This is a genomic window from Ruegeria sp. CDSA089 (genome assembly GCF_059612205.1).
On sequence record NZ_JBXWQD010000002.1, the window covers coordinates 167,085 to 221,623 of the forward strand.

At 59.1% G+C, this 54,539-nt stretch carries 56 protein-coding genes and 1 other RNA gene (2 of these 57 cut by a window edge); 36 read left to right on the forward strand and 21 right to left on the reverse strand.

What is annotated here, in order from left to right; all coding sequences use genetic code 11:
• A protein-coding gene (locus tag AC2FJ6_RS06450; RefSeq protein ID WP_170769112.1) for a ceramidase domain-containing protein crosses the window boundary here: on the forward strand, nucleotides 1–611 show its 3' portion. 40 nt of this gene lie to the left of the window's left edge; only the last 611 of its 651 coding nucleotides appear in the window; its start codon lies beyond the left edge, outside the window; it ends in the stop codon at nucleotides 609–611.
• Here AC2FJ6_RS06450 and AC2FJ6_RS06455 read toward each other — a convergent pair.
• Together AC2FJ6_RS06455 and AC2FJ6_RS06460 are read right to left on the reverse strand one after the other, a co-directional pair.
• Entirely contained in the window at nucleotides 608–1,171 is a 564-nt protein-coding gene (locus AC2FJ6_RS06455) for a DUF4202 domain-containing protein (protein WP_170769113.1), read from the reverse strand. The genes AC2FJ6_RS06450 and AC2FJ6_RS06455 overlap by 4 nt on opposite strands.
• Nucleotides 1,172–1,294: 123 nt before the next feature.
• Nucleotides 1,295–1,453, reverse strand: a complete 159-nt coding sequence (locus AC2FJ6_RS06460) for a hypothetical protein (RefSeq protein ID WP_170769114.1) — start codon at nucleotides 1,451–1,453, stop codon at nucleotides 1,295–1,297.
• A gap of 226 nt (nucleotides 1,454–1,679) precedes the next feature.
• Here AC2FJ6_RS06460 and gatC point away from each other — a divergent pair, with 226 nt between their 5' ends.
• The 5 genes from gatC (at nucleotide 1,680) to rnpB (ending at nucleotide 5,414) form a co-directional block, all read left to right on the forward strand.
• On the forward strand, nucleotides 1,680–1,967 hold the full coding sequence (gene gatC, locus AC2FJ6_RS06465) for an Asp-tRNA(Asn)/Glu-tRNA(Gln) amidotransferase subunit GatC (RefSeq protein ID WP_170325838.1): 288 nt from the start codon (nucleotides 1,680–1,682) through the stop codon (nucleotides 1,965–1,967).
• 3 nt (nucleotides 1,968–1,970) lie between these two features.
• Entirely contained in the window at nucleotides 1,971–3,458 is a 1,488-nt protein-coding gene (gene gatA, locus AC2FJ6_RS06470; RefSeq protein ID WP_170769115.1) for an Asp-tRNA(Asn)/Glu-tRNA(Gln) amidotransferase subunit GatA, read from the forward strand.
• A 40-nt stretch (nucleotides 3,459–3,498) separates the two neighbouring features.
• Nucleotides 3,499–4,227: a hypothetical protein gene (locus AC2FJ6_RS06475; RefSeq protein WP_170769116.1), complete on the forward strand. Its 729-nt coding sequence runs from the start codon at nucleotides 3,499–3,501 to the stop codon at nucleotides 4,225–4,227.
• The gene (locus tag AC2FJ6_RS06480; protein WP_170769117.1) at nucleotides 4,178–4,894 is read left to right on the forward strand and encodes an N-acetylmuramoyl-L-alanine amidase; all 717 of its coding nucleotides are present in this window, start codon (nucleotides 4,178–4,180) and stop codon (nucleotides 4,892–4,894) included. Before AC2FJ6_RS06475 ends, AC2FJ6_RS06480 begins: the two co-directional genes overlap by 50 nt.
• A 126-nt stretch (nucleotides 4,895–5,020) precedes the next feature.
• Nucleotides 5,021–5,414: RNase P RNA component class A (gene rnpB / locus AC2FJ6_RS06485), an RNA gene on the forward strand.
• A gap of 8 nt (nucleotides 5,415–5,422) precedes the next feature.
• On the opposite strand, the gene AC2FJ6_RS06490 is transcribed toward rnpB, so the two are convergent.
• Nucleotides 5,423–6,265: a DUF2182 domain-containing protein gene (locus AC2FJ6_RS06490; protein ID WP_496668685.1), complete on the reverse strand. Its 843-nt coding sequence runs from the start codon at nucleotides 6,263–6,265 to the stop codon at nucleotides 5,423–5,425.
• Nucleotides 6,266–6,901 (reverse strand): DUF1326 domain-containing protein, encoded by a 636-nt coding sequence (locus tag AC2FJ6_RS06495; protein ID WP_170769119.1) that lies wholly within the window; start codon nucleotides 6,899–6,901, stop codon nucleotides 6,266–6,268.
• 293 nt (nucleotides 6,902–7,194) lie between these two features.
• Between AC2FJ6_RS06495 and rpmG the strand changes: the two genes are divergently transcribed.
• Nucleotides 7,195–7,362 carry a 50S ribosomal protein L33 gene (rpmG, locus tag AC2FJ6_RS06500; RefSeq protein WP_010441901.1) on the forward strand — a complete coding sequence of 56 codons (168 nt, stop codon included), beginning with the start codon at nucleotides 7,195–7,197 and terminating at the stop codon, nucleotides 7,360–7,362.
• A 205-nt stretch (nucleotides 7,363–7,567) separates the two neighbouring features.
• Nucleotides 7,568–8,074, forward strand: coding sequence for a hypothetical protein (locus tag AC2FJ6_RS06505; protein WP_170769120.1), 507 nt, complete (start codon nucleotides 7,568–7,570; stop codon nucleotides 8,072–8,074).
• A 139-nt stretch (nucleotides 8,075–8,213) separates the two neighbouring features.
• On the opposite strand, the gene AC2FJ6_RS06510 is transcribed toward AC2FJ6_RS06505, so the two are convergent.
• On the reverse strand, nucleotides 8,214–8,984 hold the full coding sequence (locus tag AC2FJ6_RS06510; protein ID WP_170769121.1) for a Bax inhibitor-1/YccA family protein: 771 nt from the start codon (nucleotides 8,982–8,984) through the stop codon (nucleotides 8,214–8,216).
• Between the two features lie 181 nt (nucleotides 8,985–9,165).
• Nucleotides 9,166–9,375 (reverse strand): DUF1127 domain-containing protein, encoded by a 210-nt coding sequence (locus AC2FJ6_RS06515; protein ID WP_170769122.1) that lies wholly within the window; start codon nucleotides 9,373–9,375, stop codon nucleotides 9,166–9,168.
• Nucleotides 9,376–9,502: 127 nt separating this feature from the next.
• Between AC2FJ6_RS06515 and AC2FJ6_RS06520 the strand changes: the two genes are divergently transcribed.
• Entirely contained in the window at nucleotides 9,503–10,384 is an 882-nt protein-coding gene (locus AC2FJ6_RS06520) for a LysR family transcriptional regulator (RefSeq protein WP_170769123.1), read from the forward strand.
• Here the strand turns inward: AC2FJ6_RS06520 and AC2FJ6_RS06525 are convergent.
• Nucleotides 10,381–11,337: an NADPH:quinone oxidoreductase family protein gene (locus AC2FJ6_RS06525; RefSeq protein WP_170783976.1), complete on the reverse strand. Its 957-nt coding sequence runs from the start codon at nucleotides 11,335–11,337 to the stop codon at nucleotides 10,381–10,383. The two genes, AC2FJ6_RS06520 and AC2FJ6_RS06525, sit on opposite strands and share 4 nt — an antisense overlap.
• 335 nt (nucleotides 11,338–11,672) lie before the next feature.
• On the opposite strand from AC2FJ6_RS06525, the gene AC2FJ6_RS06530 reads away from it, so the two are divergent.
• From AC2FJ6_RS06530 to AC2FJ6_RS06540, 3 genes are all read left to right on the forward strand, one after another.
• Nucleotides 11,673–12,044 (forward strand): helix-turn-helix domain-containing protein, encoded by a 372-nt coding sequence (locus AC2FJ6_RS06530; RefSeq protein WP_170769125.1) that lies wholly within the window; start codon nucleotides 11,673–11,675, stop codon nucleotides 12,042–12,044.
• A 44-nt stretch (nucleotides 12,045–12,088) separates the two neighbouring features.
• Nucleotides 12,089–12,880 carry a histidinol-phosphatase gene (gene hisN / locus AC2FJ6_RS06535; protein ID WP_170769126.1) on the forward strand — a complete coding sequence of 264 codons (792 nt, stop codon included), beginning with the start codon at nucleotides 12,089–12,091 and terminating at the stop codon, nucleotides 12,878–12,880.
• A 117-nt stretch (nucleotides 12,881–12,997) separates the two neighbouring features.
• Nucleotides 12,998–14,332, forward strand: coding sequence for an 8-oxoguanine deaminase (locus AC2FJ6_RS06540; protein ID WP_170769127.1), 1,335 nt, complete (start codon nucleotides 12,998–13,000; stop codon nucleotides 14,330–14,332).
• A gap of 59 nt (nucleotides 14,333–14,391) precedes the next feature.
• Here AC2FJ6_RS06540 and guaD read toward each other — a convergent pair whose 3' ends face one another.
• Nucleotides 14,392–15,678, reverse strand: a complete 1,287-nt coding sequence (gene guaD, locus AC2FJ6_RS06545) for a guanine deaminase (RefSeq protein WP_170769824.1) — start codon at nucleotides 15,676–15,678, stop codon at nucleotides 14,392–14,394.
• A gap of 141 nt (nucleotides 15,679–15,819) precedes the next feature.
• Between guaD and mgtE the strand changes: the two genes are divergently transcribed.
• Both mgtE and AC2FJ6_RS06555 read left to right on the forward strand, forming a co-directional pair.
• Complete coding sequence (gene mgtE, locus AC2FJ6_RS06550) at nucleotides 15,820–17,214, forward strand: magnesium transporter (protein ID WP_170769128.1); 1,395 nt, start codon at nucleotides 15,820–15,822, stop codon at nucleotides 17,212–17,214.
• On the forward strand, nucleotides 17,211–17,768 hold the full coding sequence (locus AC2FJ6_RS06555) for a 5-formyltetrahydrofolate cyclo-ligase (RefSeq protein ID WP_170769129.1): 558 nt from the start codon (nucleotides 17,211–17,213) through the stop codon (nucleotides 17,766–17,768). The genes mgtE and AC2FJ6_RS06555 overlap by 4 nt, the downstream gene beginning before the upstream one ends.
• 6 nt (nucleotides 17,769–17,774) lie before the next feature.
• On the opposite strand, the gene AC2FJ6_RS06560 is transcribed toward AC2FJ6_RS06555, so the two are convergent.
• Entirely contained in the window at nucleotides 17,775–18,002 is a 228-nt protein-coding gene (locus AC2FJ6_RS06560; protein ID WP_170769130.1) for a putative hemolysin, read from the reverse strand.
• Between the two features lie 86 nt (nucleotides 18,003–18,088).
• Here AC2FJ6_RS06560 and AC2FJ6_RS06565 point away from each other — a divergent pair, with 86 nt between their 5' ends.
• The 3 genes from AC2FJ6_RS06565 (at nucleotide 18,089) to AC2FJ6_RS06575 (ending at nucleotide 21,605) form a co-directional block, all read left to right on the forward strand.
• Nucleotides 18,089–18,904 carry a TIGR00282 family metallophosphoesterase gene (locus AC2FJ6_RS06565; RefSeq protein ID WP_170769131.1) on the forward strand — a complete coding sequence of 272 codons (816 nt, stop codon included), beginning with the start codon at nucleotides 18,089–18,091 and terminating at the stop codon, nucleotides 18,902–18,904.
• Between the two features lie 79 nt (nucleotides 18,905–18,983).
• Nucleotides 18,984–20,762: an SLC13 family permease gene (locus tag AC2FJ6_RS06570; RefSeq protein WP_170769132.1), complete on the forward strand. Its 1,779-nt coding sequence runs from the start codon at nucleotides 18,984–18,986 to the stop codon at nucleotides 20,760–20,762.
• A gap of 96 nt (nucleotides 20,763–20,858) precedes the next feature.
• On the forward strand, nucleotides 20,859–21,605 hold the full coding sequence (locus tag AC2FJ6_RS06575) for a YbaY family lipoprotein (protein ID WP_496668687.1): 747 nt from the start codon (nucleotides 20,859–20,861) through the stop codon (nucleotides 21,603–21,605).
• Here AC2FJ6_RS06575 and AC2FJ6_RS06580 read toward each other — a convergent pair whose 3' ends face one another.
• From AC2FJ6_RS06580 to AC2FJ6_RS06595, 4 genes are all read right to left on the reverse strand, one after another.
• The gene (locus AC2FJ6_RS06580) at nucleotides 21,606–23,267 is read right to left on the reverse strand and encodes an FAD-binding dehydrogenase (RefSeq protein ID WP_170769134.1); all 1,662 of its coding nucleotides are present in this window, start codon (nucleotides 23,265–23,267) and stop codon (nucleotides 21,606–21,608) included. It lies immediately after the preceding gene.
• Between the two features lie 11 nt (nucleotides 23,268–23,278).
• Nucleotides 23,279–24,136 carry a bile acid:sodium symporter family protein gene (locus tag AC2FJ6_RS06585; RefSeq protein ID WP_170769135.1) on the reverse strand — a complete coding sequence of 286 codons (858 nt, stop codon included), beginning with the start codon at nucleotides 24,134–24,136 and terminating at the stop codon, nucleotides 23,279–23,281.
• Nucleotides 24,137–24,208: 72 nt separating this feature from the next.
• Complete coding sequence (locus AC2FJ6_RS06590) at nucleotides 24,209–24,943, reverse strand: glutamine amidotransferase (RefSeq protein WP_496668689.1); 735 nt, start codon at nucleotides 24,941–24,943, stop codon at nucleotides 24,209–24,211.
• Between the two features lie 16 nt (nucleotides 24,944–24,959).
• Nucleotides 24,960–26,732 carry an SLC13 family permease gene (locus AC2FJ6_RS06595; RefSeq protein ID WP_486533228.1) on the reverse strand — a complete coding sequence of 591 codons (1,773 nt, stop codon included), beginning with the start codon at nucleotides 26,730–26,732 and terminating at the stop codon, nucleotides 24,960–24,962.
• Nucleotides 26,733–26,842: 110 nt separating this feature from the next.
• On the opposite strand from AC2FJ6_RS06595, the gene AC2FJ6_RS06600 reads away from it, so the two are divergent.
• A complete protein-coding gene (locus AC2FJ6_RS06600; protein ID WP_170769138.1) occupies nucleotides 26,843–27,583 on the forward strand; it encodes a YebC/PmpR family DNA-binding transcriptional regulator in 741 nt (246 codons plus the stop codon).
• 120 nt (nucleotides 27,584–27,703) lie between these two features.
• Nucleotides 27,704–28,978, forward strand: coding sequence for an MFS transporter (locus AC2FJ6_RS06605; RefSeq protein ID WP_170769139.1), 1,275 nt, complete (start codon nucleotides 27,704–27,706; stop codon nucleotides 28,976–28,978).
• Nucleotide 28,979: 1 nt separating this feature from the next.
• Here AC2FJ6_RS06605 and AC2FJ6_RS06610 read toward each other — a convergent pair whose 3' ends face one another.
• Nucleotides 28,980–29,864: a LysR family transcriptional regulator ArgP gene (locus AC2FJ6_RS06610; protein WP_170769140.1), complete on the reverse strand. Its 885-nt coding sequence runs from the start codon at nucleotides 29,862–29,864 to the stop codon at nucleotides 28,980–28,982.
• An 87-nt stretch (nucleotides 29,865–29,951) separates the two neighbouring features.
• Here AC2FJ6_RS06610 and AC2FJ6_RS06615 point away from each other — a divergent pair, with 87 nt between their 5' ends.
• The 6 genes from AC2FJ6_RS06615 (at nucleotide 29,952) to AC2FJ6_RS06640 (ending at nucleotide 35,734) form a co-directional block, all read left to right on the forward strand.
• Entirely contained in the window at nucleotides 29,952–30,551 is a 600-nt protein-coding gene (locus AC2FJ6_RS06615) for a LysE/ArgO family amino acid transporter (RefSeq protein WP_170769141.1), read from the forward strand.
• A 41-nt stretch (nucleotides 30,552–30,592) separates the two neighbouring features.
• Nucleotides 30,593–31,501: a DMT family transporter gene (locus AC2FJ6_RS06620; RefSeq protein ID WP_170769142.1), complete on the forward strand. Its 909-nt coding sequence runs from the start codon at nucleotides 30,593–30,595 to the stop codon at nucleotides 31,499–31,501.
• Between the two features lie 90 nt (nucleotides 31,502–31,591).
• Nucleotides 31,592–32,164: a choline-binding transcriptional repressor BetI gene (gene betI, locus AC2FJ6_RS06625; protein ID WP_170769143.1), complete on the forward strand. Its 573-nt coding sequence runs from the start codon at nucleotides 31,592–31,594 to the stop codon at nucleotides 32,162–32,164.
• Complete coding sequence (gene betC, locus AC2FJ6_RS06630) at nucleotides 32,161–33,669, forward strand: choline-sulfatase (RefSeq protein WP_496668691.1); 1,509 nt, start codon at nucleotides 32,161–32,163, stop codon at nucleotides 33,667–33,669. Before betI ends, betC begins: the two co-directional genes overlap by 4 nt.
• Before the next feature lie 88 nt (nucleotides 33,670–33,757).
• A complete protein-coding gene (gene betA, locus AC2FJ6_RS06635) occupies nucleotides 33,758–35,416 on the forward strand; it encodes a choline dehydrogenase (protein WP_170769145.1) in 1,659 nt (552 codons plus the stop codon).
• A gap of 78 nt (nucleotides 35,417–35,494) precedes the next feature.
• Nucleotides 35,495–35,734: an HP1242/YdcH family protein gene (locus tag AC2FJ6_RS06640; protein WP_170769146.1), complete on the forward strand. Its 240-nt coding sequence runs from the start codon at nucleotides 35,495–35,497 to the stop codon at nucleotides 35,732–35,734.
• Nucleotides 35,735–35,804: 70 nt separating this feature from the next.
• On the opposite strand, the gene AC2FJ6_RS06645 is transcribed toward AC2FJ6_RS06640, so the two are convergent.
• Nucleotides 35,805–37,205 (reverse strand): helix-turn-helix domain-containing protein, encoded by a 1,401-nt coding sequence (locus tag AC2FJ6_RS06645; RefSeq protein ID WP_170769147.1) that lies wholly within the window; start codon nucleotides 37,203–37,205, stop codon nucleotides 35,805–35,807.
• A gap of 65 nt (nucleotides 37,206–37,270) precedes the next feature.
• The gene (locus AC2FJ6_RS06650; RefSeq protein WP_170769148.1) at nucleotides 37,271–38,476 is read right to left on the reverse strand and encodes a multidrug effflux MFS transporter; all 1,206 of its coding nucleotides are present in this window, start codon (nucleotides 38,474–38,476) and stop codon (nucleotides 37,271–37,273) included.
• 183 nt (nucleotides 38,477–38,659) lie between these two features.
• Here AC2FJ6_RS06650 and AC2FJ6_RS06655 point away from each other — a divergent pair, with 183 nt between their 5' ends.
• From AC2FJ6_RS06655 to AC2FJ6_RS06665, 3 genes are all read left to right on the forward strand, one after another.
• Complete coding sequence (locus AC2FJ6_RS06655; RefSeq protein ID WP_170769149.1) at nucleotides 38,660–40,192, forward strand: acyl-CoA carboxylase subunit beta; 1,533 nt, start codon at nucleotides 38,660–38,662, stop codon at nucleotides 40,190–40,192.
• 238 nt (nucleotides 40,193–40,430) lie between these two features.
• Complete coding sequence (locus tag AC2FJ6_RS06660) at nucleotides 40,431–40,790, forward strand: DUF6497 family protein (RefSeq protein ID WP_174819314.1); 360 nt, start codon at nucleotides 40,431–40,433, stop codon at nucleotides 40,788–40,790.
• Nucleotides 40,791–40,926: 136 nt separating this feature from the next.
• Nucleotides 40,927–41,280, forward strand: coding sequence for a hypothetical protein (locus AC2FJ6_RS06665; RefSeq protein ID WP_170769150.1), 354 nt, complete (start codon nucleotides 40,927–40,929; stop codon nucleotides 41,278–41,280).
• 89 nt (nucleotides 41,281–41,369) lie between these two features.
• Here the strand turns inward: AC2FJ6_RS06665 and AC2FJ6_RS06670 are convergent, their stop codons facing one another.
• Nucleotides 41,370–42,527 (reverse strand): DcaP family trimeric outer membrane transporter, encoded by a 1,158-nt coding sequence (locus AC2FJ6_RS06670; RefSeq protein WP_170769151.1) that lies wholly within the window; start codon nucleotides 42,525–42,527, stop codon nucleotides 41,370–41,372.
• A gap of 650 nt (nucleotides 42,528–43,177) precedes the next feature.
• On the opposite strand from AC2FJ6_RS06670, the gene AC2FJ6_RS06675 reads away from it, so the two are divergent.
• Nucleotides 43,178–43,381 carry a hypothetical protein gene (locus AC2FJ6_RS06675; RefSeq protein ID WP_170769152.1) on the forward strand — a complete coding sequence of 68 codons (204 nt, stop codon included), beginning with the start codon at nucleotides 43,178–43,180 and terminating at the stop codon, nucleotides 43,379–43,381.
• A gap of 114 nt (nucleotides 43,382–43,495) precedes the next feature.
• The gene (locus AC2FJ6_RS06680; protein ID WP_496668693.1) at nucleotides 43,496–45,541 is read left to right on the forward strand and encodes an acetyl-CoA carboxylase biotin carboxylase subunit; all 2,046 of its coding nucleotides are present in this window, start codon (nucleotides 43,496–43,498) and stop codon (nucleotides 45,539–45,541) included.
• Nucleotides 45,542–45,617: 76 nt separating this feature from the next.
• Here the strand turns inward: AC2FJ6_RS06680 and AC2FJ6_RS06685 are convergent, their stop codons facing one another.
• Complete coding sequence (locus tag AC2FJ6_RS06685; RefSeq protein ID WP_170769154.1) at nucleotides 45,618–46,064, reverse strand: DUF4174 domain-containing protein; 447 nt, start codon at nucleotides 46,062–46,064, stop codon at nucleotides 45,618–45,620.
• Between the two features lie 168 nt (nucleotides 46,065–46,232).
• Between AC2FJ6_RS06685 and scpA the strand changes: the two genes are divergently transcribed.
• The 6 genes from scpA (at nucleotide 46,233) to AC2FJ6_RS06715 (ending at nucleotide 51,647) form a co-directional block, all read left to right on the forward strand.
• Nucleotides 46,233–48,359, forward strand: coding sequence for a methylmalonyl-CoA mutase (gene scpA, locus AC2FJ6_RS06690; RefSeq protein ID WP_496668695.1), 2,127 nt, complete (start codon nucleotides 46,233–46,235; stop codon nucleotides 48,357–48,359).
• 70 nt (nucleotides 48,360–48,429) lie between these two features.
• On the forward strand, nucleotides 48,430–49,032 hold the full coding sequence (locus AC2FJ6_RS06695; RefSeq protein WP_170769156.1) for a VOC family protein: 603 nt from the start codon (nucleotides 48,430–48,432) through the stop codon (nucleotides 49,030–49,032).
• On the forward strand, nucleotides 49,029–49,517 hold the full coding sequence (locus AC2FJ6_RS06700) for a GNAT family N-acetyltransferase (RefSeq protein WP_170769157.1): 489 nt from the start codon (nucleotides 49,029–49,031) through the stop codon (nucleotides 49,515–49,517). Before AC2FJ6_RS06695 ends, AC2FJ6_RS06700 begins: the two co-directional genes overlap by 4 nt.
• 45 nt (nucleotides 49,518–49,562) lie before the next feature.
• Nucleotides 49,563–50,243, forward strand: coding sequence for a molecular chaperone DjiA (locus AC2FJ6_RS06705; protein WP_170769158.1), 681 nt, complete (start codon nucleotides 49,563–49,565; stop codon nucleotides 50,241–50,243).
• A 5-nt stretch (nucleotides 50,244–50,248) separates the two neighbouring features.
• Nucleotides 50,249–51,238, forward strand: a complete 990-nt coding sequence (locus tag AC2FJ6_RS06710; RefSeq protein ID WP_170769159.1) for an endonuclease/exonuclease/phosphatase family protein — start codon at nucleotides 50,249–50,251, stop codon at nucleotides 51,236–51,238.
• A gap of 37 nt (nucleotides 51,239–51,275) precedes the next feature.
• On the forward strand, nucleotides 51,276–51,647 hold the full coding sequence (locus AC2FJ6_RS06715; RefSeq protein ID WP_170769160.1) for a hypothetical protein: 372 nt from the start codon (nucleotides 51,276–51,278) through the stop codon (nucleotides 51,645–51,647).
• A gap of 3 nt (nucleotides 51,648–51,650) precedes the next feature.
• Here the strand turns inward: AC2FJ6_RS06715 and AC2FJ6_RS06720 are convergent, their stop codons facing one another.
• The 3 genes in view from AC2FJ6_RS06720 to AC2FJ6_RS06730 are tightly spaced (at most 49 nt apart) and all read right to left on the reverse strand, a layout consistent with a single transcriptional unit that may run on beyond the window.
• Nucleotides 51,651–53,195 (reverse strand): Ppx/GppA family phosphatase, encoded by a 1,545-nt coding sequence (locus AC2FJ6_RS06720; protein ID WP_170769161.1) that lies wholly within the window; start codon nucleotides 53,193–53,195, stop codon nucleotides 51,651–51,653.
• A 49-nt stretch (nucleotides 53,196–53,244) separates the two neighbouring features.
• Complete coding sequence (locus AC2FJ6_RS06725; protein WP_170769162.1) at nucleotides 53,245–53,934, reverse strand: P-loop NTPase family protein; 690 nt, start codon at nucleotides 53,932–53,934, stop codon at nucleotides 53,245–53,247.
• Nucleotides 53,935–54,539: the 3' portion of an AI-2E family transporter gene (locus AC2FJ6_RS06730; RefSeq protein ID WP_170769163.1), read on the reverse strand. 469 nt of this gene lie beyond the right edge of the window; 605 of the gene's 1,074 nt are visible here — the last part of the coding sequence; its start codon lies off the right edge, out of view; its stop codon occupies nucleotides 53,935–53,937. It abuts the gene before it with no gap.

Genomic DNA, 54,539 nt, shown 5'->3' on the forward strand with positions numbered 1-54,539 from the left:
TGTCGCCCGCCTATTGGGCCGAGCCCATAAACGCCGTGACCAACGCAGCCTTTCTGATTGCCGCTTTCATCATGTGGCGTCGGGTGCGTGGGCAGGGGATGGCGCTGGCAATGGTGCTGGTGGCGATTTTGGCGGCGATCGGCGTGGGTAGCTATCTGTTTCACACTCATGCGCAGGTCTGGGCCGCCATGGCGGACGTGCTGCCGATCGTGCTGTATATCCTGGTCTATATCTTTGCCATCAACCGTGATGTCTGGCAGATGCGACCTGCTTATGCCGGAGCCGTAACCGCGCTCTTTATTCCCTACGCTGCCGCGACGGTGCCACTGTTTCAACTGGTGCCGGGACTGGGCGCGTCATCGGCCTACGCACCGGTACCTTTACTGATTCTGATCTATGCTTATCTGCTGCGCGATCGCGCACCTGGTGCGGCCCGAGGGTTAGCGATTGGGGCGGTGATCCTGATCGCCTCGATCACGTTCCGCGCGCTGGATGAACCGATTTGCGGCCACCTGCCGTTGGGCACGCATTTCATGTGGCATATCCTGAACGCCACCATGCTGGGCTGGATGATCGAGGTCTACCGCAGGCACATGACCCGCACGGTTTAACCCCGAAAGGCGTCGGCAAGGTCAGCGGGCAGGTCGAATTCGCCCAATACCCGCGCGCGACCCTCAGCCGACATCTTGCGGGCAGTCTTTTCGACTATGCTCTGGATTTTCTCGGCAGAGTGTTTTTCGGCAAAAGGCGCGAAGTACCACTTTAGGAAGACGAAACAGATCACATCTTCCAGCGCTTGAACCTCGGCATCGCGCTTGATGCCTTGTTTGCGCAGCATCCGCCGGGCCGCGTCGATGTCGTCTGCACCATATTCGCTAAGCTCCATGAGACCGGCCACCACCTCGGCATGATGTTCGGCTTGTGCCTTGCGCCAGGTCAGATAACCCGTGCGCCCTTCGGGGTATTCGCTGCGCGCCAGTTTCCACCGCTCGACATGCTGTCCACGCGCGGCGATCTGCAACGGGTCTGATGCGTCAGGGAACAGCCGGTCCAGCTCGGCGCTCATCCGCTGGCCATAAAGCAATGCGGCCGGCTGACCGTCTTCAAGGGTGGGGTCTTGGGTATTGGCCGCGTCGATTGCGTCCAGAACGGCTTGCTTGCGGGTGGTCATCGGGGGCTCCGTCGGATGAGACATCTTTCGAGCATCGTAACGCGTCATCACGCTAAGCGCAGCACATGATTGTAAAAACCCGGGTCGGGAGGAGGAGTTCCCGACCCGGACGAAGGGGTCATATCATTTACCGACCTTCGTTTTGTCTTGCGAGACAGGCTCTGCGACCGTTTCGGGGAAGTTTAGGTCGCGGGTCAGGCTGTCCATGGTCGGCCCGAATGCCTGTGCTTGGGCGGCCAGAACGGTCGAGGCCAGTACAAGGGCGGTCATGAACGTTTTCATCGTCTTTCTCCGATATAGCGTTTCCGTGTAAATGAAATGAACAGTACAGTTTAGTTTTTCAAGGGCAAAAATGAACTAATTGGTTTACTTTTATGCATGACAGCTATGCGGAATTGATGGCGCAAGGGCGCTGTCTGGGCCGGGACAGGGGAAAACAGGCCTCTGCCGCTCTTGCGACCGGGGCATCAGACGGGTAAATGCCCCCTAACGCACAAGAGGTTTTCCGATGTCGATTGACCAAAGCACCGCCGCCAAGGTGGCCAAACTGGCCCGGATCAAGGTCGAGGATGACGCGCTGCCCGCGCTGGCGTCCGAGTTCAACACCATCCTTGGGTTCATCGAGCAACTGAACGAAGTGGATGTCGAAGGCGTCGAGCCCATGGTCTCGGTCGAGCCGATGCGCCTGAAACGGCGCGAGGATGTGGTCACCGACGGAAACCAGCAGGACAAGGTTCTGGCCAACGCCCCCGACGCCCGCGAAGGCTTTTTCGCAGTCCCCAAAGTGGTGGAGTAAGACATGAGCGATCTGAACAAACTGGGCCTGGCCGAGGCCCGCGATGCGCTGCGCAAGGGTGATGTGACCTCGGTCGAGCTGACCGAATCCTGCCTTAAAGCGATTGATGACGCCGACGCGCTGAACGCTTTTGTCCACAAAACGCCCGAGATCGCGCTGGAGCGCGCCAAGGCCGCGGACGCACGCATCAAGGAAGGCGACGCGCCTTCCATGTGTGGTCTGCCGATCGGCATCAAGGATCTGTTCTGCACCAAGGGCGTGCCCTCGCAGGCGGCCTCGAAGATTCTGGAAGGCTTCAAGCCGGAATACGAATCCACTGTGTCTCAGCAACTGGCCGATGCCGGTGCCGTGATGCTGGGCAAGCTGAACATGGACGAATTCGCCATGGGCTCGTCCAACGAAACCTCGGTCTACGGAAACGCGGTCAGCCCGTGGCGGCGCGGCAATGACGACGCGCAACTGACACCTGGCGGCTCGTCGGGAGGTTCGGCGTCTGCTGTGGCTGCCGACCTTTGTCTGGCGGCAACCGGCACCGATACCGGCGGCTCGATCCGTCAGCCTGCCGCTTTTGTTGGCATCACCGGCATCAAACCCACATATGGCCGCTGCTCGCGCTGGGGCATCGTGGCCTTTGCCTCCTCGCTGGATCAGGCCGGTCCGATGACCAAGAACGTGCGCGATGCGGCGATCATGCTGGAAACCATGTGTGGCCATGACCCCAAGGATTCAACCAGCGCCGAGCTGGCCGTACCCAACTTCGAAGCGATGCTGACCGGCGATATCAAAGGTAAAAAGATCGGTATTCCGAAAGAATACCGCATGGACGGAATGCCCGCCGAGATCGAAAAGCTTTGGGCCGATGGCGCTGCGATGCTGAAGGACGCAGGGGCCGAGATCGTCGATATCTCGCTTCCCCACACGAAATACGCGCTGCCAGCCTATTACGTGATTGCTCCGGCCGAGGCGTCCTCGAACCTCGCCCGTTATGACGGTGTTCGCTATGGCCGCCGCGCGCATCTGGCGCAAGGCGATGGCATCACCGAGATGTACGAGAAAACCCGCGCCGAGGGCTTCGGCCACGAGGTACAGCGCCGCGTGATGATCGGCACTTATGTGCTGTCGGCTGGTTTCTACGACGCCTATTACAACCGCGCCCGCCGCGTGCGCACCCTGATCAAGAAAGACTTTGAGGATGTCTTCGCCGCAGGTGTCGATGCGATCCTGACCCCGGCCACCCCGTCGGCCTCGTTTGGTCTTGGCGAGATGACCGAGGCCGATCCGGTCCAGATGTATCTGAACGACGTCTTCACCGTCACGGTGAACCTCGCCGGTCTTCCGGGTGTTTCAGTCCCCGCCGGACTGGATGCGCAAGGGTTGCCGCTGGGTCTGCAACTGATCGGTCGCCCTTGGGAAGAGGGTGATCTGCTAAATACGGCCTACGCGCTGGAAAACGCGGCAGGCTTTGTGGCCAAGCCGGGCAAATGGTGGTAGGTCTGGGCCAAGGCAAGACATCGCAACACGGAGCAGCAGGATGCGCATCACGCTTCTGATCCCCGCACTCGGGCTTGTAACCGCCTGCAATACGGTGGCCCCCATTCAGGGCGCCGGGTTCAACACACCCTCCTATCAAGCACAGCGCGAGGCCGCGCTGACGGGGCAGGGATATACGGGCAACCCGCTGACCGGTCCCGTAGATGTGTCTGAACAGGCTCTGGGTGCGCCGGGCTCCGCGCTGCCCCCGACAGGTGAAAATGCCGACTTGGCCTCGGCCACGGCGGCAGCCTTGGCCAGCACGTCCAATGCGCAGCCAGTTGGCGGCTTTGATCCGGCCACGACGGCCCCGGTTCAAACCGCGATCCCAAGCAACAACACCATCTCTGACGAACAGGATTTCGCCGCTGTATCCGACCGACGCACGATCGAATCGGACGCGGCCCGGATCGAGCAAAATCGCCAGACCTACGAAGTGGTCGCCCCTACCGCGGTCCCGCAGCGTGGCACCGACGGACAGCCTAATATCGTCCAATATGCGCTGAATACATCCAACCCGGTCGGAACACAGCTCTACAGCCGGGCGGGGTTCAACCTGCAAGCCAAAGCGCAGCGCAACTGCGCCAAGTTCCCCTCGGCGGATCAAGCGCAGATCGAGTTCTTGGCCAACGGCGGCCCGCAACGCGACCGCAAGGGTCTGGACCCGGATGGGGATGGCTATGCATGCAGCTGGGACCCAAGCCCGTTCCGCAGTGCCGTCGCAAACTGAGCTGAGCCCGATCTGGCACCCGTCGCCCAACTTTGGTCCGCGACGGGATAGCCTGAAACCCAGCCTGATCGTCCTGCACTATACAGCGATGAGCAGCGCGCAAGCCGCGCTGACCCGCCTGTGCGATCCGCAATACGAGGTCTCGGCCCACTACCTGATCGGCGCAGACGGAACGCTCTGGCACATGGTGCAGGAAACAGACCGTGCGTGGCATGCGGGCGCGGGGGAGTGGATGGGGCAAAGCGACATAAACTCGCGCTCCATTGGGATCGAATTGGATAATCGCGGCGATCACCCCTTTTCCGATCCGCTGATGACCTCGCTTGAGGCCCTGTTACCTGCCATCATGACCCGCTGGAATATCCCCGAAACCGGCATTATTGGTCATTCCGACATGGCTCCGGGCCGCAAAATCGACCCCGGCCCCCGGTTCGACTGGCTAAGGTTGGAACGCCAGGCGCTTGCCGCCAGCCGCGGCAACAGCGCACCCCCGCAAGACACCTCGCCCGCATCCTTCCGTGCCTGCACCCAAGCGGCCGGATATACCGCAGACGCGAATGACAAGACGCTTCTGTCAACAATCCGCCTCAGATACCGCCCCTGGGCGACCGGACCCCTGACCGCCGAAGACTTCATTCCCTTGATACCGCCAACCACTAGCGCATGATCCGCCCTTCATCTGGCCAAAAATATCCCGGGGTTGAATTGGCCGCAGGCCAAGAAGGGGTTGGCCCCTTCTACCCACCGATCAACTCTTGACGCCGCTGGGCCCAACGCCTAACCCATCCCACGCGCGGAGGGCCGGATGGCCGCTGGGGCCCAAGGGCCCGAGAGGAAAGTCCGGACTCCACAAGACAACGGTGCCGGGTAACGCCCGGGCGGGGCAACCCGACGGAAAGCGCCACAGAAATCAGACCGCCACACGCGTGTGGTAAGGGTGAAACGGTGGGGTAAGAGCCCACCGCGCCGCTGGCAACAGGGGCGGCACGGCAAGCCCCACCGGGAGCAATGCCAAATAGGGTCCCCGCGCGGGCCGGTCGGCGTCCGCCGATACCGCCGCTAAGCCTGTCTTGGCCCAGAGGGACCGGGTTGGCAGCTTGAGCCGCGCAGCAATGCACGGCCTAGAGGAATGGTCATCGAAGGGGGCAACCCCGGAACAAGATCCGGCTTACAGGCCCTCCGCGCATATTCCGCTCTAAGCAAGCGGCAAGACCCCACGCCCGACCACCCAGATACCGGCGATGATCAGCGCAACCCCGGTTGCCGGGACCAACCACCGCGCCTGCGGAAGTAGTTTCTCCAACCCGACATAAAGCGCGATACCGGCGATCCAATAGAGGTTCATCACGCCGCCAACGAACAGCAGCAGCATCAACGCCCAGCAACATCCCAGACAGTAAAGCCCATGCAACACGCCGACGCGAAACGCGCCATAGGGGCCGGGACGGTTGTGGTCGGCCAGAAACCGTGCCGGACTACGGCAATGGCGCAGACAGGCCGTCTTGAGGCTGGAAAGCTGATAGAGACCAGCGGCCAGCAAAACAGTACCTGCAAAGACCTCGGACCGGATCGTCATCATCGGCCCGTCCGACAGGCCGATCTGCTCCAACCCCCATTGGCTGCCGGTTGCGAGCATACTGAAGGCGGCCCATGCGACGAGATACCCACTTAGAAACAAAAGGCTCAGCCGGGTTGAGCGCGCCCGCTCAGATCCCATTCGTTTGATCGCCGTATACAGCAGCACCGTTGGTGCCGCGCTGGGTGTCATCATGGCAACCATCATGACCCACCACATCAGGAAGATCAGAATGCCATAGCTTAGGGACCAATGAACCTCGCCGCCCATTTGCATCGGAGTGCCGATCGGTCCGGCCATCGCGGTCATATCAACCGCCGTCATGTTCATGCCGATGCCCGCAACCGTATACCAACAGGCAAACAACACGATCATCAGAACGCAGAACAGCACGATACTGCCGTCACGACGCAGCACTTGCTCGACCACCCCAGGCGTGGGTGCAGATGGATTTGGTTTCATCTAAGCGCCCAGAACGCCATGGCCCGAGATATTCAGATGCGCCAGATGGGCATGGGTCGCATCAAAGCTCAGGCTGATCTCACCCCCATGGGTGGTGGTCGTGCCCGAGGCTGATTCTGCGTGTCGGTATTCGAACCCGTTGGGCAGCTGGATCGCCGCACGGTGCGGTTGACCTGAAACGATATGGGGGATCGGCCTGACATTCAGGTCGAAAATACCTTTCACCTTAGCATAGCCTGTGCGGTCCTCACGCGACCAGTCCAGTTCGATGGGCAGATACAGCGTCTCATGTTTGGTCGGTGCCATGGCGCTGTAAACATACCAGAAGGTCGCCATTTCGTCCGTGTCTTGACCGGTCATGATGGCTTGTAAAGCCGCACGTTGCGCGTCGCTGGCGCTTTCGTCGATGATCAACTGCATCTGACCGTTTCCTTCGTGAATCGGGCCGGGCCAGTAGTACACGCCAGCGGCGCGGACCCCGGCAAGGTCAGTGTCGCCGTAATGGCCGGACTCAATGTCATAGACGACAACAGCTTCACAGTTGCCATGGGTGGGAAGAACGCTGAACTGGCACGGGCAGCCGAAATTGCAGTTGCAATTGGCCAGCTCTTCAGCCTGAATTGTCCATTCTGTCATGATTGCCCCCAAGTAAATTTGCACAAAAAAGAACTACTCGGTCAGGGGTTGCCGTCAGATCTGTGCCTCAACTGTCGCGTCGATTTCCGACGTCTTGGTTTGACAAACTGGATGCACACTATCACGGAACCGTGATCTCGCCAAACGAGGGCAGGCTTGTTGTCGGAAACTCGATTGGAAAACTGCGCAATTCGGCCCGATTCCGGTTGACTCGGCTGCGCGACCGGGTAAAAGCGCACGCTCATAGGAATTCAACCGAAAGGCCCCTGCCTTTCCGGACGCAGGAGATAACCATGGCGAAGCCGACGACAATCAAGATCCGTCTGAACTCGACCGCGGGCACGGGCCACTTCTACGTGACCAAAAAGAACGCGCGCACCATGACCGAAAAAATGACCATTCGTAAATACGATCCGGTCGCTCGGAAGCATGTCGAGTACAAGGAAGGCAAGATCAAGTAATCTGCCGATCCGCTTGGACAGTTTAAAAGGGTTGCGCCACGGCGCAGCCCTTTTTCATGTTCGATCGGCATCCAGTTGCGCTGAGGTCAGCACCAGTCCGTTGCAGCGGCGCATCAGCCACCTGCGCATTCGAATGAGGTGCGGGTTGCTTTTTGGGACACCTTGCCCATACGCTTCAGCTAACCGTTCCAAAATGTTGGCCGTCATGAAAAAAATCTTGTTATCCACAATCACCGTTCTGGCCCTTGCGGGCTGCGAAGATCTCTATAACCGTCAGGGCGTCGGCTTTGCTGGCCTTAGCGGAGAGCCCCGGACATCCTCGGACGTGCCGGGCACTGTCGCATTTGTTCCCGAGTCGCGGAACATCCCAGCTGATCTGGCGGAATTGACGCCGGTCTCGGTGTCGACAGGCGAGACTGAAGCCCAGAAAGTCGCGCGCGTCGCAATCGACAATGGCGGGCGCGGAGATAGCAACGCGGTTGTTCTGAATGGCTCGGGTACCAACTTGTTCCTAAGCACGGTCAATGTGAATGGCACGCCCTATGGCGTGCTGCGTACAGCTAACAACAGCACTCGCGTGGACAACGAAATCGGTGCCGCCTTTGGCCGGAACGCCGAACAGTTCACCGGATGCCTACCCGCCGGAGACGTATTCCGCAAAGGTTCGTCCTCGCGCAGCTCGGGCTTCGCGGTTGCGTTGAACTGTAGCTGATCCCGGTCTGAGAGAACTCCAAAGCCCTCGCCCATCTGGGTGGGGGCTTTTTCTTTTGCCCGATAGGCCTTGGATCTTCAGGCGCAAATGAAAAAGGGCGGGTCAATAACCCGCCCTTTGTTTGATGTGTATCGGTTGCTTATTCGCGGTTGCCGAACAGTTGCAGCAGGAACATGAACATATTGATGAAGTCCAGATACAGGCTCAGCGCGCCCATGATTGCGGCCTTGCCCAACCATTCCTGATCGCCCGAATGGGCCATTTGCAGGTAGGTTGTCTTGATGTTCTGCGTGTCATACGCGGTCAGGCCTGCGAAGATCAGGACACCCAGAACGGAAACTGCGAACGCGATGGCCGACGAGGCGATGAAGATGTTCACAACGGACGCAACGATCAGGCCGATCACGCCCATGATCAGGAATGTGCCCATGGCCGACAGGTCTTTTTTGGTCGTATAGCCATACAGCGAAAGGCCGGCAAAGGCGATCGAGGTGATTAGGAAGACTTGGATGATCGACTGACCGGTGAAGACCAGGAAAATCCAGCTGATCGAAATACCCATCACTGCGGCGAAGGTGTAGAACACCAGCTGAGCCGCTGCTGCCGACAGACGGTTGATTGCTGCGCCAAAGCCGAACACAAAAGCCAGCGGGGCAAACATGATCACCCATTTCAGGGGCGATGTGAACAAGGTCGCGCCGAATTGGGTCAGATACGTGTTCGCGCTGATCTGGTATTCGGTCGGAACGCTGGATACAGCCATGCCGGCAATCGCCCATGCAGCAGCAAAAGTAATCAGCATGCCCACGGACATGGTGCCGTAGACTTTATTCATATGGGCGCGCAGGCCCTCGTCAATCTGGGCAGCGCGCGCGCCGGCCGCCGTCCGGATCGTGTCAAATTGTGCCATAAAAGGGTCTCCCTTCGTTAATTCTTTGGTGCGTCTGCAAGCGAGACGCCTTCCCCGCAAATATCGGCAAGTGGGGGCTGTGTTTCAAGAGTTTAACGCTGGAAACTGGCTAAAACACGCAACAAAAATGGCGACCTGCTGACGCGGGTCGCCATTGATGAGAAAAAGATACATTCAGAAATTACTTTTGCCAGAAATCCGGCGCATCCCAAATGGGGCGAGCAGCCTCGGCTTCGGCTTGTTCGCGGGTGATACCGATGTCTTTCAATGCGCGGTCGTCCAATCGGGCCAGCTTGTGGCGCTGGCGAAGCAGGGATAAGGCGTCCAACAGAGTCAAAACGGAAAACCGGCGATGCGGTTTGCAGCGGGATGTCAGCGCAATCTGGGTCATAGGTATTGTCCTTTCTTTCATTTCCGATGATTTTTAGAATTTCCATCAACTTCCTTGATCTATATGTCCCGATATGACACATTTTAAAAATGAATATTTTTGACGGAATGCATAAGGGATCGTGAAGATGAGAAATCTGGACATCACCACTCTGCGCTCATTCGTGGCGGTTGCCGATCAAGGCGGCGTAACGCGGGCAGCCGGTTTTTTGCACCTGACGCAATCTGCGGTATCGATGCAGTTGAAACGGCTGGAGGAACTGCTGGGGCTTGAGTTGCTGGACCGCAGCGGACGCACAATTGCGCTGACGGCATCGGGGGAGCAACTGCTGGCTTATGCACGCCGCATGATTGCGTTGAATGACGAGGTGATCTCGAAGCTCACCGATCAGGCGTTCGAGGGCGAGGTCGTTCTGGGTGTGCCGCACGACATCGTTTACCCCGCGATTCCAAGGGTTCTGAAGCGATTCAACGCTGATTTCCCACGCGTGAAGGTACAGTTGTTCTCGTCGTTTTCGATGCAGCTGAAAGAGATGTATAGGAAAGGCGAATGCGATCTGATCCTGACGACGGAATCAAACGCCGCGGAAGGGGCGGAAACGATTGCCGAATTGCCTCTGCGCTGGGTTGGCGCGCCGGGTGGGTCGGCATGGCGCAAGCGACCGATCCCCTTGGCTGAGGGGCGACGCTGTCTGTTTCGGCCCAAGGTCATCAGCGCACTGGACGGAGCCGATATTCCTTGGGAACTGGCCGTTGATTCCGAAGATGACCGCACCATCGAGGCCACGGTCAGCGCCGATCTGGCTGTCTCGGCCATGCTGGAAGGCACTGAGGCCGCCCATCTTGAGCTGATCGAATCGGGCGGTGCTCTTCCTGATCTACCGGTTCAAATGATCAACCTTTACGGCGGCGACTCGGGTCGCGGGGAAATCATCGAAGCCCTGGCGGCGCTGGTACGACAGAATTTCCGCATCATGGCGGGGACACCGTTGAAGGCTGTCGCGGGCTAGGGTGTGATGACGACCTTGCCTGTGGCCGCACGGTCCCTCAGCAGTTGCAGGCCTTGCGCGGCCTCGGTCAGGGGCAGGGTATGGCTGATATGGGGTTTGATTTTCCCCTCCGAATGCCAGCGAAATAGGGTGGCGAAGCTGTCCTGCACGATCTGAGGGCGGAATCTCAGATAGCCGCCGATGTAAAAGCCGATGACAGTCAAGTTCTTGACCAGAAGGTGATTGGCGGGGATTTGTGGCACGTCGCCGCCCGCGAACCCGATGGGCAGCAGACGGCCCTCGGGATTAGTGGCACGAAAGGCGGCCTGGAACACGTCGCCGCCGATGGCGTCATAGACCACATCGGCGCCACCCAATTCCTTCACGCGCGACCGAAGATCTTCGGAGGCGTCAATCAGGTGATCGGCTCCTGCGGTGCGCGCGACCTCCAGCTTTTCCGCCCCGCGCGCCTGCGCAATCACCGTGGCCCCCATCAACTTGCCGATTTCGACAGCCGTCAATCCGACGCCACCAGCAGCCCCTGTGACCAGCAAGGTTTCACCCGGCTGCAATCGGGCGCGGTGATCCAGCGCAATGTGACTGGTTCCATATGCAATTTGGATGGCGGCGGCGTCCTCAAAGCTCGTCGAAGCGGGTAGGGGGATCGCACGATCTGCGTCGAACACCCCAAATTCCGCCAAACCGCCCTGACCTGAATAGACAGCCACACGATCCCCTACGGACAAGGTTGTCACATCCGGGCCAAGCTGATCGACAACACCAGAAATTTCCATCCCTTGCGTGAAGGGGGCTGAGGGGGTGTCCTGATAGGTGCCCTTCTGCATCAGCAGATCCGCGAAGTTCAGACCGCAGGCCTTGATGGCGACGCGAATCTGCCCTGGACCAGGGTCAGGGAGCGCGATATCGCACAGCTGAGCGTCCGCGCCTTTCGATGAGATTCTGTAGGCCAGCATAAAGGTGCTCCGTGATTTTGGGCGGAGTAGATTCGTTTTCTGGTTGAATTGTCAATCAGTGACCTTGCGCGCAAAAAACTGGCACGAACGCTAATATATACATAATGCAATAAACATAGAGGTATTATGTGTGCGCATCGCACAACCACAAATCCTTACCCTTGAAATCTTACTCAACCTTCTTGAAAAAAAAACGCAAATAGGGCAATAGTGCGCTATGGTGCTGATTTGGGGGCATGTTCCAACTTAGTGAGCGGTTAAGAACTGCTCGTTAGTTATGCGATGATGAAATATATCGCACGTCCCCGGTAGTTGTGTAGTAGAGGAGAATACCAATGACCCATCACGTCGATGTCCATGTGGGCAAGCGCGTCCGGCATCGCCGCTGGCTGATTGGAATGACCCAGCAGCAACTGGCGCAGCAAGTTGGTATCAAGTTCCAGCAGATTCAGAAATACGAAACGGGTGCGAACCGCATCAGTGCGTCGCGTTTGTGGGACATCGCCGAAGCGCTGGATGTTCCGGTCAGCTTTTTCTTCGAAGGTTTGGAAGAGGCTGAGAAGGAAACCTCAAGCAAGAAATCGGTGCCTGCTGATCTGATGGGAGACAAAGAGGCGTTGGATTTGGTTCGGTCCTACTATGCGATCCCGGAAAACCAGCGCCGTCGACTGTTCGAACTGGCGCGTGTTCTCAGCGACGTTGCCTGATTAAGCGGGTTGACTTTGATGCGTGTGCCCCGCACGGGTAGCGCATGACACAGCCTATTCTGACCGATCTGGACGTAGCAGAAGAAATGGCCGACGCAGCGCGCGCGGCCATTCTTCCGTTTTTCCGCCAAGCAAATCTGGAAACCTCGAACAAGCTGTCACAGGGGTTCGATCCGGTGACGATCGCCGATCGTGAGGCCGAGCGTGTAATGCGCGACATTCTGGCCAAACATCGCCCTGATGACGGAATTTTGGGAGAAGAATTCGGTCAGGTGCAGGGCAGCAGCGGCAGAACCTGGGTCTTGGACCCGATCGACGGCACGCGCGGGTTCATCAGCGGGACACCCACATGGGGTGTTCTGATTGCGCTCAGCAGCGCTGACGGGCCGATCATGGGGGTCATTGATCAGCCCTATATTGGTGAACGGTTCGTGGGCTCGGTCGATATCGCGCAGGTCAGCGGACCCACGGGAACCCGGCCTTTGGACACGCGGGCGACATCCTCGCTGGATCAGGCCATCGTGTTCACCACTTTCCCCGAGGTCGGCACCCCGGAAGAACGCGCCGGGTTCGAGGCCGTGGCGCGGCACGCGCGCCTCACGCGATATGGCATGGATTGCTACGCCTATGCCTTGCTGGCCGCCGGGCAGGTGGATCTGGTGATCGAGGCCGGTTTGCACGCCTATGACATCCAGGCACCCATTGCCGTGATCGAGGCCGCTGGCGGCATCGTCACCGACTGGCAGGGTGGTCCCGCCCACGACGGCGGTCGCGCTCTGGCAGCGGCCAATGCCGATCTGCACGCCGCTGCGCTGGATATCTTGCGCCAATACTGAATCCGGTTGCCCGGACCTGCCCGGTCGGTTATTTTCTGCCCGGTTGGTTCTTACGCCCGTTTTCCGCCAGCCCGCATTCTCCAAGCATGAGACGGGTTGATGCGACGGAGGGGCGAGATGACCGAAATCCTTATCAAACACGCAGATACCATCCTCACGATGGATGACACGCGCCGCGAATTGCGCGGGGCCGATATTCTGATCCAAAACGGTCAGATTGCGCAGATCGGGCGGCGCCTGACCACGACCGGAGAAATCCATGACGCGTCAGGATGCGTGGTGACACCTGGTTTGGTGAATACACATCACCATCTTTACCAAACCCTAACCCGCGCCGTACCTGGCGGGCAGGATGCGCTGCTCTTTGGTTGGCTGAAAACGCTCTACCCCATCTGGGCACGGTTCGGACCGGATGAAATGTTTACCTCAGCCCAGATTGGGTTGGCCGAATTGGCACTGTCAGGCTGTACACTTAGCTCGGACCACTTGTACCTCTACCCCAACGGTGCACGGCTGGACGACACCATCGCCGCCGCCGTCGAGGTCGGCCTGCGTTTCCACCCGACCCGTGGCGCGATGAGCATCGGTGAAAGCGATGGTGGCCTGCCCCCGGATGCGCTGATCGAAACCGAGGATGCAATCCTCAACGATATGATCCGCGTCGTCGACGCCTTTCATGATGCGTCCGAAGGCGCAATGTGCCGGGTCGGCCTGGCTCCATGCTCTCCGTTTTCGGTTAGCCGTGACCTGATGCGCGACACAGCCGTACTGGCGCGAGACAAGGGCGTGATGCTGCACACTCATCTTGCCGAAAACGATGAGGATATCGCCTATTCCCAGGCGCAATTCGGCTGCCGCCCCGGTCAATACGCCGAAGATCTGGGCTGGACCGGCCCCGATGTGTGGCACGCCCATTGCGTCAAGCTGGACGGGGCCGAGATCGACCTATTCGCCCGCACACAGACCGGCGTTGCCCATTGCCCCTGTTCAAACTGTCGGCTGGGCTCAGGGATCGCGCCGGTTCGGAAAATGCGCGATTGCGGCGTGCCAGTTGGGCTGGGCGCGGATGGCTCGGCCAGCAATGACAATGGCAGCCTGGTGCTCGAGGCGCGACAGGCCATGCTCCTCCAACGGGTCGCCGATGGCGCGGATGCGATGTCCTCCCGCGAGGCGCTTGAAATCGCAACCCGAGGCGGTGCTGATGTCCTCAACCGCCCCGATTGCGGCCGGTTAGCGCCGGGCAAGCGCGCAGATATCGCCATCTGGGACATAGGCGGTATCGAAAGCGCAGGCAGTTGGGACCCGGCGGCGCTGTTGCTGTCCGGGCCGATGAAGGTGAAACATTTGTTCGTCGAAGGCCGCCAAATCGTGCGCGGCGGGGCTATCACCACTCTGGACCTGCCACGTGTGATCGAACGGCAAAACGCGCTGGCGCGAGCCCTGCAAAGCTGAAACTCTTCTTCTGTTCAAAAATACCTCCGCCGGAGGCATGCGCCGCAAGGCGCATTCCCTCACGCGACAGCGGCCCCACCGATCCAAACCTCGGCAATGGCGCGATCATCCCCCATCATGATGGTCGGGAAGATCGCCTCCCATATATCATCCGCACAAGCCTCGCGCTGCGCGATGGCCGGGGTCGAGGCCAGATCAAGCACGACCAGATCCGCCTCCATCCCCAGTGCGATATTGCCAATCCGATCGTCCAACCGCAGCGACCGCGCCGATCCGACCGTGCCCAACCACAACAGTTGCGCCGCATGCAGAGGCGCGCCGCGCAGTTGTCCGATCTCATAGGCCGAGGCCATTGTATGCAGCATCGAGAAACTCGACCCGCCGCCCGTATCCGTGGCCAACCCGACCCGATGCCCGTCATGCATCAATCCGGTCATATCGAACAGGCCCGAGCCAATGAAGGTGTTCGAGGTCGGGCAATGGATCAGCGCCGCGTCCACCTCGCGCAGGCGGTCGCGCTCGCGCGCCTCCAGATGGATGACGTGACCATAGACCCCATGCGAACCCAGAAGACCGAATTTCTCGTAAGTATCCAGATAGTCGCGCGCCTCGGGAAACAACTCGCGGACCCAGGCGATTTCATCCGTTTGTTCACTCAGATGGGTCTGCATTAGACAATGAGGGTGCTCGGCCCACAGCGCGCCCATCGCCTCAAGCTGTTCAGGCGTGGATGTCGGTGAAAACCGCGGTGTGATAGCATAGGTTAAACGGTCAACACGATGCCATTTCTCTAGCAATACCTCCGATTGGTCATAGGCCGTTTTCGCAGTGTCCCGCAGCCCCTCGGGCGCGTTGCGGTCCATGCAGGTCTTGCCTGCCACCACACGCTGGTTGCGCGCTTGTGCAGCCGCAAAGAACGCATCGACGCTTTCGGGGTGAATGGTGCAAAAGCTGCACATTGTCGTGGTGCCATGGGCCGCTGTTAGGTCCAGATAGCGGTTTGCAATTTCGGCGGCATAGGTCGGGTCGCCGAACTTCATCTCTTCGGGGAAGGTATAGGTGTTCAACCAGTCGATCAGACGCTTGCCCCAGCTGGCAATCATCGCGGTCTGTGGATAGTGCACATGCGCGTCCACAAATCCGGCCATGATCACGTGCTGGCCGTGATCGACCACCTGCGCGTCGGGATGCGCAGAGCGCAGCGTATCGGCATCACCCACCGCGGCGATATGGCCACCCTCGACCACCACTGCTTCGCTGAACTCAACGGCGTCGGTTGGCTCGCCCTCGAACGGGGAACCGGTAAAGCTGAGCACACGCCCTTTCAGCAGCGTTTTCTGCGCCATTTTCATTCATCTCCGCCTGTATGGGACCGTCAAATAGCATAGGCGCGGGAAACTTCTGGGTAAATCGGCGCATTGTCATTGTTTTCCGGTAGCTGCTTCTTCTATTTAAAGGGCAATGACCGAAGGATAGCGGGGGCAGACATGACCACAGGCATTGACGAACCCCAAGTCGAGTCGACCAGTGACGACGACGTTTATGCGCTGGACCCGAAGGCTATCACGGCAATTCTTTATGCTGTCGATGTGGATGACCGCGACAAGCTGGTTGAGCTTATGGAGCCGCTGCACGCCGCTGACATCGCCGACCTTCTGGAACAGATCAACCCGTACGACCGCGCCCAGCTGATCCGGCTGTATGACAAAGAGTTCGACGGCGACATCTTGTCCGAACTTGACGAGGCCGTGCGGGAAGAGATCATCGGCATTCTCAAGCCCGACGTTCTCGCCGACGCCGTGCGCGAGATGGAAAGCGACGATGTTGTCGACTTGCTGGAGGACCTCGAAGAGCCGCAGCAAGAGGCCATTCTGGACGCGCTGGAGGATTCCGAGCGGATCGCGGCAGAGCAGGCGCTGTCTTACCCCGAGAACTCGGCCGGTCGCCTCATGCAGCGCGAAGTGGTCATGTCGCCCGAACATTGGACGGTGGGTCAGGCCATCGATTTCATGCGCGCCAATGACGATCTGCCCGAGCAATTCTACTATGTCGTCATGGTCGATCCGCGCCTGAAACCTGTGGCGCAGGTGACACTGGGCAAGCTTATGGCGGCGCGCCGCGAAGTGCGGCTGGCCGATCTGGCCGATGAAGAGCTGCACATTATTCCGGTCGATCAGGATGAAGAGGACGTGGCCTATGCGTTCAACCAGTACCACCTGATCTCGGCCCCGGTGGTGGATGCTGATGGGCGGTTGGTTGGTGTCATTACCATCGACGACGCCATGGTGGTTCTGGATGAAGAGCACGAGGAAGATATCCTGCGTTTGGCTGGGGTTAGCGACGAAAGCTCAATCTCGGACAGTGTGGCGAATACCAGCAAGCGACGGCTGCCGTGGTTGGCGGTGAATCTGTGCACGGCGATCTGTGCCTCGCTGGTGATTTCGCAATTCGAGGCAGCAATTGATCAGCTGGTGGCGCTGGCGATCCTGATGCCGATCGTGGCTTCGATGGGGGGCAATGCAGGTACGCAGTCGCTTACAGTCGCGGTGCGAGCGCTGGCGACGCGCGACCTGACCAACGCCAACGTGATGAGGGTGATCCGGCGGGAATTGCTGGTGGGACTTCTGAACGGGCTGTGTTTTGCCATCGTGCTGGGCACGGTTGGGATGATGTGGTTTGATTCTCCGATGCTGGGTGTCGTGATCGGGTCGGCCTTGGTCGTGAACATGGTGATCGCGGGGTTTGCGGGTACGGTAGTACCGGTGGTGCTGGATCGTCTGGGCGTTGACCCGGCGCTGGCGTCGGGGACCTTTGTGACGACGACAACGGATGTCATGGGGTTCTTCATCTTTCTGGGACTTGCCAGCGTGGTGCTACTGTGACCGATCTGACCGAAATCAAAGCCGCCGCGCGCAAGGCGGCCTTTGCGCGTCGAAAGGCTGCCTTTGACACGCGACTTCCCGGTGCGGCAGGGCGTTTGTCCGAAGTGTTGGCCGGGCACCGGGGCGTGCCGATCTCGGGCTACATGCCCATCCGCACCGAGATTGATCCGCTGCCCGCCATGGCCGAGGCTTCGGCCTATGGTCCGGTCGGCGTGCCCGTGATCCAAGCTGCCGCGCAGCCGCTGAAGTTTTCGCACTGGACCCCCGAAGGCGCTCTAAAAGACGGCCCTTTCGGGGCCAAGGTGCCGGAGGTCGACGATTATTTTGACCCGGAAATCCTGATCGTGCCGCTGGTGGCCTTTGATGCGCAGGGTGGACGGCTGGGCTATGGCGGTGGATTCTATGACCGCACGCTGGAGGGACTGCGCGCCAAACGCCCGACACTGGCCATTGGTTTCGCCTTTGACGCACAAGAGGCCGAGGGCCTGCCGCTGGAGCCGACCGATCAGCCCTTGGACATGGTGATCACGGAAAGCCGGGTTCTGACGTTTTAACGCCGCTCACCCCGCATGGTTTTCGCGGAAATACTCCCACGCATCCAAATCGCGCCCATCGGGCAGGGTACACCGCCCGCTTTGGCCATCGGCCCCGTCGACAATGCGATATTCGCCGCCGCTTTCGACACAGAACGTCGCCGCAGGGTTGGCCAGTTGTGCCGAGTTATCAGACGCAGGTTCGCATGCAGCGAGGGGGATCAGCAGAAGGGCAGGTAGGTATAGGCGGGTCATGAAACGCTCCGATGAATGGTATTGGCAGTTTATGACATGAGTTTAACCACTTGTGCTCGGCTATTGCCACACTTAGGACGGTTCGTATGAGGATACTATTTCTGGGTGACGTCATGGGCCGCGCCGGGCGTGCGGCGATCCAACAACATCTGCCGCGTCTGCGCGACGAATGGCGGCTGGATTTTGTTGTGGTAAATGGCGAGAACGCCTCGAACGGGATGGGGCTGACCGGCGATCACGCCAAGCTGCTGCTGGATGCCGGCGCCGATTGCCTGACGCTGGGCGATCACGCGTTCGACCAGAAAGATATGCTTCAATTCATCGAGAAAGAGTCCCGCATCGTGCGGCCGGTAAATTTCGCCAAAGGCGCGCCGGGGCGGGGGCATCGCCTGTATACCGCGCCGGGCGGGCGCAAGGTTCTGGTGGTGCAGGTGCTGGGGCAGGTCTTCATGAAACGGCCCTTTGATGATCCGTTCTCGGCCATCGAGCCGATCCTGAAATCCCACCCGCGCGGTGGTCAGGCGCAAGCAATCATTGTCGATATGCATTGTGAGGCCACATCCGAGAAGATGGCCATGGGTCATTATTGCGATAAACGCGCCAGCCTTGTGGTCGGCACGCATACCCATGTGCCAACGGCAGATGCGCAGATTCTGCCCAATGGAACCGCCTATCTGACCGATGCTGGGATGTGTGGCGATTACGACTCGGTCATCGGCATGGACAAGGTCGAACCGATGCGTCGCTTTATCACCGGAATGCCCAAAGCCCGATTTACCCCCGCCGATGGCGAGGCAACGCTCAGCGGCGTGTTTGTCGAGACTGATGACCGCACCGGAGAGGCAAAATCTGTGCAAATGGTGCGCGTTGGCGGGCGTTTGCAGCAAGCAGGGCCGCAGTAAGGCTTGCTCTGTCCATCCCAATGCGTGAAACTGCCTGACGAGCGCGCAGCTCGGGTCAGGGTTCGGACATAAACCAAGAATGCAACTCCTCCAGCTTTCAGAAACAGGCAGCGCGATACTTGCGCTCTTGGTTGTCGCGGGCATGTTCATCATGTTCCTGCGTGAGGTTTACCCGACCGAGGTAGTCGCCATCGGCGGCGTGGCCGTGATGCTGGTAACGGGCATTCTGCCCTATCAAAGCGCGCTGGCCGTGCTGTCCAACCCCGCACCTTGGACCATTGCCGCGATGTTCATCATCATGGGGGCTTTGGTGCGCACGGGTGCGCTGGATGCGTTCACCTCAACCGCGCAGAAACAGGCGCAGGTCAACCCAAGGATTGCCATTGGTCTGTTGATGGGGTTTGTGGTGCTGGCCTCGGCCGTGGTGTCGAACACGCCGGTTGTGGTTGTGATGATCCCGGTCTTTGTCCAGATCGCCCGCACGCTGAACGTGCCTGCGTCGAAATTGCTGATCCCGCTCAGCTATGCGGCGATTCTTGGGGGTACGCTGACGTTGATCGGCACCTCGACCAACCTGCTGGTGGACGGTGTAGCCCGGTCGCAGGGTATGGCTCCCTTCACCATTTTCGAGGTCACTCCGCTGGGTGTTGCGCTGGTGATCTATGGCATGGTCTACCTGCGGTTCATCGCGCCACGTCTGCTGCCGGATCGTGACAGCATGGCGACGCTTCTGTCCGACCGCTCAAAGATGAAATTCTTTACCGAGGCCGTCATCCCTCCCGAAAGCAACCTGATCGGGCGCGAAGTAACGGGCGTACAGCTCTTCAAACGCCCCGGCGTCCGACTGATCGACGTGATCCGAGGCGACGAGTCATTGCGCCGCAACCTTAAAGGCGTCGAGCTGAAGCTGGGCGACCGCGTGGTTCTGCGCACCGAAATGACGGAACTGCTGAGTCTGCAAAGCAACAAGGAACTCAAGCGCGTCGACCAGGTTTCGGCGGTCGAGACCAAGACAGTCGAGGTTCTGATCACCCCCGGCTGCCGCATGGTTGGCCGGACACTGGGCGCAATGCGTCTGCGGCGACGTTATGGTGTCTATGTGCTGGCGGTGCATCGCCGGAACCAGAATATCGGGCGCCAACTGGATGATCTGGTGGTGCGCGTAGGCGATACGCTGCTGCTGGAGGGCGCACCTGAAGACATCCAAAGGCTGGCCGCTGATATGGATATGGTCGACGTCTCACAGCCCTCGGCCCGCGCGTTCCGCCGCAGCCATGCGCCGATTGCCATCGGTGCGCTGGTCGGGATCGTGGCTCTGGCCGCGCTGGGCGTTGCACCGATCCTTCTGCTTTCCATTCTGGCGGTCGCGATGGTGCTGCTGACTCGCTGTATCGACGCGGATGAGGCGTTTTCCTTTGTCGAAGGTCGCCTGCTGGCGCTGATCTTCTCGATGCTGGCGATTGGCGCAGCGTTAGACAAATCCGGCGCAGTGTCGCTGATTGTCGAAGCGGTCGCACCGGGCCTCAGCGCCCTGCCGCCTTTCCTGATCATCTGGGCCGTGTATCTGTTGACCTCGGTGCTGACCGAGCTGGTCTCGAACAACGCGGTGGCCGTGGTGGTGACCCCGATTGCCATCGGGCTGGCGCAAGCGGTGGGCATCGACCCGCGTCCGTTGGTGGTGGCAGTGATGGTGGCGGCCTCGGCCTCATTTGCGACGCCCATCGGATACCAGACCAACATGATGGTTTATGGCCCCGGTGGGTACCGTTTCACCGATTTCCTTAAGGTCGGGGTGCCATTGAACCTGACAGTGGGCTTGCTGGCATCGCTGCTGATTCCGTTGATCTGGCCGCTTTAAAGACGGCGCGATTTTGCCGACAAGGGTTTGCGCCACTTGTAAATACAGTTACCGTAACAATCTTTTCATCAAATGCGAATGTGAAAGGATTGGATCATGCCTTTTCCAAAACTCGGCCAAGCCATCGTCGTAGGCGCAGTGGCGCTAACCATTTTAGGTAGTCAGAGCCATGCAGGTACCGTCACAGGAACTGCAACCTACCGCGAGCGGATCGCGGTGGCACCGGATGCGACGCTATATGTTGAGTTGCAAGATATTTCCCTCGCGGATGCCCCCGCTGTCACGCTGGCATCGCAGCGCTATGCCTTGACAGGTGTACCGGCTGAATACGCGCTGACCTATGATGATGCGCTGATCCAGGACGGCAGGACTTATGCCGTCCGAGGTTCAATCTATCACGGCAACAAATTGCTGTTCACGACGGATACGGTGAACCCTGTCCTGACACGGGGTGGTGGAGATACCGCTGATCTTGTGCTCGTGAAGGTTTCTCCGAAAGCAACCGTCAGTCTGGACAACACCAACTGGACGGCAATCGGCATCAACGGTGATGTGGTCGAAGCGCAACGCCCGCCGCAAATCACCTTCGAACAAGAAGGTGCATTCGGCGGTACAGGCGGGTGCAACAGATTTTCGGGTCAGGCTGAAATCAGCGGTGACAGCCTGAGCTTTCCCGACAACATGGCCGCCACCCTGATGGCATGCCCGCCCGAGCTTGAAGAAGTCGAAGATCAATTCCTGGCCGCGCTTCAGACCGTAACCCGCTATGCGGTCGCAGGGGACAGCCTGGTGATGCTGGACGCAGGCGGTGAGCCCGTTTTGAAATTCGTCCGGGCCGAGTAATCAGGCCACAGCGCGCGACCGTCCGGCATTGCGGCCCGAGAAGATGCAGCCGCCCAGAAATGTGCCCTCAAGCGCGTTGTAGCCGTGATAGCCGCCACCGCCAAAGCCTGCGACTTCTCCGGCCGCGAACAGGCCGGGAACGACCTGACCATCTGCCCCAATCATCTGGCTGTCGAGGTTGGTCTGCAACCCTCCCAACGTCTTGCGCGTCAGAACGTGGAGCTTGACCGCGATTAAAGGACCGTTGTTCGGGTCAAGGAACTTATGCGGCTTGGCTGTGCGGATCAGCCGGTCGCCACGATAGTTACGCGCGGCCAGAACGGCGGCTATCTGGGCATCTTTGGTGAAGGGGTTATCAACCTGTGAATCCCGCGCCTCTATCTGGGCGCGCAGATGAGCCTCATCGATCGGGGCGTCGCCCATCTGGTTCATGCCGCTGACCAGTTCGGTCAAAGTGTTGGCGACGATGAAGTCTTCACCATGCTGTTTGAACGCTTCGACCGGCGCGGTGGCCTTTGAACCGGTCAGCACGCGCTGAAACAGCACTTCGCGCCAACCACCTTCGGTCATGTCGGGGTTCTGTTCGGACCCTGACAGGGCGAATTCCTTTTTGATCACCTTCTGAGTGAGCACGAACCAGCTGTATTCATAGCCGGTTTTTAGGATTTCCTTTAGCGTACCCAGCGTGTCAAACCCCGGTAAACAGGGCGGCTTCATCCGGTTGCCGGTCGCGTCAAACCACATCGAACTAGGGCCGGGCAGGATGCGAATGCCGTGCGAAGGCCAGATCGGATTCCAGTTCCGCACGCCTTCGGTGTAATGCCACATCCGGTCGCCATTGATCACATGACCGCCCGCCTTCTCGCTGATGGCAATCATACGGCCATCGACGTGAAAGGGGACACCTGCGACCATATCCTTGGGCGGCTCCCCCAGCCGATCACGTGGCCAGTTCTTGCGCACCATCTCGAAATTGCCACCAATGCCGCCAGAGCTGACAATGACCGAAGGCGCGTAGACCTCAAACTCACCCACTTCGTCGCGGTTGGTCTTGGCCCCGTGCTGGGCGGTGTCGTCGGCCAGAACCTCGCCCGAGACCCCCTTGGCGCAGCCGTTCTGCATGATGATATGGCTGACCTGATGGCGGAATTTTAGCTCGACCAGTCCACTATCTACATGTTCGCGTACGCGGCGGATGAAATGTTCCAGCACGCCCGGCCCGGTGCCCCATGTGATGTGGAACCGAGGGACCGAGTTGCCGTGACCATCCGCATAGGACCCGCCGCGTTCAGCCCAGCCGACCACCGGAAACCAGCGCAGGCCCATGTCATGCAGCCAAGGACGCATCTCGCCAGCCGCGAATTCCACATAGGCCTCGGCCCATTTGCGCGGCCATGCGTCCTCATCCCGGTGGAACTGCGCACTGCCCATCCAGTCCCGCAAGGCCAGATCATGACTGTCGCGAATGCCCATGCGGCGCTGTTCTGGAGTGTCGATCATGAACAAGCCACCAAGGCTCCAAAATGCTTGCCCGCCCAAAAAATGCGCGGGTTCCTGATCGACGATAATTACCTTTTTGCCCCGGTCGCCCAACTCTGCAGCGGCAGCCAGCCCCGCCAGACCGGCCCCAACGACGATGGCATCTGCTGTGTTCTTGGTCATGTAGCGTCCTTTCAGCGGCGGCGGAACCAGAGGATGAAGGGCAGGGCCACCGCATACATGGTGATCCCGTAGACGGCGGAAGGCAGGGCCAATGGGCTGAACCCGCTTTCCGTCCCGGTGATCAGCGCAGCCAGCGTGATGCCCAGAGTCGAGTTCTGAATGCCAGTTTCGATTGAGACAGTCTTAGCCTCATTCCAAGACAGGTTCGCGACCCGCGCCAGCCCCAGCCCGATGAGCAGCAGGCCAAGGTTCAGAGTGATCAGCCCAGCCCCCATGATCCCAAGGTTATCGACAAAGAGTTGCCAATTCCCTGCCAGCGCCGCGAGCACGACCAGAACAAACAGCGTGGTCGCCAGCTTGGACAATCCGGGTTCGATCCGATTGGCAAATTCGATTGCAAAATGGCGGATGCTGACGCCGATGGCGACGGGAAGGGTGGTGATCAGGAACATGGCGATGGCCAGCCCGGTGATCGAGACCTCGGGCGCGTCGTCGCCCATGAAGTAGTTGATCGACCATGCCGCTAGAAAGGGTACGGTCAGCATCGACAATAGGCTGATCACCGCCGTCAGGCTGACCGACAGCGCCACGTCGCCCTTGGCCAGTTTGGAGAGAATGTTGCTGGTCACTCCGCCGGGGCAGAAGCTGAGGATCATGAACCCCACGGCAATCTCGGGCGGCAGCGCGAACAGCGCAACGGTCGCAAAAGCCGCGACCGGCAGTAACACGACCTGACACAGCGCGCCGATGGCAAAGGGGTAGCCGCGTGTCAGGACGCGGCGGAAATCTGCGATCTCAAGCCCGATGCCCAAAGACAACATGATGATGGCCAGCGACAGGGGCAAGCCGACAGATATGAGTAGATCCAAGAACAACTCCTCCCAAAGCCGTTCCGGTCAGCCTATGCGAGCGGTCCGCAATTGCGCAACCGCGCCGTTGGGTCAGCCATAGCGTTCCGCAAAACGGCGCAGGATCAGTGCCGGCTGGGTGACGTCGGCCGCGTGGCAGATGTCGATCAGGCGCTGGGCGTCTTCGGGCGGGAAATAGCCGTGATGCTTGTAGATGTTGATACGTTCCTCGAAGTCTTTTGCCTCGGCCTCGGGGTGGAACTGCGTGGCATAGACGTTGTGGCCAAAGCGGATCATCTGAAACGGGCAGGGGTCCGAGGCTAGCAGTTGCACGCAGCCATCGGGCAAGGCCTGCACAGCCTCTTTATGGCCGACAAAGGCGTCGAACGTATCGGCCAACCCGTTGGTGAGCGGGTCCTGGGCGCCATCCTCAGTCATGTGACAGGTCGAGGGGCCAACAGGTTCGCCGTATTGCGCCTTGCTGACCGAACCGCCCAGATGCGCGGCCAGTATTCCCAGACCATAACAGCAGCCCATGAACGGATGGTCCTGTGCGGTAATCTGCGGCATCAGTCCCATGATCGCTGCTTCGACCCGCGCATCGACCGCCGATTTTGTTGCCGGATCATCGCTGACACATCCGGGACCACCGCCGACGATCACACCGGCATAGTCGGTCACTTCCAGCCCCTCGGGCAGGTTCTCGCAATCCAGCCGGATGCGGTGCGTTCGCTCAGGCGTCAATCCGGTTTTGTCCAGGATCGAGGCATATTCGGCATCCGAGGCATCGGTTTCGGGACGCAGTTGCAGGATCAGAAATCGTTTCATACGCAGCCTTTACCCGTCACAACGGCCAGAACACAAGGATCGAGGGGATCGAGACCGCGATGATCAAAATCTCAAGCGGCAGCCCCATGCGCCAGTAGTCGCCGAAATGATAGCCGCCGGGGCCCAGAACCAGCGTGTTGTTCTTGTGGCCAATCGGCGTCAGAAACGCAGCCGAGGCCGCAACCGCGACCGTCATCAGGAACGGATCGGGCGAGACCTCCAGCGTGCGGGCCATCTGGATGCCCACTGGGGCGGCGACAATGGCTGTGGCGGTGTTGTTCAGCACATCCGACAGGGTCATGGTGACGACCATCAACACAGTCAGGATCGCCCAGGCGGGCAGGCCATCGGTCAGTTGGATCAGCGCATTTGCGATCAATTCAGTCCCGCCAGAAGTCTCCAATGCACTGCCGAGTGGGATCATCGACCCCAGCAGTACCACGACGGGCCATTCGATATGGTTGTAGATCTCGCTAATAGGCATGATCTTGGTCAGCACATAAGCCACCACGACCAGACCCAGCGCAATCGGCAGGTAGATCAGCCCGATACTGGCCGCCAGCACGGCCGCCCCGAACAGACCAATCGCCAGCCAAGACTTGTCATTGGCGGTCACGTTCAGGCCGCGCTCGGCCAGCGGCAGACAGCCCAGCCACTCGGTCACGTCCACGCTGCGGTCACGCGGACAGAGCAGCAACAGGATATCGCCCGCCTCAACCTCGGTCTTACGGACTTGCTGGGTGATCTGGCGGCCTTGGCGCGAGATGCCCATAAGCACTGTGCTTTGTCGCCATGCCAGCCCCAACCCTTGGGCGGTGCGCCCGGTGATACGGGCGTTCTCGGTGGCGACGACCTCGATCACCTCTAGCCCGTCGCCCTCGGCGGTCAGCAATTCCTGCCGCCGCGTGTCCGAGAAATCGAGGTTCAGCGCCGCGCGGAATTCGTCCAGCGCCTCGGGTCTGGCCTCCAGCACCAGCGCGTCGCCCGCGTGCAGTGTCGCATGGGCGGACCGCCCATAGCGGCGCTTGCCGTCCCGGATCAGGCCGATAATGGCGACGTCAGATTTCTCGGCGGTTTCGTATAATTCGCTGACACGCTTACCGATTTGGGGCGACTCGGGCGGGATGGTCAGTTCAGCGATATATTCGGCCAGCGCCTCGGTGCTTTCGGTCTGTAGGCCTCGATTTGGGATCAACCGCCAACCTATCAGAGCGACAAAGGCCAGACCGGCAATGGCCGCAATCCCGCCTACGGGGGCGAAATCGAACATTTGGAACGGCTCACCCAGCGTCTCTGCTCGGATCGAGGCGATGATGATGTTGGGCGGTGTGCCGATCAGTGTAACCATGCCACCCAGAATGGTAGCGAAACTCAGCGGCATGAGTGACAGGCCCACAGACCGTCCGGCCTTGCGTGCGGTCTGGATATCGACCGGCATCAAAAGCGCAAGTGCCGCGACGTTGTTCATGAAGGCCGACAGGACCGCGCCGATCCCGCCCATCAGCGCGATGTGGGCGCCAAGCCCGCGCGAGGCATCGACGAGCGAGCGAGTGATCAGAAACACCGCGCCCGAGCGCACCAGCCCGGCAGACACGACCAGAACCAACGCAACGATAATGGTTGCGGGATGGCCGAACCCGGCGAATGCGTTGTCCACGGGAACGACGCCCAGCACAACACCAATCATCAGCGCCGAAAAGGCAACCAGATCATATCGGAACCGCCCCCATAGAAGCATTCCGAAAACCGTGGCGAAAAGGGCAAAAAGAATAATTTGATCACTTGTCATGTCGCCACCATACCTGCGACGGGATATCGGGCAAGCCGCTCTCTTGATCCTGCCCCCCGCAAACGTCTATATGAGCGCCGAACACGCAAACATGATGACGAGGACGCACTATGGCAGGCCACTCCAAATGGGCCAACATCCAGCACCGCAAGGGACGTCAGGACGCCGCGCGGTCCAAACTGTTTTCCAAACTGTCGAAAGAGATCACCGTGGCCGCCAAGATGGGCGACCCCGATCCAGACAAGAACCCGCGCCTGCGTCTGGCGGTGAAAGAGGCCAAGTCGAACTCGGTCCCCAAGGACGTGATCGACCGCGCGATCAAGAAATCGGTGGCTGGCGAAGGCGACGAATACGAAGAAATCCGGTACGAGGGCTATGGCCCCAACGGCGTGGCGGTGATCGTCGAGACGATGACCGACAACCGCAACCGGACTGCCTCGACCGTGCGGTCCACGTTCTCGAAGAATGGCGGCAATCTGGGCGAGACCGGCTCGGTCGGGTTCATGTTCGACCGAAAGGGAGAGGTTGTCTATCAGGCGGACGCGGGCGACGCGGACACGGTCTTTGAAGCCGCAATCGAGGCGGGTGCCGAAGATGTCGAAAGCTCGGAAGACGGTCACATCATCTGGTGCGCCGATACCGATCTGAACGACGTATCCAACGCGCTGGAAGAGGCCTTGGGCGAGTCCGAATCCACCAAGCTGGTGTGGAAACCCACGACCACGACCGAGCTGGGTCTGGAAGATATGCAAAAGCTGATGAAGCTGGTCGATGCGCTGGAAGATGATGACGATGTGCAGCGCGTAACGACCAATTTCGAAGCGACGGATGAGGTCATGGCTCAGCTGTGATCCTGTCGTTAATCGATCAGGAAAACCCGGCCTCTGGCCGGGTTTTTTTATGCGCCTTTTCAGTGTGCTTGGCGGAACACGTTAAACTCGGTAAGCTGTTCGCAAAACAGCAATGAGAGCATGACGGACAGTCCCCCGATCTCTGCAAAACGAAACCTGCCTGTGTTGACCGGGCAAAGCATCCTGTCGCAAATCGCCTGGACGCTAGGCAGCCCCTCCATCGTGCTGCCGTTTCTTGCTGTTTCGCTGGAATTGCCGATGTTCATAGCAGGCGCGCTGGTCTCGGTTCGCATGGTGGGCAGCGTGATCGCGGATGTGTTCCTGGCTCGTTCGATTTCGGCCCACGACCGCAAGAAACGTGGCATTGCGCTGACCGAGGTCGCGGTTGGCCTCTGCCTTCTGATCGCATTGGGGGTTGCGACGACGGGTTATGTGCCACTGATCGCGGCGGCGTTTGTCCTTGTTTTCTTCATCATCGGGTTGGTCGATGAGACGCAGATGCTGATGTATACGGATTTATTGGGCGATCACGTTCAATCCAAATCCCGCATGATCATGCGCTACCTGCAACTAGGGGTCGGAGGGCTTGGCGCCATCGGTCTGGCGCTTTTGGTGCATGAGATCGTCAAAGAAAACCCGCCTTTCTCGCGCCATTCAGCAATCATCTTCGTGTCCGTGGGCTTTTTTATCCTGTCGGGCCTGGCCATTCTGGCGATGTTCGAAGGCGCGCGCAGTGGTGAAAGCACCCGCGATACCGCGCCTGAGGCGAAACGCAAGTTCATCACCTATTTCACCGACATCATCGCGATGTTCAACGAGGCGTGGTTCCGGCGTTACATGATCATGCGCTTGCCTCTGGTCGCGGCCACGCTTTCAGTGCCCTTTTTCGCCCTGATCGCGGCTGAGGCGCACCATGCCTCGGCCAAGGGTCTGACGGCCATGATCGTTTCCTCGGCGTCTGGCTATCTGGTTTCCGCGCCGTTGTGGCAGGTGGTGAACATGAAATCCCACCGGGCAGTCATGGTGACGGGGAACCTGATGGTCGCCATCACGGGGACGGTGCTTTTGGTCTTTCATTTCTTGCACTTGGATCATGATGTTCATCTGCACGCCATCGCGTTGTTCATCGTGACAGTGGCCGTGACCGGTATCAGCAGCGCACGAAAACTGTATTATCTGGACGTGGCCCCCAAGGATCAGCGCGTCAAGGGCGCGGCAGCGATCAAAAGCGTCAGCCGCCTAGTCGCAGTCATCCTTTCCGCCGCGCTTGCCGCGGTGGCGCATATGCACGAGGTCGCCTGGGCCATTGCCTTTATCGTTGTGGTGGCCGTTTTTGCGGCCTTTGCCTGCTATCGTCTTGTTTTGCCGATGCCGGAAAGCTCGGCTTCAGCCTGACCTATAGCGGCCGCAACGTGCGGCTTGCACTGCGTTTCACGGCTTGGGTCAACGGTTGCAGGGCCGGGGCCAGAATGCGCCCGACCTGCCATGTCAGTGGCACGTCAAACGGGGCATCGGGTTTTAGAACAGTCAGTCGGCCATCCTCCAGCGCTGATTTCGCCAGATTTTCCGGGTTCATACCCCATCCCAATCCGGCAATGGCCGCATCGACAAAGCCATGCGACGACGCGAGAAAATGCGAGGGCGGTGAGATGCGTCGCCCGAATTCCTGAGCGATCCAAGCCTTTTGCAAGCCGTCCTTGCGGTTAAAGGTCAGGCAAGGGGCACGGCCAAGACTGACGGTATCGACGCTGTTTGAGAACCACTTTTGCATAAAGGCAGGGCTGGCCGTCGCGAGATATCGAAACGACCCCAAAGCAAAGGCATCGCATCCCGCTACAGGTTGCCCGCCAATGGTGACAGCGGCGCTGACCTCGCCCCGGCGCAACCAGTCGGCGGAATGGTCTTGATCGTCCAGTACAAGGTCGAACAACAACCCATCCACCTGCGCCATGGCTTGAATGAACCATGTCGCCAGAACATCGGCGGGTACAGCGATGCGCACGCGGGTCAGCGGAGCCTCTCGGTCCAGCGTCAGTTCACGCGCCAGTTGGGCTTCAAGCAGCCCGATATCCTCGGCATGTTGCGCAATGCGCAGCCCGGCCGGAGTGGCCGTGCACGGGGTACCGCGCAGGATCAAGGCGGCGCCAACCCGATCCTCCAGCGCTTTGATCCGCTGGGAAATGGCCGAAGGCGTGACTGACAGTTCGGACGCGGCGGCTTCAAAGCTGCCGTGACGCAGAATGGCGGACAAAGCCGACAGGTGGTTGGGATCGAGCAGCATTAGCCTGACTTAATCAAGATCAACATCTTTAATTTGATAGGGCGGCAGGATCGTCGTAGTCAACGGGGCATCACGTAAGGAGGTCCCATGTCCACATCCCTGATCGCCGGTTTTGCGCTTGGCTTCAGCCTGATCCTTGCCATCGGGGCCCAAAATGCCTTTGTCCTGCGACAGGGGCTGCGGCGCGAGCATGTGTTTCCCCTGTGTCTGACCTGCGCCGTCTCGGACGCGATTCTGATTGCGGCGGGCGTGGCCGGGTTCGGAACGCTGGCGCAGGCGGTTCCGTGGTTCGAGACCGCGATGCGCTATGGTGGGGCGATTTTCCTGACATGGTACGGGTTACGCAGCCTGCGATCCGCGTGGAATGGCGGCGCGGTGATGGAGGTTCAGGGTGGTCAGCGTGCCAGTCTTCAGTCGGTTCTGCTGACGGTGTTGGCCTTTACGTGGTTAAATCCGCATGTCTATCTGGATACGGTGGTTCTGATTGGGTCGATCTCGGCGCAATATGAAGATCGTCTGGCCTTTGCCGTCGGAGCGATGACTGCCAGCTTTGTCTTCTTCTTTTCGCTGGGCTACGGGGCAGGGGTCTTGTCCCCGATTTTTGCGCGGCCCCGGGCTTGGCAGGTGCTGGATACGATTATTGGTGTCGTGATGCTGTCAATTGCGGTCAAGATTGTCTCACTCTGAGGGTCTTGCCCTAGGGCGGTATTCGGTGTTGAACCGTTAACATGACAACCCTCACCGCGCCCTCCCGGCCTGTCGCCGGCATGTTCTGGATGTTCTCGGCCGGGATATCCTTCGTGGCCATGACGGCGCTGGTAAAGTCGCTGGGGTCGAGCATGGACCCGATACAGGCCGCGTTCTTTCGGTTTGTCTTCGGTCTGGTCTTCTTGCTGCCTGCCCTGCGGCTGATCGTGTCCACGCCGCTGACGCGCAAGCATCTGACCCTGTTCGGCATACGTGGGATCGTCCATGCGGTGTCGGTGATGCTCTGGTTTTACGCGATGACCCAGATCCCCTTGGCCGAGGTTACGGCGATGAATTACATGACCCCGGTCTATGTGACGCTTGGTGCGGCGCTGTTTCTGGGAGAGCCGTTGGCGTTTCGGCGTATCGCGGCCATTGGCGTGGCCCTGATCGGGGTTGCGATCATCCTCAGGCCCGGCTTTCGAGAGGTTTCACCGGGCCATGTCGCCATGTTGATGACCTCGCTGACTCTGGGGGCGTCGTATCTGCTGGCTAAGCGGTTGGTGCGGGATCTGCCCCCCTCGGTCGTGGTGGCGCATATGTCGATCTGGGTGACCATCGCGCTGATTCCCTTTGCGATTGCGGTCTGGACGCCGCCCAGTTGGTACGATCTGGGCATCCTGTTCCTGATCGCCAGCTTCGCCACGCTGGGGCACTATTTGATGACGCTGGCCTTGCAGGCAGCCCCTGTGGCCGTCACACAACCGGTGACCTTCCTGCAGCTGATCTGGGCGACGCTTATGGGGGCGTTGGTCTTTCATGAAAGCGTCGACTTTTGGGTTGTCGCCGGTGGCACACTGATTCTGGCCGCCGTCAGTTTCATCGCCTGGCGCGAGGCGGTTTTGAACCGCAGCAGCCTGACCACGCCCAGCATTGCCCCCAAGCTCTAGTCGATTTCCAGGTGGCAGAGGTGTTATTGATTGACGAGTCAATAAAAACACCCTAGCGTTTTTCCATCCTGCGCAGTGAAAGGGGGAGAGATGCCAAAACTCGGAATGGAGCCGATCCGTCGGGATGCGATCGTCAAGGCGACGATTGCCGAGCTTGGCGCAAAGAAATCCCTCGACGTCACTGTGAGTCAGATTGCCAAGCGAGCCGGTATGTCCAGCGCACTGGCGCATCATTATTTCGGGGGCAAGGATCAGATTTTCCTGGCGGCCATGCGCCGTATCCTGTCCGACTTCGGGGCTGAGGCCCGACAAGAGCTGAGCTCCGCCGCACCTGATGAACGCCCGCAGGCGATTATCCGGTCCTGCTTTGCGCCCTCGTGCTTTACGCCCGATGTGATCGCTGCATGGATGACCTTTTATGTGCTGGCACAAACCAACGAGGAGGCCCTGCGCCTTTGGAAAATATACCAGGCGCGCATCCGTTCTAATCTGATCCACGCGCTGCGCCCATTACTGTCGGACCCTGTCGAGGTCGCGGATGACATGGTGGCGCTGATTGACGGCCTTTATATCCACGCCGCTCTGAACGCCCCGGAGGAACCGGAACTGGCAGTTAACCACGCAATGCGCGTGCTCGACACGTTTCTTGAGGCTGAAAAATGATACAACCCAACATTCTGATCCTGATGGTGGATCAGTTGAACGGGACCCTTTTTCCGGATGGTCCCGCAGATTGGCTGCATGCACCGAACCTGAAAAAACTGGCCGCCCGGTCCACGCGGTTTGCCAATGCCTACACAGCCTCACCTTTGTGTGCGCCTGGCCGGGCCAGTTTCATGTCCGGGCAGTTGCCTTCGCGCACCGGCGTCTATGACAACGCGGCCGAGTTCCGCAGCGACATCCCTACCTATGCGCACCACTTGCGCCGGGCTGGGTACTATACCTGCTTGTCAGGCAAGATGCATTTCGTCGGCCCCGATCAATTGCACGGGTTCGAGGACCGCTTGACCACTGACATCTACCCCGCAGATTTCGGCTGGACGCCCGATTATCGCAAACCGGGCGAGCGGATCGACTGGTGGTATCACAACATGGGTTCGGTGACGGGTGCTGGCGTGGCCGAGATTTCCAACCAGATGGAATATGACGACGAGGTCGCATATAACGCCAAGGCCAAGCTCTATGATCTGGCGCGCGGCAAGGACGATCGCCCATGGTGCGTGACCGTCAGCTTTACCCACCCGCATGATCCCTACGTGGCGCGTCGGAAATATTGGGATCTGTACGAGGATTGCGAGCATCTGCTGCCCGAAGTTTCGGACCTTGGCTATGACAATCAGGACGCGCATTCCAAACGGATTTTCGACGCGAATGACTGGCGTAGCTTTGACATCTCTGAGGACGATATCCGCAAGTCCCGCCGGGCCTATTTCGCCAATATCTCGTATCTGGACGATAAGATCGGCGAAATCCTCGAAGTGTTGGAAACCACGCGGCAAGAGGCAACGATCCTGTTTGTCTCGGACCACGGCGACATGCTGGGTGAGCGGGGCCTGTGGTTCAAGATGACCTTCTTCGAGGGCTCGTCGCGGGTGCCGCTGATGATCTCTTCGCCCGATTTACCAGCGGGTCGAATTGAGACGCCGGTCTCGACCATCGACGTCACGCCGACGCTTGGCGCGCTTGCAGGTGTCGACATGGCCGAAATCGCACCATGGACCGATGGCGAAGACCTCGTGCCGCTGGCTAAAGGCGCCGAGCGGACTGCGCCCGTGGCGATGGAATATGCGGCCGAGGCGTCATACGCGCCGCTGGTTTCGCTGCGGTATGGCAAGTGGAAATACAACCGTTGCGCGTTGGACCTCGACCAGTTGTTCGACCTTGAGGCCGATCCGCATGAGTTGGAAAATCTCGCCGAAAAACCTGAACATGCAGGCACCTTGCAAACCCTGCGTGCCAAGTCCGAGGCGCGTTGGGATCTAAACCGGTTCGACGAAGATGTACGTGCCAGTCAAGCCCGCAGATGGGTGGTGTATGAGGCGCTGCGGCAGGGGGGGTACTACCCTTGGGATTATCAGCCCCTGCAAAAGGCATCCGAGCGTTACATGCGCAACCACATGGACCTGAATGTCGTCGAGGAAAGCCAACGCTTTCCCCGCGGAGAATAACAGACTGATTTAGTAATACCCCCTTCGGTTCGGCCAAGGTTTTTCGATGGAAAATCTTGGTGCACCGGTGGGAAACGGAGACCCGAAAATGGAAGCAGATTTCGTCATCGTCGGCGCAGGTTCCGCAGGCTGCGCGATGGCATACCGGCTAAGCGAGGCAGGGGCCTCGGTTCTGGTGATCGAGCATGGCGGAACGGATGCTGGACCGTTCATCCAGATGCCGGCTGCGCTGAGCTATCCGATGAATATGTCGCGCTACGACTGGGGCTATCAGTCCGAGCCTGAGCCGCATTTGAACAATCGTCGTTTGGCCTGTCCGCGCGGCAAGGTGATCGGAGGGTCTTCCTCGATCAACGGCATGGTCTATGTGCGAGGCCACGCGCGGGACTTTGATACCTGGGCCGAGATGGGGGCGGATGGATGGTCCTATGCGGATGTGCTGCCCTATTACAAACGGATGGAATCCTGGCACGATGGCGGACACGGTGGTGACACTGCGTGGCGCGGCACAGATGGTCCACTGCATGTGTCACGGGGGCCTCGGGAAAATCCGCTGTTCAAAGCTTTTGTCGATGCTGGGCAACAGGCGGGCTACGAGATCACAGGTGACTACAACGGCGAAAAGCAGGAAGGCTTTGGCCCGATGGAACAGACTGTCTGGAAAGGACGGCGCTGGTCGGCGGCGAATGCGTATCTGAGGCCCGCGCTCAAGCGTGAGAATTGCGATATCGTGCGGGGGCTTGCCGCGCGCGTTGTCATCGAAGACGGGCGTGCGATTGGTGTTGAGTTGATCAGTGGCGGCAAGACCGAGATCATCCGTGCGCGGCGTGAAGTGGTTTTAGCCGCGTCGTCAATCAACTCACCCAAGTTGTTGATGCTGTCTGGGATTGGCCCGGCGGCGCATTTAGCAGAACATGGGATCGAAGTGGTTGCGGACCGGCCCGGCGTTGGCGCGAACCTGCAGGATCATCTGGAACTGTATATCCAGCAGGCGTCCTTGCAACCGATCACGCTGTACAAACATTGGAACCTAATCAGTAAGGGATTGATCGGGGCGCAGTGGCTGTTCACGAAAACCGGGCTGGGGGCGTCGAACCAGTTTGAAAGCGCGGCTTTCATCCGATCAAAGCCAGGTGTCGAATATCCGGATATTCAGTACCATTTCCTGCCGATTGCTGTCCGTTATGACGGGCAGGCGGCGGCCGAGGGACATGGGTTTCAGGCGCATGTGGGGCCGATGCGGTCTCCGTCACGCGGGGCTGTGACTCTGCGGTCGAATAGGGCCGAAGATGCACCGGTGATCCGCTTTAACTATATGAGCCACGAGGAAGACTGGGACGATTTTCGCACCTGTATCCGCCTGACCCGTGAGATTTTCGGTCAGGAGGCGTTCAAACCGTTTGCAGGTAAGGAAATCCAGCCGGGGGTCGATGTGCAGAGCGACGAGGAATTGAATGGCTTCATCGCCGAACATGCCGAAAGCGCCTATCACCCGTGTGGTACCTGTCGGATGGGGCGGGCGGAGGACAAACACGCTGTCGTGGACCCTGAAGGGCGCGTGATTGGTGTGGGCGGGTTGCGCGTCGCCGACAGCTCGATCTTTCCGCAGATTACCAATGGCAACCTCAATGCACCTTCGATCATGGTGGGCGAGAAGATGTCGGACCATCTGCTGGGGAAAGACGCCTTGCCCAAGGCCAATGATCGCCCGTGGATACATCCGCAATGGGCTACCGCGCAACGGTGATTTGATCCGCGTCAAAGCGGGTTGTGGAAGACATCTATAGACTTGACTCGCAACGATATATTCTAGGAGCGAACAGGAATGTCCCACACCCCGCATGAACTGGCCGAAGAATTTCCGGACAAAGTTGAATTGATGAGCCAGCTCAAGCAATCAGACGCGCATTTTGCGCGGTTGGCGGATGAGTATCATGAAATCAACCGTGTTGTTCATCGCGCTGAAACCAATGTCGAGCCGATGGAAGATCTGGCTGAGGGCGAGCTGCGCAAGAAGCGTGCGGCGCTGAAGGACGAGATCTGGTCGATCTTATCCAAGGGTTGAACATCGGGGGCGGGGGCTCTGCCCCCGTCGCCTTCGGCGACTCCCCCGAGGTATTCTGAACAGAAGAAGGTCAGGTCACTTCGTAGGGGAGGGTGCCGCGTGTGTGCGCGTCAATCGTGAGGCGTCTTTCCAGAGGCGGGACTGAGCGTTGGTGGCAGTTTTGCCGCTCGCAGATTCGGCACGAGATGCCGATAGGCTCGTAAGCGCTGGCATTGTTGATATCGAGATTGTCGGCGTAGACCAACGCTTCAGCGTGACGGATTTCGCAACCCAAAGCGATGGCATAACGACGTACGGGGGCCCCGAATGAGCCGCCGGATTTCGAGACATCCCGCGCCAGCGAGATATATTGAACCCCGTCTGGTGTCTCCGCCAGTTGGCGCAGGAAATGGCCCGGTGTTTCGAACGCGCGGTGGACGTTCCACAGGGGGCAGGCGCCTCCGAACCGGGCAAATTGCAGCCGCGTCGCAGAATGGCGCTTGGTGATGGTGCCCGCTTGATCGACGCGGACAAAGAAGAAAGGGATACCTTTGGCACCGGGCCGCTGCATGGTAGACAATCGGTGCGCTACCTGTTCAATCGACGCCCCAAACCGGTTGCTGAGCAGCTCGAGATCGTGACGACAGTCCTGCGCCGCCTCCAAAAATGTGCCATAGGGCATTAGCGACGCACCCGCGAAATAGTTCGCCAGACCGATTTTCGCGATTGCGCGGGCCTCTTCCGTCTGGAACTTGGCGAAGTCCAGTGTGGCCTCGAGCAGCTTGTTTTGCTGAATCAGCGCTACTTGCAGCAAGAGTTGGAAAACCTGCGTTTGCGGCGCAATGCGGGAGGACAGCAGAAGCGTTTTGCTGTCAGCGTCATATTTGCGCGTTTCTTCGATATCGGAAAACTGAACGCGTATGTCACGCTCGGCCAAGCTGTTGATCGCGGCGGCACGCACGCCGCCAGTGTCTTGTGCGCGGGTTGCGAATCGCTCGGCCGCGCGGTCGACAGCGTCGATATAGTTGTCGCAATAATGGAAGAAATCCCGAACCTCCTCCCAGGGGCTGGCTTGAATCTGCGCGTCTTCGCGCCCCAGCGCTTCGTCCAGTGAGGCCAGCCGTTCATGCGTTTGGCGGTAGGTTTGATGCAATGCGATGAAGGCGCGGGCCAATGCCGGTGCGTTTGAGGCCGCCAGCCGCAGATCGGCAAGAGGTGGCGTGGCATCATCAAAGACGGGGTCGGCCAGGGCCTCGCGCATATCCGACACCAACCGTTCGCTGTCACCAGTGCTAAGCTCGGTCACGTCCATGCCGAATTCCTGCGCTAAGGCCAGAACCACGGTGGTGGAAATCGGACGGTTGTTGTTCTCCATCTGGTTCAAATAGGGCAGGGAAACCCCAAGTTTGGCAGCGAATTCTTTTTGCGTCAGGGTCAGGCGCGTGCGCATTTCGCGCAGTTTCGCACCGGCATAGAGTTTCTGGGTCGCCATGGCGGGCCTTTGCAACTTTTCTGTTGCGGCAAGCTAACTTTGCAAAAATAACTGTGCAAGTACCGCTATAGACCCAGCCGTCTTTCCCGCCGAATTACCGAGACTATCGCGCCTACGGCAAGCAGAGCGGTAATCAGCATCAGCCAAAGCAACGGCATCGCTCCTGTTTCATGGGTTAGCAGGAACCCGGCCAGTGCACTCAGACCAGCTCCGCCTGCCAGCATGATGGCACCGCTTAGACCCGCCGCCGTTGCCGCCAGATGCGGGCGCACCGACAGGGCGCCGGATGTTGCATTGGGAATTGTCATGCCATTTCCGATGCCCACAATCGTCATCAAGCCGAAAAAGCTGAGCGGTGTCCCAAGTCCAATCAGGAACAACAGTGCGGAAATCAGCACGCCGCACGCGTTCAGAATGCAGCCGCGCAGGACCATCCGGTTCACACCGAATTTGACGGAAAACCGTCCGCTGATGAAGTTCCCGGCAAAATAGCCCAGAGCGGGTGCACCGAAATAAACGCCGACCTCGGCTGCGGACATGCCGAAGATCTCGGTTCCGATGAAAGGTGCGCCGCCGAGATAGGCAAAAAATGCGCCGGATGACAGGGCGGACGACATCGAATAGCCCCAGAAGCGGGGCGAGGTGAGGAGTTCGGGGTATTCGCGGAACTGTTGCAGCAGCGTCTTGCCGCTTTTGGCCGAGGTTTCACCGAAATCCTTGAAACACAGGATCAGTGTCAGAGTGCCTAATACGAAAGGCAGCCAGAAATTTGCCTTCCAGCCGAAGGATTCCTCCAACAGCCCTCCGATTGCCGGGGCGATCATCGGAACGACGGCCATGCCCATGGTTACATAGCCGATCATCGACGCCGCCTGATCCTGATCATACAGGTCTCTCACAGCTGCCCGGCTGAGGACCATACCTACGACAATAATCGCCTGCGACATGCGAAAAGCCAGAAAGACCTCGGCATTAGGCGCGTAGATGCAGCCAAGTGTTACGATCAGGAACAGGGCCATGCCCCACAGCAAAACGGGTCTGCGACCGGCCTTGTCCGCAATCGGGCCTATGAGAATCTGCAAGATCGCACTGACCATCAGGTACAGCGCGATGGACAACTGCATAACCCTGTAGTCGGTTTGGAAATGCACGGCCATGTTGGGCAGGCTGGGCAAATAAAGATTCAGGCTGAGCGCCGACAGGCCCGATAAAAGTACCAGCGTGGCGATAGACGGAGGCGAACGCCGTGCGGGAGGTGGTCCGAACTGCATGGTTCAATGGTATAATCTGGGATTTCGGGAATGCCACCTACCATTTGACATGAGTATGTAACTTTTCAATTTTGCATTATTCTTTAGCTGTGTAGTCAAAACTTTGCAAATTTGCCGAAAGTTGCTTTGGAATGGCGCTTTGTCCGTATAGTGTCCCGCCAAATTACATAGGGGATTATCGTCATGAAAGACATCCTGACCGAGCTTGAAGACCGCCGCAACAATGCCCGCTTGGGGGGTGGTCAAAAGCGGATCGACGCGCAGCATGGGCGCGGTAAGCTGACGGCGCGCGAGCGCATAGAGCTGCTGCTCGACGAAGACAGCTTTGAAGAGTTCGACATGTTTGTCAGTCATCGCTGCACCGATTTCGGGATGGAAAACCAAAAGCCTGCGGGCGATGGGGTGGTCACCGGTTGGGGCACGATCAATGGTCGTATGGTCTATGTGTTCAGCCAGGATTTTACCGTGTTTGGCGGGTCTTTGTCTGAAACCCATGCGCAGAAGATCTGCAAGATCATGGATATGGCGATTCAAAACGGTGCACCGGTGATCGGGATCAACGACTCGGGTGGGGCGCGTATTCAGGAAGGTGTCGCCTCGTTGGCGGGTTATGCCGAGGTGTTCCAGCGCAATGTTTTGGCTTCGGGTGTGGTGCCGCAGATCAGTGTCATCATGGGTCCGTGCGCGGGCGGCGCAGTGTACAGCCCGGCGATGACCGACTTCATCTTTATGGTCAAAGACACGTCCTACATGTTCGTAACTGGCCCTGACGTGGTGAAGACTGTCACCAATGAGGTCGTTACCGCCGAAGAACTGGGCGGCGCATCGACCCACACCAAGAAATCCTCGGTCGCTGATGGAGCATTTGAAAACGACGTTGAGGCGCTGGCCGAAGTGCGCCGTCTGGTCGATTTCCTGCCGCTCAACAACCAGGAGAAACCTCCGGTCCGCCCGTTCTTTGATGAACCCGACCGGATCGAGACCTCGCTGGATACCTTGATCCCGGACAATCCGAACACGCCTTACGACATGAAGGAACTGATCACCAAGGTGGCGGATGAGGGCGACTTCTACGAAATTCAGGAAGACTACGCCAAAAACATCATCACCGGTTTCATTCGCCTCGAAGGGCAGACCGTAGGTGTAGTCGCCAACCAGCCGATGGTTCTGGCCGGGTGTCTGGACATCGACAGCTCGCGCAAGGCGGCGCGGTTCGTGCGGTTCTGCGATTGCTTTGAAATTCCGATCCTGACACTGGTCGATGTTCCGGGCTTCTTGCCGGGTACCAGCCAGGAATATGGTGGCGTGATTAAGCACGGTGCTAAGCTGTTGTTTGCCTATGGCGAGGCCACCGTTCCAAAAGTCACGGTGATTACCCGCAAAGCCTATGGCGGGGCCTATGACGTTATGGCATCCAAACACCTGCGCGGCGACTTCAACTATGCTTGGCCCACAGCCGAGATCGCGGTGATGGGTGCCAAGGGCGCGACCGAGATCATTCACCGCGCCGATCTGGGTGATGCCGAGAAAATCGCGCAACACACGCAGGATTACGAAGATCGTTTCGCCAATCCCTTTGTCGCAGCCGAGCGGGGCTTCATCGACGAGGTGATCATGCCGCAATCGACGCGACGTCGTGTTTCGCGCGCCTTCGCAAGCCTGCGGAACAAGAAGCTTAAGAACCCATGGAAAAAGCACGACAATATCCCTCTGTAACAGAGGGCTGGTTTCGGTATGCGCGATGAATCGCCGAAATTCACGCGCTGCCGGCCAATGTCACATAACTTTTACAATTGGCCAAGTTTGACTCTGAGTGCAAAGCTGATACATGGATACCCTTATCAGAAATAGAAAAGCGCGGGCCAAAAGCCATGCGCGCGCAATCCCGGAGAGAGGAGCTCACCTTTGGTGGGTCCGGGATTGCGCCTTAACTCTGATTTTCCTAAATATTTCTTTGCCTGCGGTTGCTGAAACGCCCCCTCAGCTGCCCGTGCCGTCCGGTCAACCCGTTCATCTGACTCAAGTTCTGTTGGATGAAAATCCGGGCGAACTGTGGCTGCGCTTTCGCTTTGTGGCGCCCAAGATCGGATCAGATGTTGGTCGTATTGGGTATGACGTCGCCTCGGTGGACATGCAACATCTGTGCCAAACGCTGGCTGTCGCCTATGTCGCCGAATACGATTTGAATCCTGCGCGCGTGGTGATTTCGCTGTCGGACCGGCCGACCGAGTTTGGGCAGACCGAGCCCGATGCCACGCAGTTTTTCGAAGCCTACCGGTTGGAGCAATCGCAGTGTATCTGGGAGGGGCTCTGACCATGAATGCTGATTTTCAGACGGACAGAGCGTTTCTGACCAGCCATGCAGCTTTGGAGGCGTGCGATATGACCTCGTCCATCAACGGATGTGATTTTCTTTTCCCGGAAGGCACTAATGCCAGCGGGGTGGCGATATGCTGAAGCATCGCGGATTTCCGGGGCGCCTTGCCGGAACAGATTTTCAATTCACCATTCGCCGCGCCAACCCCAAGGGGGTAACGCCCCTGACCCGGCGCGAGCGCTTTCGGGATCGTAAACCAGCCGACCGGCGCGCCGATGCGGGTTTTATGGAGGCGCTATGGCAGCACTTCGGGGATCAACCATTTGAGCGTGGCAATCTGGATGCCGGCCGCCTGAGCTGGTTGTTCGAACGCGAGGTCGTTCCGGCCGAGGACCCGTTTGATCCTGCCAGCTATGATGCGCTTTTGGTGATTGATCTGGATGTGGCCAAGATGTCCTTTCCCGACATCTTTGACGGACTGCGCTAAGCGTGCTTGCTGAGGTCGCATATCCTTCACGGGTGTTTCCCAATGGGAAAACCCTGCCCCGCAGTGGGGGGCAGGGTCGTGATATGCGATCAGAAGTTCAACTGCGCCGCAACCTGAACGCGGCTACCGTCAAAGTCCTCACCCGAGATTACGTCGTTCCGCTCGCCGTAGATGTATTCAGCGCTCAGAGTCAGAGTCTCGGTTGCCTGATAGAAAGCATTGACGTGGATCGTCTCCAGTTCGGTGAAGGCCAGATCGCCAGTCGAGGTGGCAAGGTCATAGTCTTCGTAACCGTAGGCGATACCAACATTCCACTTGTCGTTGACTTGCTGACGCAGTTCAACGGTGAAACCGTCGACATCGTTGGCTTCACCGCCAACGACCGGATCACCCAAGCCGATCAGCCACGGACCCAGCGCCTGACCAGTCACGTAGTTGACCTGGAACAGACCGCCTTCCCACAAACGAGCAGAACCAGACAGGGTCACGCCCCACTGGTCGACTTCGTTGAGGCCGCCGCCGTCTTGCGCGCGACCGTAAAGGCCGGCAATGCGTCCGATGTATTTGCCGTCATTGTATTCAGCCGACGCGGTGAAGACCGGATCATCAGAGTTCGATCCGCCGACGTTTTCTTCGATTGCGAAAGCGATATCGGTGTTTTCGACCGAGGTGACAGTATAACGGATCTGCGGAACACGTGCAAAGGCGATACCGACGGGACCGTTAAATTCGACCGAGGTCGGATAGGTGTCCAGCGGCTGGAAGTTGGTCCAGAACTGGCCAATCAACCATGCGTCACCAATGCGGATGTTGGCGTGACGCAGGCGCAGTTCAGCAGCACCGCCGCCTGCAAACAGGTCAAGTTCCAACTGCCCGCCAATGTCTCCAATGGCGCTGGGCGTGCTGGTCAGCAGTCCAATCCGCGACTGGCGAACAGTCGCACCAAAAGTGCCGCTGGTTGCCGTCGAAGGTTCACCGATGACGTTCACGAAAGCGGTGTCGCCTTGATCAAAGTCGAAGTCATAAAAGAAGTCGGCTTTGACATAGCCGTAGACGTCCAGCGTCGTATTCCCGATCCTGAATTCACCGGGGGTCGCGTTCGGTCCCTGAGATTCCAAGGCTTCGATCCGAAGGCGCAGTTCCTCCAGTTCGGCCTGCGTATTCGCATCCTGGGCATAAGCAAGCGTGCCGGTCACACTGAGCGCAGTGGCAGCGAGCAGAGATGCCGTTTTTCTCTTTGTAATCATTTGGATGTTTCCTTGTGTGCGAGTGTGCACGCGCAACCTTCCACGGCAGCGAAATTCTTGGAAATCACGAGATCGGGACTGCAGAGCGTAAATTTCTCAAGAAAAAGTGCTCCGAAAAACGCTCGATTTCACACGCGTGTGAAGCCTGTATTTAAAACGTGGAATACAAGGGATTTTGACGTTCACATTGCGGTGGCGAAAAGTGATGCTGCACTTGCAAAGTGTCTCATTTCGATAGTAAACCGTAACGAATTTGTGACGCTTTTGGGCCCAGTTCCTCATGAAGGCGTGAGAATCGGTATAGGCGCTTATTTGCGCGGCGTTTTCGGGAATGGGCAGATTCCAGCCGGAAACCGTGTGCCTCGTGGATCGCAGTTTTCACGTGCAACTTCACCGTGCATGTTAAGCGGGCCGTGCGGCTCTACTTTGCCTGCGTCGCACATGCACCTACTATTCCGTACCCCTTCCTACCGCGGGCAGGCTTGTGAGTTACACAAAACCCTGCCCGCGTTTTTCTTTGTCCATGAATCGGTTCTAGGACGGCAAAAAGCTGCGCATATTCTGCAATTTCCCCTGGTGTTATTGAATATCACTCCTCAAATCCGACATCAGCGTTCGAATGCAGTAAAAATTCTGAAGGGGCAGACATCATGCAATTCTCGAAACTGGCACTGGCGCTGGCCGTCTGCGGGGGCCTGTCGGCCTGCGGCGACAACTTTGGCGAACAGGCGCTGTTCGGCGGCGGCGCGGGGGCGCTGGGTGCCGCCGTTCTCAACGCGGACCCCATCGTGGGCGCAGCCGTCGGGGCCGCTGGCAACGTATTGTATTGCAAAACGCAAAACAACTGTAGGTAAAGAAATCAACGGGGCGCGTGTCGCCTCGACCGTCATCGCGCGAAACGCCGTCGTGGGGTCTATGCCCCGCGGCGGCGTTTTGCGTTTCTCAAACATCAAGACAAAGGACGTTCCATGTTCAACAAGATCCTGATCGCCAACCGGGGCGAGATCGCATGTCGGGTCATCAAGACCGCGCGCAAAATGGGAATTGGCACCGTCGCCATCTACTCGGACGCGGACCGCAACGCGCTTCATGTGTCGATGGCGGATGAGGCCGTGCATATCGGCCCGCCCCCCGCGAACCAGTCCTATATCGTGATTGACAAGGTGATGGACGCTATCCGCCAAAGCGGCGCGCAGGCTGTGCATCCCGGTTACGGCTTCCTGTCTGAAAACGCCAAGTTCGCCGAGGCGCTTGAGGCCGAGGGCGTAGCCTTTGTCGGCCCTCCGGTCGGTGCGATTGAAAGTATGGGTGACAAGATCACCTCGAAGAAGATCGCGCAGGACGCGGGCGTGTCGACTGTACCCGGCTATATGGGCCTGATCGAGGACGCCGATGAGGCCGTGAAGATTTCCAACGACATCGGCTATCCGGTGATGATCAAGGCCAGCGCTGGAGGTGGTGGCAAGGGGATGCGTATCGCGTGGAATGATGAAGAAGCGCGCGAGGGGTTTCAATCGTCCAAGAACGAGGCTGCGAATTCCTTTGGCGATGACCGGATTTTCATCGAGAAATTCGTGACCCAGCCGCGCCATATCGAGATTCAGGTTCTGTGCGACAGCCACGGCAACGGTATCTATCTGGGCGAACGTGAATGCTCGATCCAACGCCGGAACCAGAAGGTTGTGGAAGAAGCTCCGTCGCCGTTCCTTGACCCGGAAACGCGTAAGGCGATGGGTGAACAAGCTGTCGCGCTGGCCAAGGCCGTGAACTATGCCAGCGCCGGAACCGTCGAGTTCATCGTGGATGGGGAAAAGAACTTCTACTTCTTGGAGATGAACACCCGCCTTCAGGTGGAACACCCTGTGACCGAGTTGATCACCGGCGTCGATCTGGTCGAACAGATGATCCGCGTGGCCGCAGGTGAAAAGCTGTCGATTACCCAAGATGACGTGACCCTGACCGGCTGGGCGATTGAAAACCGCCTTTATGCCGAGGACCCATATCGTGGGTTCCTGCCGTCGATTGGCCGTCTGACCCGCTATCGCCCACCACAGGAAACTGCGGCTGGTCCGATGTTGGTGAATGGTAAGTGGCAAGGCGACGCGCCTGAAGGACCCGCCGCTGTCCGCAACGATACCGGCGTCTATGAAGGTGGCGAGATCAGCATGTATTACGACCCGATGATCGCCAAACTGTGCACCTGGGCCCCGACTCGTGATCAAGCGATCGAGGCGATGCGTGTGGCGCTCGACAGTTTCGAGGTCGAGGGCATTGGTCACAACCTGCCATTCCTGTCAGCGGTGATGGATCATCCCAAATTCATCAGTGGCGACATGACCACCGCTTTCATCGCCGAAGAATATCCCGACGGTTTTGAAGGCGTCACCCTGCCAGAAAAAGACCTGCGCCGTATCGCAGCGTCTTGCGCGGCCATGTACCGTGTCACTGAAATTCGTCGCACCCGCGTCTCGGGCCGTATGGACAACCACGAGCGCAAGGTCGGCGCGCATTGGAATGTTGCGCTGCAGGGTCAGGAGTTCGACGTCAGGATCGAAGCGGATAAAGAGGGCGCGACGGTTGCCTTCTCGGACGGCACGAGCCTGCGGATTGCCTCGGATTGGACACCGGGCGACCAACTGGCTGTTTTGGATGTCGACGGAGAGTCGCTGGTCATGAAGGTCGGCAAAATTTCGGGTGGGTTCCGTATCCGCAACCGGGGTGCAGACCTGAAGGTGCATATCCGCCGTCCGCGTCAGGCGGAACTGGCCAAGTTGATGCCCGAGAAACTGCCGCCAGATACTTCGAAAATGCTGCTCTGCCCGATGCCCGGCCTGATCGTGAAGATCGACGTCGAAGTGGGGCAAGAAGTACAGGAAGGTCAGGCGCTGTGCACCGTCGAGGCGATGAAGATGGAAAACATTCTGCGCGCCGAGAAAAAAGGCGTGGTCGCCAAGATCAACGCGGGCCCTGGTGACAGCCTTGCCGTGGACGATGTGATCATCGAGTTCGAATGATCATGAGCGTGCTATTGTCATATCCCTATGACGTCCCGGCGTTCTGCGCCGGGAACTTGGGGCGTGGCGAAGGCGCTCAACCGCCCTCGCGCCGTTCGCGAATCTCGCGTTCGCGCAGGGGGGTTTTGTCGATGGATCGGCCAATCTCACGCACGCTCCAAGGGGACGGTTTGCGCAGTTTTACCACGCCGTCCTTGTCGACAAACACCATCTGGAATCCGCGCGGGCGCAATTGCGAGCGGATCGGGGAGCGGTCAGACGGGTCCGTGTCGGTGATGACAATCACATCGCGATCACGCATCGCGGCTTCGCCTTCGACCAGCATGTCGATCTGTTGCTGGAATCGCGGATCGGCGGGGGTATCGGCAAAGACGATGATGGGCCGGTTGACCCACAGAAACTCGGACAGTTCGCTGTCGCCTGCGGGTCGAACAAACTCATCTTCCGCAGGTGCGGACCCATCGGCCGCCATCGCAGCCAGCGGGATTAGTGCCGAGAAAACAAGGGCAAGCGTGCGTGTCATGGGGCCTCCTGTTCCATTGAATATAGCTGCTGCTTTGACGAATGCGACCGGCGATTTGCCCGGATCGCTCAAAATTTCGCGCTTTGACCGGGTTGGCGGGGCAGGGTGCAGCACAACACCGCGGTGGCCTCAGCCCGCCGTGATCCGAATTGACGAGAGGAAATCGACATGACCAACACCAAGGACTGGCAGGCGCTGGCGGAAAAAGAGCTGCGCGGACGGCCGTTGGATGATCTGACCAAAGAGACGCTGGAAGGCATCGACGTCAAACCGCTTTACACGGCTGAAGATACCGCAGATCTGCCGCATATGGGCAATTTGCCGGGGTTCGGCCCGTTCACGCGCGGGGTGAAGGCCACGATGTATGCGGGGCGCCCCTGGACGATCCGCCAATATGCCGGGTTTTCGACGGCTGAGGAATCGAACGCCTTTTACCGCCGCAATCTGGCCGCCGGGCAGCAGGGCGTGTCTGTGGCCTTCGATCTGGCCACGCACCGCGGCTATGACAGCGACCACCCGCGTGTTGTCGGCGATGTGGGTAAGGCCGGTGTAGCAATCGATTCTGTCGAGGACATGAAAATCCTGTTCGATGGCATCCCGTTGGACAAGGTCTCGGTCTCGATGACCATGAACGGCGCTGTGGTTCCGATTCTGGCCAGTTTCATCGTGGCAGGCGAAGAGCAGGGGCATGACAAATCCGTCCTGTCCGGCACCATTCAGAATGACATTCTGAAAGAGTTCATGGTGCGCAACACCTATATCTACCCGCCTGAGCCGTCGATGAAGATCATCTCGGATATCATCGACTACACCTCGAACGAGATGCCCAAGTTCAACTCGATTTCGATCTCTGGCTACCACATGCAGGAGGCCGGCGCGAACTTGGTGCAAGAGCTGGCCTATACGCTGGCCGATGGGCGCGAGTATGTGCGTGCGGCGACGCAAGCCGGGATGGATGTCGACAAGTTCGCAGGCCGTTTGTCGTTCTTCTTTGCGATTGGTATGAACTTCTTCATGGAGATCGCAAAACTGCGCGCTGCCCGCACCCTGTGGCACCGCGTGATGACCGATTTCGGGGCGAAATCAGAGCGGTCCAAGATGTTGCGCACTCACTGTCAGACCTCTGGCGTTTCGCTGCAGGAACAAGACCCATACAACAACGTGATCCGCACAGCCTATGAGGCGATGAGCGCGGTTCTGGGTGGAACGCAAAGCTTGCACACCAACGCGCTGGACGAGGCAATCGCGTTGCCCACTGATTTCTCAGCCCGCATCGCGCGCAACACACAGTTGGTGCTGCAGGAAGAGACCGGTGTAACCGATGTGGTCGATCCTCTGGCGGGCTCATATTACATAGAAAGCCTGACCAATGAGCTGGTCGAAAAAGCCTGGGCCCTGATGGAAGAGGTCGAAGAGATGGGCGGCATGACCAAGGCTGTTGCCTCGGGCATGCCCAAGCTGCGGATCGAGGAAAGCGCCGCGCGCCGTCAGGCGATGATCGACCGGGGCGAAGAGGTCATCGTCGGCGTCAACAAGTACCGCAAGGAGCAGGAAGACCCGATCGACATTCTGGACGTTGACAACGTCGCTGTGCGCGAAGCGCAGGTGGCGCGTTTGGAAAATATCCGCGCCACGCGCGATGAGGCCGCGTGCCAACAGGCGCTGGACGCCCTGACCAAAGCTGCCCAAGAGGGCGGAAACCTGCTGGCCGCCGCCGTTGAGGCCGCCCGCGCCCGTGCATCCGTAGGAGAGATCAGTATGGCTATGGAGAAAGAATTCGGTCGCCACCGCGCCGAGGTGAAAACGCTGGCCGGTGTCTATGGCGCGGCCTATGAAGGTGATGAAGGCTTCGCCGCCATTCAAAAATCCATCGAAGATTTTGCCGAGGCCGAAGGCCGCCGCCCGCGTTTGCTGGTGGTCAAGATGGGGCAGGACGGGCACGACCGGGGTGCCAAAGTGATCGCAACCGCCTTTGCCGATATCGGGTTTGACGTGGACGTGGGCCCTCTGTTCCAGACGCCGGCCGAAGCTGCGCAGGACGCGGTGGACAATGACGTTCATGTGGTCGGTATCTCGTCGCAGGCCGCCGGGCACAAGACGCTGGCCCCGCAACTGATCGAGGAACTGAAGAAAGCCGGGGCCGAGGACATCATCGTTATTTGTGGCGGCGTGATCCCGCAGCAGGACTATCAATTCCTCTATGACAACGGTGTTAAGGCGATCTTTGGTCCGGGCACGAATATCCCCGAGGCGGCGCAAGACATCTTGAGTCTGATCGGCGAGACCCGTGCGTAGACTGAGATTTTTCGTCGAAAAATCTTATGCTAGAAAGTCTTCGATGAAGACTTTCTAGCAGGGGGCACCTATGCAACTGGATCATCTGGCCGTGGCGGGCGAGAATTTGGAAGAGGCCACGGCCCATATTGAACAGGCGCTTGGCGTCGCCTTGCAGGAAGGTGGCAAACACGAGGCGTTTGGAACGCATAACCGGCTACTAGGCTTGGCCGAAGGGCTGTATCTGGAAGCAATCGCTGTCGATCCCGATGCTCCCAACCTTGAACGTACACGTTGGTTCGATCTGGACCGGTTTCAGGGAACCCCGCGCCTGTCCAATTGGATTTGCCGCGTCCCCAGTATCGGAGCGGCACTGGATATGTTCCCCGATGGTGTCGGGCAACCCATTGATCTGGCCCGAGGCGCCCTGCGGTGGCAGATGGCAGTTCCGCCCAGCGGGCGTTTGCCGTTCGACAACCTGTTTCCTGCGCTTATCCAGTGGCAGGGAGACCTGCACCCAGCCCGGATGTTGCAACATAGTGGTTGTCAGCTGAGGCGGTTGGTGGTCATGCATCCCGAAGGGTTGGAACTGGCAAAACTGGTGGGCCAAATGGATCGCGTGGTGTTTGATACCGGCCCCGCCGCGCTGAAGGCCGAGTTTAAGACGCCGCATGGCCTGCGCGTGCTGGAATGATCATTCGCCCTGCGCAGGTTTTGGACGCCGCGGCCATAGCTGACATCACTAATGCGATCATCCGAGACACTTTGATCACCTTCACAACGGATCAAAGGAACGTCGAGAGCATCACAGAAGATATCTCCGGGCGTGGCCCCGCTTTCTTGGTGGCCGAGCAACACGACAAGGTGCTGGGTTTTGCCACTTACGCTCCGTTTCGGTCTGGTCCCGGATACGCGCAGTGCCGCGAGCATTCCATTCAACTGACCTCTGCCGCGCGCGGGCAGGGTGTCGGGCGCGCGCTGATGAATGCTTTGGAAAAAGTAGCAAGAACCCAACAGGTGCATGTTCTGGTCGCGGGGATTTCCTCGGCCAATCCTGGTGCGATGGCGTTCCATACGGCGATGGGGTTCGCCGAGACCGGTCGGATGCCCGAGGTGGGCTTCAAATGGGGAAAACGGCTGGATCTTGTGCTGATGCAGAAAATTCTGACACCGCAGTGATTGGTCGCACCTGACACGGGCGAATTCAGAGGGTAGGGTGCCCTCATGTCGATCTGGACCCGCATATCCGACGCGCTCAGCGCGCTTGCCCAAGGCGAAAGCCTTACGGCTGTTTTCGAAAAGCTGCGCACGCCGCCAGAGCGTTCGGTCGCGTTTACGATCGCTGTTATCGCGCTCGGGGCCAAGATGGCCAAGGCCGATGGTCAGGTAACGCGGGATGAGGTCACGGCCTTTCGCGACGTCTTTCAAATCGCACGCGAGGACGAAGCCGACGCGGCCCGCGTTTTCGACATGGCCCGGACCGATGTTGCCGGCTATCAGGAATACGCCCGCAAGATCGCCGGGATGTTCGCCGATGACAGCACCACCTTCTGCGACCTGATGGAGGGGCTGTTTCACATCGCCATGGCCGACGGGTTCTATCACCCCAACGAAAACGAGTTCCTGGAGGAGGTCAGCCGGATTTTCGGTCAGACCGAAGCTCAGTTTCTGGCCCTGCGCGCGCGGTTTGTACCGGATGCGCCGAATGACCCTTACACGGTGCTGGGGGTGCCTCGGGATATGCCTTTGCCAGATATCCGCAAGATTTGGCGTCAATTGGTACGCGAAACCCATCCCGATGCGATGATGGCGCGTGGTGTCCCGGAAGAGGCGATCCGGTTGGCGGAGAAAAAGATGATCGACATCAACCGCGCCTGGGATGAGATCAACGGCGCGCGAGCCTGACCGCGATGCGGCTGGCGACCTACAATATCGAATGGTTCGCCAATCTGTTTGACCGCAAGGACAGGCTGATTGTTGATGACAGTTGGTCTGGCAGGCAAAATATTACCAAAGCTCAACAGGTCGAAGCCATCGCTAAGGTCCTGACTGCGGTCGACGCGGATGCGATGTTGATTGTCGAGGCGCCAAATACCGGCAAAACTCAGAACAGCGTGCGCGCCCTGCAAGGGTTTGCAGAGGCGTTTAATCTACGCACCAGCCATGCGGTGATGGGATTTGCCAACGATACGCATCAGGAACTGGCGCTGCTCTATGATCCTGCGGTGCTGACGGTTCGTCATGACCCAAAAGGGACCGGGTCAAATGATGCCCCTCGTTTTGATGGGGCGTTCCGAATTGATCTCGACATTGACGCCACCGAAGACCTTGTCGAGTTCTCAAAACCGCCGATGGAGCTTGCGGTGACGACGTCCGATGGAGCCAGTTTTCGCCTTATTGGCGCGCATCTGAAGTCCAAAGCCCCCCACGGAGCCAGTAGCCGGGACGAAGCGATCCGCATATCGATTGCCAACCGGCGCAAACAGCTGGCGCAGGCAGTGTGGCTGTCGCGGCGCGTTCGGGCGCATCTTGAGGCGAATGAGCCGGTCATTCTGTTGGGCGATCTCAACGACGGGCCGGGATTGGACGAATTCGAAAACCTGTTCGGGCGATCCTCGGTCGAGATTCTGGTGCAAACGGGATTGTTTGATCCCCATGCGGTTTCGGCCCACACAGAAACGCCACCGTCAACGGCCCGTTTCGCGCGGCCGGCCGATGGCGGTTATCTTGAGGCCCTGCTGGACTACATCATGATCAGCGATGGTTTGCGGGCGCTCAACCCGCGCTGGCGGATTTGGCATCCGTTCCATGACCCGGCATGTTTGGCCGCAAAGGAGTTACACGGCGCGCTTCTTACGGCCTCTGACCACTTTCCAGTCACGTTGGATATCGACCTGTGACCTTACATGCGCGGCGTTTTCGCCTTATATTCTCACTATGAGACATTTCATCACGATCTGCGCAATTTCCACGGCGCTAAGCACGCCTGTTCTTGCCGAGGACGAGCCCGGCCAATCACTGATGGATCAGGGGGCTGAATTGTTCTTTGAGGGATTGCGAAAGGAAATGGAACCGGCGTTGGACGAATTGCTAGGGCTAGCCGACCAATTTGGTCCGGCAATGCAGTCCTTTATGGCCGAAATGGGTCCGGCTTTGGCCGATCTGGCTGCCGAGATTGAGGATTGGAGCGCCTATGAGGTGCCTGAAATCCTGCCCAACGGGGACATCATAATCCGCAAAAAACCGGAACCCCCGGAAGTTGCTCCGCAGACGCCACCCGAGGCACCCGAAGGTGAGATTGATATCTAAGGTTCAGCGTTTCAGCACGATCCGGGTTTCGGACTTCAACGCAGTTGCCAGAGAATTCAGCCGCGCCTCGGCCACTTCGCTGAACAAGGCGGCAGCGGTTTCGGGCAAGAACAACTCAAGCTGGCGTTTCTTGGGGTAAAAGCGCAGCTTGCCCATGGTAGCGTCGTTCTGCATCCACAACATTGCGCCAAAGCGCATGGCCTTGCCCAGAATCTCGGCCTGTTTCTGGTCGTTTTCGTCCAGCAACTCGTATAGCGGCGCAAAGCGTGTGTCCTCGCGCTTGTTGCGATAGCGGTGCTGTAAAGCCAGCCCGATAAACACCCGTTCCGAGTGTTTCAGCCCGCCCAGATTGGCGCGGGTGACATAGTCAAAGCAGGTCTCTGCCCGGTAGTCGGGATGGGCGCGCCAGCTTACGTCATGCAGCAGACAGGCCGCCTTGATTAGCCGCACTCGCGCTGGCGGGGCAGATTTGAACAGGGGCATCACGAAGTCGAACAGGTGTTTGCCGAACCCGGGCAGGCGCGCATCCTTGGCCTCGGAAAACCGGCTGGCTTCGATCAGCGGATCACGGTCGCGCAGAATTTGAGGCATCTGTTCGTATAGCAGCCCTTCGCGGATACCATAGCTTGAGATCGCAATATCCTTTGGCTTGAAGGTGCGCAGCAACCGCGCGAGCACGTCCATCGCGTAAGGGATCAGCGCCATGCGCGAGCTTGAGACGCCGGCGCGGTTGCGCAGTTTTTCGGGGTCGCTTTTTTCGATGAACTTGATCGTTTCATGTACCTGCTTGGTGGTCATGCGGTATTCATGCAAAACGTTCAGGGGATAGCCCCGACGCAACATGTCCAGACGCGCAAAGGCCCGCCAACTGCCGCCGACCAGAAACAAACGATCCCGCTGCGGACCAAGCCGGTCGCGCAGGTCCTCCATCGTTTCCTTGATATGCGCCTTGCGTGCCCGGCGACCACCTTTAATGTCGCGCAGTTTCAGCGGACCAAGGGCTGATGTCAGGCGGCGGCCTACGTCTCCACCCCCGATTTCGGCCAGTTCCATCGAGGAACCGCCGATGTCGCAGATCAACCCATAGGCACCGGGCCAGCCTAGCAGGACGCCTTGGGCAGACAGGCGCGCCTCTTCCCCGCCATCGATGACCGAGACGGTCAGACCGGTCTCGGAATGGACGTCCTCGCAGAAGGCCGGGCCATCTTCGGCCTCACGCACGGCGGCGGTGGCGACCACGTGCAGGCCGGGCAGGCCCAGATCATCTGCCAGTTGGGCAAAGCGGCGCAGGGCGGCCAGCGCGCGTTCGCGGCCACGGGGATTGAGCCGCCCGGTCTCGGACAGACCTGCGCCCAGCTCACACATGACTTTTTCGTTGTAGAAATAGGCGGGCGAGCGCGCCGCGCCGTCAAAGATCACCATCCGGACCGAGTTCGACCCAACATCGACAACGCCGACGCGCGACAGAGCGCGGGCCTCGGGGTTGTCGAATAGCGGCTTTCCGAAAGGCCCCCAGTCGGGGATGTCGGTTTCGACGGTCTGATCCATGTCTCTTCCAGATATTCCGTGCTCAGAATGCGAAATCGTTCGTTGCGGGTCAATCGCTGGATGCGACTTCAGCGGGGTCTGAATTGAGAACCCGCACAGCCAGCGCGCGGGTAATGTCGCGTTTCTCGGTCAGGGCCAGCATATCAAGCTGGGCGACCACGTCGGCAGCTGTTTCAAACCGACGGTCCATATGTTTGACGAGGTACGAGATCACCTCGGGGCCGGGGTTCAACTGCCGGTCCACGAATAGTTTAGCCAGAACCGCGCCCAGTAAAGCATCGTCGGGCGGGTCCAGCGAAACGTGATGCGCGCCTTCGATCCTGCTTTGCAGATCGGGCAGGGGCAGTTCCCAGAATTTCGGAGCCAGACGCCCGGTCATAAGCAGGGCGTTACCTTCGGCCAAAGTCAGGTTGTGCAGGTGAAACAGCGTCTTTTGCCGTTCGGCATCGTCGGCAATCATCGGCACATCTTCGATGGCAATCGGAGTTTGGGCCAGTGCCGGAACATCTTCGTGGCGCAGATCGGTGGCATGCAGAATACGCCCGCCGGTTTCCGCCGCCCAAACATGGGCCAGATGCGTCTTGCCTGAACCGGCGGGGCCGCTCAGGACCAGTTTGTTACCCGGCCAGGACGTGGCCGAGATCATGGCGACCGCCAGCGCGTTTGCGGGCGAGACGAAAAAATCCTCGCGCCCCAGCGCAGTTTTGGCTGGAAGATCGAAGTTCAGTTGGCGGGCCATTCAGTCGTCTTTCTGGTTCAAGCCTTCCAGGCCGGTATACAGTCGGCTGTCCAGATAGACCGAGGTGCAGAACCGTGCAAGAACCCCAAGCGCCGCTGCGACCGGAACGGCCACCAGCATTCCGACAAAGCCAAACAGCGCTCCAAACACTGACAGGGCCAATAACAGCCAGACCGGATGCAGCCCGACCGAGCTGCCGACCAGCTTTGGGGTCAGGAAATTGCCCTCGGTCACCTGACCGACCGCAAAAATACCCGCGACAAGCGCGATATGCGCCCAATCGCCCCAGAACTGGAACAGCGCCAGACCGATGGCCAGCGATCCTCCGATCAGGGCGCCCAGATAAGGGATGAACGTTACCAGCCCGGCGATGAACCCAACGATTAGGCCGAACTGCAGACCGACAGCCATCAGCGCGACCGCGTAGTAGGTGCCCAATATCAGGCAGACCGTGCCCATGCCGCGCACAAATGAGGCCAGAACATCGTCGATTTCACCCGCCAGCCGTTTGATGGTCGGGGCGTGGTCACGGGGCAGCAGCTCTCCGATCCGGGCGATCATGCGATCCCAGTCCAGCAGAAGGTAGACGGCCACAACGGGCACGA

What these genes read in the sequence shown, in the direction of transcription:
- AC2FJ6_RS06650 (WP_170769148.1), bottom strand. Translation starts at nt 38,476, where the DNA reads ATGCAGTTCGGACCACCTCCCGCACGGCGTTCGCCTCCGTCTATCGCC.
- AC2FJ6_RS06505 (WP_170769120.1), top strand. Translation starts at nt 7,568, where the DNA reads ATGAAAAAAATCTTGTTATCCACAATCACCGTTCTGGCCCTTGCGGGC.
- AC2FJ6_RS06460 (WP_170769114.1), bottom strand. Translation starts at nt 1,453, where the DNA reads ATGAAAACGTTCATGACCGCCCTTGTACTGGCCTCGACCGTTCTGGCC.
- AC2FJ6_RS06595 (WP_486533228.1), bottom strand. Translation starts at nt 26,732, where the DNA reads ATGACAAGTGATCAAATTATTCTTTTTGCCCTTTTCGCCACGGTTTTC.
- AC2FJ6_RS06610 (WP_170769140.1), bottom strand. Translation starts at nt 29,864, where the DNA reads ATGCTGCTCGATCCCAACCACCTGTCGGCTTTGTCCGCCATTCTGCGT.
- AC2FJ6_RS06560 (WP_170769130.1), bottom strand. Translation starts at nt 18,002, where the DNA reads ATGACCCGCCTATACCTACCTGCCCTTCTGCTGATCCCCCTCGCTGCA.
- AC2FJ6_RS06540 (WP_170769127.1), top strand. Translation starts at nt 12,998, where the DNA reads ATGACCGAAATCCTTATCAAACACGCAGATACCATCCTCACGATGGAT.
- AC2FJ6_RS06520 (WP_170769123.1), top strand. Translation starts at nt 9,503, where the DNA reads ATGAGAAATCTGGACATCACCACTCTGCGCTCATTCGTGGCGGTTGCC.
- AC2FJ6_RS06645 (WP_170769147.1), bottom strand. Translation starts at nt 37,205, where the DNA reads ATGGCGACCCAGAAACTCTATGCCGGTGCGAAACTGCGCGAAATGCGC.
- AC2FJ6_RS06700 (WP_170769157.1), top strand. Translation starts at nt 49,029, where the DNA reads ATGATCATTCGCCCTGCGCAGGTTTTGGACGCCGCGGCCATAGCTGAC.
- AC2FJ6_RS06725 (WP_170769162.1), bottom strand. Translation starts at nt 53,934, where the DNA reads ATGGCCCGCCAACTGAACTTCGATCTTCCAGCCAAAACTGCGCTGGGG.
- gatC (WP_170325838.1), top strand. Translation starts at nt 1,680, where the DNA reads ATGTCGATTGACCAAAGCACCGCCGCCAAGGTGGCCAAACTGGCCCGG.
- AC2FJ6_RS06475 (WP_170769116.1), top strand. Translation starts at nt 3,499, where the DNA reads ATGCGCATCACGCTTCTGATCCCCGCACTCGGGCTTGTAACCGCCTGC.
- AC2FJ6_RS06665 (WP_170769150.1), top strand. Translation starts at nt 40,927, where the DNA reads ATGCTGAAGCATCGCGGATTTCCGGGGCGCCTTGCCGGAACAGATTTT.
- AC2FJ6_RS06590 (WP_496668689.1), bottom strand. Translation starts at nt 24,943, where the DNA reads ATGAAACGATTTCTGATCCTGCAACTGCGTCCCGAAACCGATGCCTCG.
- AC2FJ6_RS06675 (WP_170769152.1), top strand. Translation starts at nt 43,178, where the DNA reads ATGCAATTCTCGAAACTGGCACTGGCGCTGGCCGTCTGCGGGGGCCTG.
- AC2FJ6_RS06710 (WP_170769159.1), top strand. Translation starts at nt 50,249, where the DNA reads ATGCGGCTGGCGACCTACAATATCGAATGGTTCGCCAATCTGTTTGAC.
- AC2FJ6_RS06615 (WP_170769141.1), top strand. Translation starts at nt 29,952, where the DNA reads ATGTCCACATCCCTGATCGCCGGTTTTGCGCTTGGCTTCAGCCTGATC.
- AC2FJ6_RS06685 (WP_170769154.1), bottom strand. Translation starts at nt 46,064, where the DNA reads ATGACACGCACGCTTGCCCTTGTTTTCTCGGCACTAATCCCGCTGGCT.
- gatA (WP_170769115.1), top strand. Translation starts at nt 1,971, where the DNA reads ATGAGCGATCTGAACAAACTGGGCCTGGCCGAGGCCCGCGATGCGCTG.
- AC2FJ6_RS06515 (WP_170769122.1), bottom strand. Translation starts at nt 9,375, where the DNA reads ATGACCCAGATTGCGCTGACATCCCGCTGCAAACCGCATCGCCGGTTT.
- AC2FJ6_RS06680 (WP_496668693.1), top strand. Translation starts at nt 43,496, where the DNA reads ATGTTCAACAAGATCCTGATCGCCAACCGGGGCGAGATCGCATGTCGG.
- AC2FJ6_RS06655 (WP_170769149.1), top strand. Translation starts at nt 38,660, where the DNA reads ATGAAAGACATCCTGACCGAGCTTGAAGACCGCCGCAACAATGCCCGC.
- AC2FJ6_RS06580 (WP_170769134.1), bottom strand. Translation starts at nt 23,267, where the DNA reads ATGACCAAGAACACAGCAGATGCCATCGTCGTTGGGGCCGGTCTGGCG.
- AC2FJ6_RS06525 (WP_170783976.1), bottom strand. Translation starts at nt 11,337, where the DNA reads ATGCTGGCCTACAGAATCTCATCGAAAGGCGCGGACGCTCAGCTGTGC.
- AC2FJ6_RS06705 (WP_170769158.1), top strand. Translation starts at nt 49,563, where the DNA reads ATGTCGATCTGGACCCGCATATCCGACGCGCTCAGCGCGCTTGCCCAA.
- AC2FJ6_RS06605 (WP_170769139.1), top strand. Translation starts at nt 27,704, where the DNA reads ATGACGGACAGTCCCCCGATCTCTGCAAAACGAAACCTGCCTGTGTTG.
- AC2FJ6_RS06530 (WP_170769125.1), top strand. Translation starts at nt 11,673, where the DNA reads ATGACCCATCACGTCGATGTCCATGTGGGCAAGCGCGTCCGGCATCGC.
- AC2FJ6_RS06695 (WP_170769156.1), top strand. Translation starts at nt 48,430, where the DNA reads ATGCAACTGGATCATCTGGCCGTGGCGGGCGAGAATTTGGAAGAGGCC.
- rpmG (WP_010441901.1), top strand. Translation starts at nt 7,195, where the DNA reads ATGGCGAAGCCGACGACAATCAAGATCCGTCTGAACTCGACCGCGGGC.
- AC2FJ6_RS06620 (WP_170769142.1), top strand. Translation starts at nt 30,593, where the DNA reads ATGACAACCCTCACCGCGCCCTCCCGGCCTGTCGCCGGCATGTTCTGG.
- betI (WP_170769143.1), top strand. Translation starts at nt 31,592, where the DNA reads ATGCCAAAACTCGGAATGGAGCCGATCCGTCGGGATGCGATCGTCAAG.
- AC2FJ6_RS06495 (WP_170769119.1), bottom strand. Translation starts at nt 6,901, where the DNA reads ATGACAGAATGGACAATTCAGGCTGAAGAGCTGGCCAATTGCAACTGC.
- AC2FJ6_RS06720 (WP_170769161.1), bottom strand. Translation starts at nt 53,195, where the DNA reads ATGGATCAGACCGTCGAAACCGACATCCCCGACTGGGGGCCTTTCGGA.
- AC2FJ6_RS06570 (WP_170769132.1), top strand. Translation starts at nt 18,984, where the DNA reads ATGCAACTCCTCCAGCTTTCAGAAACAGGCAGCGCGATACTTGCGCTC.
- AC2FJ6_RS06670 (WP_170769151.1), bottom strand. Translation starts at nt 42,527, where the DNA reads ATGATTACAAAGAGAAAAACGGCATCTCTGCTCGCTGCCACTGCGCTC.
- AC2FJ6_RS06640 (WP_170769146.1), top strand. Translation starts at nt 35,495, where the DNA reads ATGTCCCACACCCCGCATGAACTGGCCGAAGAATTTCCGGACAAAGTT.
- AC2FJ6_RS06480 (WP_170769117.1), top strand. Translation starts at nt 4,178, where the DNA reads ATGCATGCAGCTGGGACCCAAGCCCGTTCCGCAGTGCCGTCGCAAACT.
- AC2FJ6_RS06715 (WP_170769160.1), top strand. Translation starts at nt 51,276, where the DNA reads ATGAGACATTTCATCACGATCTGCGCAATTTCCACGGCGCTAAGCACG.
- AC2FJ6_RS06565 (WP_170769131.1), top strand. Translation starts at nt 18,089, where the DNA reads ATGAGGATACTATTTCTGGGTGACGTCATGGGCCGCGCCGGGCGTGCG.
- AC2FJ6_RS06510 (WP_170769121.1), bottom strand. Translation starts at nt 8,984, where the DNA reads ATGGCACAATTTGACACGATCCGGACGGCGGCCGGCGCGCGCGCTGCC.
- scpA (WP_496668695.1), top strand. Translation starts at nt 46,233, where the DNA reads ATGACCAACACCAAGGACTGGCAGGCGCTGGCGGAAAAAGAGCTGCGC.
- AC2FJ6_RS06490 (WP_496668685.1), bottom strand. Translation starts at nt 6,265, where the DNA reads ATGAAACCAAATCCATCTGCACCCACGCCTGGGGTGGTCGAGCAAGTG.
- guaD (WP_170769824.1), bottom strand. Translation starts at nt 15,678, where the DNA reads ATGGCGCAGAAAACGCTGCTGAAAGGGCGTGTGCTCAGCTTTACCGGT.
- mgtE (WP_170769128.1), top strand. Translation starts at nt 15,820, where the DNA reads ATGACCACAGGCATTGACGAACCCCAAGTCGAGTCGACCAGTGACGAC.
- betA (WP_170769145.1), top strand. Translation starts at nt 33,758, where the DNA reads ATGGAAGCAGATTTCGTCATCGTCGGCGCAGGTTCCGCAGGCTGCGCG.
- AC2FJ6_RS06455 (WP_170769113.1), bottom strand. Translation starts at nt 1,171, where the DNA reads ATGACCACCCGCAAGCAAGCCGTTCTGGACGCAATCGACGCGGCCAAT.
- hisN (WP_170769126.1), top strand. Translation starts at nt 12,089, where the DNA reads ATGACACAGCCTATTCTGACCGATCTGGACGTAGCAGAAGAAATGGCC.
- AC2FJ6_RS06600 (WP_170769138.1), top strand. Translation starts at nt 26,843, where the DNA reads ATGGCAGGCCACTCCAAATGGGCCAACATCCAGCACCGCAAGGGACGT.
- AC2FJ6_RS06575 (WP_496668687.1), top strand. Translation starts at nt 20,859, where the DNA reads ATGCCTTTTCCAAAACTCGGCCAAGCCATCGTCGTAGGCGCAGTGGCG.
- betC (WP_496668691.1), top strand. Translation starts at nt 32,161, where the DNA reads ATGATACAACCCAACATTCTGATCCTGATGGTGGATCAGTTGAACGGG.